Source organism: Pseudolabrys sp. (genome assembly GCF_035943735.1).
Taxonomy (GTDB): Bacteria; Pseudomonadota; Alphaproteobacteria; order Rhizobiales; family Xanthobacteraceae; genus Pseudolabrys.
Genome location: NZ_DASZBV010000005.1, coordinates 55489 through 109966 on the forward strand (window position 1 = coordinate 55489; position 54478 = coordinate 109966).

General features: G+C 66.5%; 56 protein-coding genes, 1 tRNA gene, 1 other RNA gene and 1 pseudogene (1 of these 59 cut by a window edge). 36 read left to right on the forward strand and 23 right to left on the reverse strand.

All coding sequences use genetic code 11. From position 1 onward, the window contains the following. The 3 genes from VGV41_RS02110 to VGV41_RS02120 all read left to right on the forward strand — a co-directional run. Nucleotides 1–829: the 3' portion of an MEDS domain-containing protein gene (locus VGV41_RS02110; RefSeq protein WP_326861994.1), read on the forward strand. It extends 32 nt beyond the left edge of the window; the window shows 829 of its 861 coding nt (coding positions 33–861); its start codon lies beyond the left edge, outside the window; its stop codon occupies nt 827–829. Between the two features lie 203 nt (nt 830–1032). Next, on the forward strand, nt 1033–1308 hold the full coding sequence (locus VGV41_RS02115) for a ribbon-helix-helix domain-containing protein (protein ID WP_326861995.1): 276 nt from the start codon (nt 1033–1035) through the stop codon (nt 1306–1308). 180 nt (nt 1309–1488) lie between these two features. Then, a complete protein-coding gene (locus VGV41_RS02120) occupies nt 1489–4524 on the forward strand; it encodes a bifunctional diguanylate cyclase/phosphodiesterase (RefSeq protein WP_326861996.1) in 3036 nt (1011 codons plus the stop codon). Nucleotides 4525–4816: 292 nt separating this feature from the next. Here the strand turns inward: VGV41_RS02120 and rnpB are convergent. Both rnpB and VGV41_RS02130 read right to left on the reverse strand, forming a co-directional pair. Further along, nucleotides 4817–5232, reverse strand: an RNA gene (rnpB, locus tag VGV41_RS02125) — RNase P RNA component class A. Between the two features lie 131 nt (nt 5233–5363). Beyond that, a complete protein-coding gene (locus VGV41_RS02130; RefSeq protein WP_326861997.1) occupies nt 5364–5543 on the reverse strand; it encodes an RSP_7527 family protein in 180 nt (59 codons plus the stop codon). Nucleotides 5544–5670: 127 nt separating this feature from the next. On the opposite strand from VGV41_RS02130, the gene VGV41_RS02135 reads away from it, so the two are divergent. After that, the gene (locus VGV41_RS02135) at nt 5671–6597 is read left to right on the forward strand and encodes a LysR family transcriptional regulator (protein WP_326861998.1); all 927 of its coding nucleotides are present in this window, start codon (nt 5671–5673) and stop codon (nt 6595–6597) included. Nucleotides 6598–6609: 12 nt separating this feature from the next. On the opposite strand, the gene VGV41_RS02140 is transcribed toward VGV41_RS02135, so the two are convergent. The 6 genes from VGV41_RS02140 to VGV41_RS02165 all read right to left on the reverse strand — a co-directional run bounded on the left by VGV41_RS02140 (nt 6610) and on the right by VGV41_RS02165 (nt 11361). Then, nucleotides 6610–7071, reverse strand: coding sequence for a hypothetical protein (locus tag VGV41_RS02140; RefSeq protein WP_326861999.1), 462 nt, complete (start codon nt 7069–7071; stop codon nt 6610–6612). Between the two features lie 16 nt (nt 7072–7087). Further along, entirely contained in the window at nt 7088–7417 is a 330-nt protein-coding gene (locus tag VGV41_RS02145) for a glycosyl hydrolase (protein ID WP_326862000.1), read from the reverse strand. A gap of 97 nt (nt 7418–7514) precedes the next feature. Then, nucleotides 7515–8075 (reverse strand): hypothetical protein, encoded by a 561-nt coding sequence (locus tag VGV41_RS02150; RefSeq protein WP_326862001.1) that lies wholly within the window; start codon nt 8073–8075, stop codon nt 7515–7517. A 411-nt stretch (nt 8076–8486) separates the two neighbouring features. Continuing rightward, nucleotides 8487–8762 carry a DUF1153 domain-containing protein gene (locus tag VGV41_RS02155; protein WP_056912129.1) on the reverse strand — a complete coding sequence of 92 codons (276 nt, stop codon included), beginning with the start codon at nt 8760–8762 and terminating at the stop codon, nt 8487–8489. Between the two features lie 281 nt (nt 8763–9043). After that, nucleotides 9044–9718 (reverse strand): flagellar hook assembly protein FlgD, encoded by a 675-nt coding sequence (locus VGV41_RS02160; RefSeq protein WP_326862002.1) that lies wholly within the window; start codon nt 9716–9718, stop codon nt 9044–9046. Nucleotides 9719–9747: 29 nt separating this feature from the next. Beyond that, nucleotides 9748–11361 carry a flagellar hook-length control protein FliK gene (locus tag VGV41_RS02165; protein WP_326862003.1) on the reverse strand — a complete coding sequence of 538 codons (1614 nt, stop codon included), beginning with the start codon at nt 11359–11361 and terminating at the stop codon, nt 9748–9750. 186 nt (nt 11362–11547) lie between these two features. Here VGV41_RS02165 and mnmA point away from each other — a divergent pair, with 186 nt between their 5' ends. The 11 genes from mnmA (at nt 11548) to VGV41_RS02220 (ending at nt 20060) form a co-directional block, all read left to right on the forward strand. Next, nucleotides 11548–12735, forward strand: a complete 1188-nt coding sequence (gene mnmA, locus VGV41_RS02170; protein WP_326862004.1) for a tRNA 2-thiouridine(34) synthase MnmA — start codon at nt 11548–11550, stop codon at nt 12733–12735. A 58-nt stretch (nt 12736–12793) separates the two neighbouring features. Continuing rightward, complete coding sequence (locus VGV41_RS02175) at nt 12794–13444, forward strand: class I SAM-dependent methyltransferase (protein ID WP_326862005.1); 651 nt, start codon at nt 12794–12796, stop codon at nt 13442–13444. Nucleotides 13445–13544: 100 nt separating this feature from the next. Then, nucleotides 13545–13859: a hypothetical protein gene (locus tag VGV41_RS02180; protein WP_326862006.1), complete on the forward strand. Its 315-nt coding sequence runs from the start codon at nt 13545–13547 to the stop codon at nt 13857–13859. Between the two features lie 86 nt (nt 13860–13945). Next, nucleotides 13946–14019: transfer RNA gene (locus VGV41_RS02185), tRNA-Met, on the forward strand. Nucleotides 14020–14290: 271 nt separating this feature from the next. Next, nucleotides 14291–14491 (forward strand): hypothetical protein, encoded by a 201-nt coding sequence (locus tag VGV41_RS02190; protein WP_326862007.1) that lies wholly within the window; start codon nt 14291–14293, stop codon nt 14489–14491. A 221-nt stretch (nt 14492–14712) separates the two neighbouring features. Beyond that, nucleotides 14713–14916, forward strand: a complete 204-nt coding sequence (locus tag VGV41_RS02195; protein ID WP_326862008.1) for a hypothetical protein — start codon at nt 14713–14715, stop codon at nt 14914–14916. A gap of 214 nt (nt 14917–15130) precedes the next feature. Beyond that, the gene (gene egtB, locus VGV41_RS02200; protein WP_326862009.1) at nt 15131–16369 is read left to right on the forward strand and encodes an ergothioneine biosynthesis protein EgtB; all 1239 of its coding nucleotides are present in this window, start codon (nt 15131–15133) and stop codon (nt 16367–16369) included. Between the two features lie 54 nt (nt 16370–16423). Beyond that, nucleotides 16424–17425, forward strand: a complete 1002-nt coding sequence (gene egtD, locus VGV41_RS02205; protein ID WP_326862010.1) for an L-histidine N(alpha)-methyltransferase — start codon at nt 16424–16426, stop codon at nt 17423–17425. Between the two features lie 81 nt (nt 17426–17506). Beyond that, nucleotides 17507–18385, forward strand: a complete 879-nt coding sequence (locus VGV41_RS02210; RefSeq protein ID WP_326862011.1) for a fumarylacetoacetate hydrolase family protein — start codon at nt 17507–17509, stop codon at nt 18383–18385. A gap of 97 nt (nt 18386–18482) precedes the next feature. Next, nucleotides 18483–19454, forward strand: a complete 972-nt coding sequence (locus VGV41_RS02215; protein ID WP_326862012.1) for a tripartite tricarboxylate transporter substrate binding protein — start codon at nt 18483–18485, stop codon at nt 19452–19454. Between the two features lie 42 nt (nt 19455–19496). Next, nucleotides 19497–20060 carry an NAD(P)H-dependent oxidoreductase gene (locus VGV41_RS02220; protein WP_326862013.1) on the forward strand — a complete coding sequence of 188 codons (564 nt, stop codon included), beginning with the start codon at nt 19497–19499 and terminating at the stop codon, nt 20058–20060. A gap of 171 nt (nt 20061–20231) precedes the next feature. Here the strand turns inward: VGV41_RS02220 and VGV41_RS02225 are convergent, their stop codons facing one another. The 3 genes from VGV41_RS02225 to VGV41_RS02235 all read right to left on the reverse strand — a co-directional run bounded on the left by VGV41_RS02225 (nt 20232) and on the right by VGV41_RS02235 (nt 22412). Beyond that, on the reverse strand, nt 20232–21341 hold the full coding sequence (locus tag VGV41_RS02225) for an NADH:flavin oxidoreductase/NADH oxidase (RefSeq protein WP_326862014.1): 1110 nt from the start codon (nt 21339–21341) through the stop codon (nt 20232–20234). Between the two features lie 36 nt (nt 21342–21377). After that, nucleotides 21378–21746 carry a DoxX family protein gene (locus VGV41_RS02230; RefSeq protein ID WP_326862015.1) on the reverse strand — a complete coding sequence of 123 codons (369 nt, stop codon included), beginning with the start codon at nt 21744–21746 and terminating at the stop codon, nt 21378–21380. A gap of 63 nt (nt 21747–21809) precedes the next feature. Further along, a complete protein-coding gene (locus VGV41_RS02235; RefSeq protein WP_326862016.1) occupies nt 21810–22412 on the reverse strand; it encodes a nuclear transport factor 2 family protein in 603 nt (200 codons plus the stop codon). A 105-nt stretch (nt 22413–22517) separates the two neighbouring features. On the opposite strand from VGV41_RS02235, the gene VGV41_RS02240 reads away from it, so the two are divergent. The 4 genes from VGV41_RS02240 to VGV41_RS02255 all read left to right on the forward strand — a co-directional run bounded on the left by VGV41_RS02240 (nt 22518) and on the right by VGV41_RS02255 (nt 27120). Continuing rightward, complete coding sequence (locus VGV41_RS02240; RefSeq protein ID WP_326862017.1) at nt 22518–23279, forward strand: glucose 1-dehydrogenase; 762 nt, start codon at nt 22518–22520, stop codon at nt 23277–23279. 22 nt (nt 23280–23301) lie between these two features. Next, the gene (locus VGV41_RS02245) at nt 23302–25035 is read left to right on the forward strand and encodes a CocE/NonD family hydrolase (protein WP_326862018.1); all 1734 of its coding nucleotides are present in this window, start codon (nt 23302–23304) and stop codon (nt 25033–25035) included. 92 nt (nt 25036–25127) lie between these two features. Further along, nucleotides 25128–26189 carry a gentisate 1,2-dioxygenase gene (gtdA, locus tag VGV41_RS02250; protein WP_326862019.1) on the forward strand — a complete coding sequence of 354 codons (1062 nt, stop codon included), beginning with the start codon at nt 25128–25130 and terminating at the stop codon, nt 26187–26189. A 142-nt stretch (nt 26190–26331) separates the two neighbouring features. Beyond that, nucleotides 26332–27120 (forward strand): alpha/beta fold hydrolase, encoded by a 789-nt coding sequence (locus VGV41_RS02255; RefSeq protein WP_326862020.1) that lies wholly within the window; start codon nt 26332–26334, stop codon nt 27118–27120. Nucleotides 27121–27181: 61 nt separating this feature from the next. Here the strand turns inward: VGV41_RS02255 and VGV41_RS02260 are convergent, their stop codons facing one another. Beyond that, entirely contained in the window at nt 27182–28267 is a 1086-nt protein-coding gene (locus VGV41_RS02260; RefSeq protein WP_326862021.1) for an isocitrate/isopropylmalate dehydrogenase family protein, read from the reverse strand. A 72-nt stretch (nt 28268–28339) separates the two neighbouring features. Between VGV41_RS02260 and VGV41_RS02265 the strand changes: the two genes are divergently transcribed. Together VGV41_RS02265 and VGV41_RS02270 are read left to right on the forward strand one after the other, a co-directional pair. Then, the gene (locus VGV41_RS02265) at nt 28340–29125 is read left to right on the forward strand and encodes a hydroxypyruvate isomerase family protein (RefSeq protein ID WP_326862022.1); all 786 of its coding nucleotides are present in this window, start codon (nt 28340–28342) and stop codon (nt 29123–29125) included. Nucleotides 29126–29196: 71 nt separating this feature from the next. Continuing rightward, entirely contained in the window at nt 29197–29763 is a 567-nt protein-coding gene (locus tag VGV41_RS02270; RefSeq protein ID WP_326862023.1) for a hypothetical protein, read from the forward strand. A 59-nt stretch (nt 29764–29822) separates the two neighbouring features. On the opposite strand, the gene VGV41_RS02275 is transcribed toward VGV41_RS02270, so the two are convergent. Further along, nucleotides 29823–30710, reverse strand: a complete 888-nt coding sequence (locus tag VGV41_RS02275) for a metallophosphoesterase (protein ID WP_326862024.1) — start codon at nt 30708–30710, stop codon at nt 29823–29825. 164 nt (nt 30711–30874) lie between these two features. Continuing rightward, nucleotides 30875–31834 carry an iron exporter MbfA gene (gene mbfA, locus VGV41_RS02280; RefSeq protein WP_326862025.1) on the reverse strand — a complete coding sequence of 320 codons (960 nt, stop codon included), beginning with the start codon at nt 31832–31834 and terminating at the stop codon, nt 30875–30877. A gap of 141 nt (nt 31835–31975) precedes the next feature. Here mbfA and VGV41_RS02285 point away from each other — a divergent pair, with 141 nt between their 5' ends. Continuing rightward, entirely contained in the window at nt 31976–32458 is a 483-nt protein-coding gene (locus tag VGV41_RS02285; protein ID WP_326862026.1) for an NUDIX domain-containing protein, read from the forward strand. A 1-nt stretch (nt 32459) separates the two neighbouring features. Here VGV41_RS02285 and VGV41_RS02290 read toward each other — a convergent pair whose 3' ends face one another. Continuing rightward, nucleotides 32460–33434, reverse strand: a complete 975-nt coding sequence (locus tag VGV41_RS02290) for a glutathione S-transferase family protein (protein ID WP_326862027.1) — start codon at nt 33432–33434, stop codon at nt 32460–32462. Nucleotides 33435–33531: 97 nt separating this feature from the next. Between VGV41_RS02290 and VGV41_RS02295 the strand changes: the two genes are divergently transcribed. After that, nucleotides 33532–34047, forward strand: coding sequence for an N-acetyltransferase (locus VGV41_RS02295; RefSeq protein ID WP_326862028.1), 516 nt, complete (start codon nt 33532–33534; stop codon nt 34045–34047). Nucleotides 34048–34126: 79 nt separating this feature from the next. Continuing rightward, nucleotides 34127–34453, forward strand: a complete 327-nt coding sequence (locus tag VGV41_RS02300) for an HdeA/HdeB family chaperone (RefSeq protein WP_326862029.1) — start codon at nt 34127–34129, stop codon at nt 34451–34453. On the opposite strand, the gene VGV41_RS02305 is transcribed toward VGV41_RS02300, so the two are convergent. Genes VGV41_RS02305 through VGV41_RS02320 form a run of 4 tightly spaced genes read right to left on the reverse strand, consistent with a single transcriptional unit; the run spans nt 34428 to nt 41303 of the window. Then, nucleotides 34428–36494 (reverse strand): hypothetical protein, encoded by a 2067-nt coding sequence (locus VGV41_RS02305; protein WP_326862030.1) that lies wholly within the window; start codon nt 36492–36494, stop codon nt 34428–34430. The genes VGV41_RS02300 and VGV41_RS02305 overlap by 26 nt on opposite strands. After that, on the reverse strand, nt 36495–39341 hold the full coding sequence (locus tag VGV41_RS02310; RefSeq protein ID WP_326862031.1) for a DUF4159 domain-containing protein: 2847 nt from the start codon (nt 39339–39341) through the stop codon (nt 36495–36497). Continuing rightward, nucleotides 39341–40288, reverse strand: a complete 948-nt coding sequence (locus tag VGV41_RS02315) for a DUF58 domain-containing protein (RefSeq protein ID WP_326862032.1) — start codon at nt 40286–40288, stop codon at nt 39341–39343. The genes VGV41_RS02310 and VGV41_RS02315 overlap by 1 nt, the downstream gene beginning before the upstream one ends. A 4-nt stretch (nt 40289–40292) precedes the next feature. Next, entirely contained in the window at nt 40293–41303 is a 1011-nt protein-coding gene (locus VGV41_RS02320) for a MoxR family ATPase (protein ID WP_326862033.1), read from the reverse strand. A 244-nt stretch (nt 41304–41547) separates the two neighbouring features. Between VGV41_RS02320 and VGV41_RS02325 the strand changes: the two genes are divergently transcribed. Genes VGV41_RS02325 through VGV41_RS02340 form a run of 4 tightly spaced genes read left to right on the forward strand, consistent with a single transcriptional unit; the run spans nt 41548 to nt 44330 of the window. Continuing rightward, on the forward strand, nt 41548–42132 hold the full coding sequence (locus tag VGV41_RS02325; protein WP_326862034.1) for a DUF1285 domain-containing protein: 585 nt from the start codon (nt 41548–41550) through the stop codon (nt 42130–42132). After that, nucleotides 42132–42800: a CoA pyrophosphatase gene (locus VGV41_RS02330; protein ID WP_326862035.1), complete on the forward strand. Its 669-nt coding sequence runs from the start codon at nt 42132–42134 to the stop codon at nt 42798–42800. Before VGV41_RS02325 ends, VGV41_RS02330 begins: the two co-directional genes overlap by 1 nt. A 7-nt stretch (nt 42801–42807) precedes the next feature. Then, nucleotides 42808–43071 (forward strand): DUF6111 family protein, encoded by a 264-nt coding sequence (locus tag VGV41_RS02335; RefSeq protein ID WP_326862036.1) that lies wholly within the window; start codon nt 42808–42810, stop codon nt 43069–43071. Next, complete coding sequence (locus VGV41_RS02340) at nt 43068–44330, forward strand: CCA tRNA nucleotidyltransferase (RefSeq protein WP_326862037.1); 1263 nt, start codon at nt 43068–43070, stop codon at nt 44328–44330. The genes VGV41_RS02335 and VGV41_RS02340 overlap by 4 nt, the downstream gene beginning before the upstream one ends. Before the next feature lie 20 nt (nt 44331–44350). Here the strand turns inward: VGV41_RS02340 and VGV41_RS02345 are convergent, their stop codons facing one another. Further along, complete coding sequence (locus VGV41_RS02345; RefSeq protein WP_326862038.1) at nt 44351–45064, reverse strand: outer membrane protein; 714 nt, start codon at nt 45062–45064, stop codon at nt 44351–44353. A gap of 382 nt (nt 45065–45446) precedes the next feature. On the opposite strand from VGV41_RS02345, the gene VGV41_RS02350 reads away from it, so the two are divergent. Next, a complete protein-coding gene (locus VGV41_RS02350) occupies nt 45447–45692 on the forward strand; it encodes a hypothetical protein (protein WP_414705045.1) in 246 nt (81 codons plus the stop codon). A gap of 96 nt (nt 45693–45788) precedes the next feature. After that, on the forward strand, nt 45789–46550 hold the full coding sequence (locus tag VGV41_RS02355) for a TSUP family transporter (RefSeq protein ID WP_326862039.1): 762 nt from the start codon (nt 45789–45791) through the stop codon (nt 46548–46550). Nucleotides 46551–46554: 4 nt separating this feature from the next. Here the strand turns inward: VGV41_RS02355 and hemF are convergent, their stop codons facing one another. Further along, on the reverse strand, nt 46555–47454 hold the full coding sequence (gene hemF, locus VGV41_RS02360; protein ID WP_326862040.1) for an oxygen-dependent coproporphyrinogen oxidase: 900 nt from the start codon (nt 47452–47454) through the stop codon (nt 46555–46557). Nucleotides 47455–47533: 79 nt separating this feature from the next. On the opposite strand from hemF, the gene VGV41_RS02365 reads away from it, so the two are divergent. Next, complete coding sequence (locus VGV41_RS02365; RefSeq protein WP_326862041.1) at nt 47534–48331, forward strand: PIG-L deacetylase family protein; 798 nt, start codon at nt 47534–47536, stop codon at nt 48329–48331. Here the strand turns inward: VGV41_RS02365 and VGV41_RS02370 are convergent. Beyond that, a complete protein-coding gene (locus VGV41_RS02370; protein WP_326862042.1) occupies nt 48328–48792 on the reverse strand; it encodes a tRNA (cytidine(34)-2'-O)-methyltransferase in 465 nt (154 codons plus the stop codon). The two genes, VGV41_RS02365 and VGV41_RS02370, sit on opposite strands and share 4 nt — an antisense overlap. 259 nt (nt 48793–49051) lie before the next feature. Between VGV41_RS02370 and petA the strand changes: the two genes are divergently transcribed. The 4 genes and pseudogenes from petA to VGV41_RS02390 all read left to right on the forward strand — a co-directional run bounded on the left by petA (nt 49052) and on the right by VGV41_RS02390 (nt 52940). Next, nucleotides 49052–49579 carry a ubiquinol-cytochrome c reductase iron-sulfur subunit gene (gene petA / locus VGV41_RS02375; RefSeq protein ID WP_326862043.1) on the forward strand — a complete coding sequence of 176 codons (528 nt, stop codon included), beginning with the start codon at nt 49052–49054 and terminating at the stop codon, nt 49577–49579. A gap of 30 nt (nt 49580–49609) precedes the next feature. Beyond that, nucleotides 49610–51729, forward strand: a pseudogene (locus VGV41_RS02380) (cytochrome c1). A gap of 53 nt (nt 51730–51782) precedes the next feature. After that, the gene (locus VGV41_RS02385) at nt 51783–52046 is read left to right on the forward strand and encodes a hypothetical protein (RefSeq protein WP_326862044.1); all 264 of its coding nucleotides are present in this window, start codon (nt 51783–51785) and stop codon (nt 52044–52046) included. A gap of 18 nt (nt 52047–52064) precedes the next feature. Continuing rightward, nucleotides 52065–52940 carry an S-methyl-5'-thioadenosine phosphorylase gene (locus VGV41_RS02390; RefSeq protein ID WP_326862045.1) on the forward strand — a complete coding sequence of 292 codons (876 nt, stop codon included), beginning with the start codon at nt 52065–52067 and terminating at the stop codon, nt 52938–52940. 3 nt (nt 52941–52943) lie between these two features. Here the strand turns inward: VGV41_RS02390 and VGV41_RS02395 are convergent, their stop codons facing one another. Further along, nucleotides 52944–53588, reverse strand: a complete 645-nt coding sequence (locus tag VGV41_RS02395; RefSeq protein WP_326862046.1) for a DUF5666 domain-containing protein — start codon at nt 53586–53588, stop codon at nt 52944–52946. Nucleotides 53589–53862: 274 nt separating this feature from the next. Between VGV41_RS02395 and VGV41_RS02400 the strand changes: the two genes are divergently transcribed. Continuing rightward, the gene (locus tag VGV41_RS02400) at nt 53863–54405 is read left to right on the forward strand and encodes an adenine phosphoribosyltransferase (RefSeq protein WP_326862047.1); all 543 of its coding nucleotides are present in this window, start codon (nt 53863–53865) and stop codon (nt 54403–54405) included. The last annotated feature ends 73 nt before the right edge of the window (nt 54406–54478 follow it).

The window sequence follows — 54478 nt, forward strand, 5'->3', positions numbered from 1 at the left end:
CTTCATCGACCAAGTGAGCTGGGGATCGCATCTGTGCGCGTTTTACGAAACACCGCACGATCTGCTCGAGACCGTCGCAGGCTATTTCGCGGCCGGCTTCGCCATGAACGAGATGTGCGTCTGGGCGATGCCGGATGAAGTGCACTCAGACCGCGCCGAAAGCCGGCTGCGCGACATGATCCCGCATTTCGACGAGCACGTCGGCCGCGGCCGTCTGCGCTTTGTCACCGCCGCCGATCGCTACATGGTCGAAGGCCGCTTCGACGCCGACGCCTTCGATGCCTTCTGGGTCGCGCTGCTCGATCAGGCGCTCGCGCGCGGTCACGACGGCATGCGCATCAGCGGCGAGGCGCTCTGGCTCGCCAAGCAGCCGCGCGCCGATGCGCCGACCAGCGAGCGCTGCGTCGAGCGTCTGCTTGCGGGCAGGCCGATGATCGTCCTCTCGACCTACCATCTCGCCGCGAGTCGGGCGGCCGATCTGCTCGACGCAGTGCGAGCACACCATCCCGTGGTCGCGCGCCGCGACGGCGATTGGCAGCCGGTAGATGCTTCGAACATGCCGCGCAATGGTCTTGCAGTCAGGGATCTCGGGGCCGCGATCACGCGGATGCAGTCGCAGATCCAGGGGTCCGATCAGTTGACGGACCGGGAGCGCAAGGTGTTCGCGCTGCTCATCAACGGCGCGTCGAGCAAGGAAGTCGCGCGCGATCTCGGCATCAGCCCGCGCACCGTCGATTTCCACCGCGGCAACATCATCGAGAAGCTCGGCGCCCGCAATACCGCCGATGCGATCCGCCGCGTGCTCAGCCGGCGGCGAGGTCTGCACTGAGCGCAGAGCCGGTATCCTCGTAATTTTACTAGTGTATTTCCCCCGCGGAGAGGGGTAGGTCAGTCTCGGGTCCGGTTTTCGCAGGCGCAAAAAAGGGTCTGGCGAGCAACCGGCTTTCTGAAGCAGTATCGGGCAGCGGATGACGTGGCGGCTGAGGCCGTCGCCGGCGGGGGCGCGCGCTGCCGGACAGTAGAAGGGTCATCATGAATTCTGCAATCGTGAAGCGTTCCGTCTCCCTCGGTGGTCACAAGACCAGCATCAGCCTCGAAGACGCCTTCTGGAACTACCTCAAGGAGGTCGCGGAAAGCCGCGGCGTCTCCGTTTCGATCATCGTCGCCGAGATTCAGGCGCAGGACAGGCGCACCAACCTGTCCTCCGCCATTCGTCTCTATGTGCTCGAGCACGCCTGTGAGCGCTGCGCCGTTGCCGAAGGGCGCGACATCCCGCATGTCCGCCCGGAAATCACGGCCAACGCCTGATTGTAACGACCGGCGGTTGTACGACTTCACCGGTCGCTAACCAGCAATTTCAACTCCCCGTCTACCTCTTCCCGCTAGGAAGAGGGGGCGGGGAGGAAAGTCATGGGGCCGGACGTGTTGGCCGCACGCCACAGGCGGCGGCCGGCGGATATCGCGGCATGCGGACGGGCGAGGTAGCTCATGCGGCGCCTCGGTGCTCTCCGCTATCTGTTGATCTGCGCTTCGCTCCTGCTCGGCTGCATCATCGTCTGCACCGGCTTCCTGGTGGCGAGCTTCCGCGAGCGGACGCTCGCTGATACCGAACGCGAGCTCCGCAACACCGCGCTCATCGTCGCCGAGCAACTCGACCGTTCCTTCCAGGCCATCGATCTCGTCCAGCGCAGCGTGCTCGAGGAAGTCGCCGCCGAGCGCATCCAGACCAGCGACGACCTCACGCGCCTCATGTCGGGCGGCGATATCCGCCAGATGCTCAAGGACAAGATCAGCGGTCTGGCGCAGGTCGACGCGCTCGTCATCGTCAATGCCGAGGGCCAGCCGGTCAATTCCTCGCGCGACCGTCCGCTGGTGACGGCCAATCTGCGCGAGCGCGACTATTTTCGCGCATTGCAGTCCGATCCCGGCTTGCACCACTTCGTTGGCGCGCCTGTGCGCAACAACGCGACCGGTGCCTGGACGTTCTTCCTCGCCGAGAAGATCACCAACAGGGAAGGCGACTTCATCGGCATGGCGATCGGCGTCATCAAGCTGTCCTATTTCGAGAAGCTGTTCGGCGCCATCTCGCTCGGCAGCGGCGGCACCGTGTCGCTCTACCGCGCCGACGGCACGCTGCTGGTCCGCTACCCGCATCCGCAAACTGCGCTCGGCGGCGTCTACACCGGCGCTTTGAACGCGCTCGCCGGCAAGAACGAAGCGACCGCGCGCTTCCACGGCAAGATCAATCCGCACGGGCTGATCGTCGCCGCGCACCGGTTCGACGAATTCCCGCTGTACGCCACCGCCGCGCGCGACGTCGACCTCGCGCTCGCCGCCTGGCGCGAGGAGACCAAGGTGCTGCTCGGCGCCGGCGCGCTGGTGGCGCTGACCGTCGGGCTCGTGATGCTGCTTGTCGCCCGCCAGATGCGCCGCGATCACGAATGGTCACGCCGCCGCCTGGCGCTGGAAAAACAGCGGCTCGACACTGCGCTCGACAGCATGCCGCATGGCATGTTCCTGCTCGATGCCGATCACCGGCTTCTGGTGGCCAACCGCAGCTATCATGAAATGTACGGGCTGCCGCCGGACGCGCTCAAAACCGGAATGAGCCTGCGCGAGATTCTGCGGGTGCGGCACCGCACCGGCACCTTCGGCGAGGACCCCGACGAATATTGCGATCGGCGTCTGCGCGAGATCGGCCGCCGCGTCCCTTTCGAGACGATCTATTCGATCCCCGACGGCCGCTCGATCAGGATTATGAATTATCCCGTCGCCGACGGCGGCTGCATCTCGCTGCACGAGGATATCACCGCTCGCCGCCGGCTCGAGCAGGAACGCGACCGCGACCGCGAATTCCTCAACTCCATCGTCGACAGCGTGCCGATGCCGATCGTGGTCAAGGACGTGCGCGACTGGAGCTACGTGCTCGCCAACAAGGCCTCGCTCGACTATGTGGGCGCGCCGCATGGGGACGCCATCGGCCGGACCTGTCACGAGCTCATGCCGCCCGAACAGGCGGAAGTGATTGCGGCGGGCGATCGGGCGGCCGTCGAGAGCGGCGGCTTTTTGTTCAGCGACGAATATGTGCTGGAAACGCCGAAGGGCCCGCGCACTCTTACCTCGAACCGCCTGCTGCTGCGCGGCCCGGAGGGTGAGCCGCGGCATCTGCTCACGGTCGTCCACGACATCACCGAGCACAAGCAGTCGGAGCGGCGCATCGCGCATCTGGCAAACCATGACGCACTCACCGGGCTGCCGAACCGCGCGCTCTTCCGCGAGCAGCTCGAGCAGTCGCTCAAGCGCGTGCGCGGCAACGGCGGGCGGCTGGCGTTACTCTATCTCGATCTCGACCGCTTCAAGGGCATCAACGACACGCTCGGCCATCCGGTCGGCGACGAGCTGTTGAAGGCGGTGGGGCAGCGGCTGCGCGAGGCCATCACGGACGCCGATTTCGTCGCGCGCCTCGGCGGCGACGAGTTCGCCATCATCCGCAACGATTTCACGCAGCCGGAAGACGTGACCTCGTTGGTGATGCGCATTCTGTCGACGATCAACCAGCCCTACGACATCGGCGGCCATCAGCTCGTCGCCGATGCCACCGTCGGCGTCGCGCTGGCGCCGGACGATGCTTGCGATCCGGACGAACTGCTCAAGAATGCCGACCTCGCGATGTACGGCGCCAAGGCCGACGGCCGCGGCACCTATCGCTTCTTCGAATCGTCGATGGATGCGCGCATGAAATCACGCCGCGCGCTCGAATTCGATCTGCGCGAAGCGATCATGTGCGGCGGCTTCGATCTGCATTACCAGCCGCTGGTTGCCTTTGCCGACGGACGCATCACCGGCTGCGAGGCGCTGCTGCGCTGGGAGCATCGCAGCCGCGGCCAGATCCCGCCGTCAGAATTCATCCCGATCGCCGAGGAGACCGGTCTCATCGCGCCGCTCGGCGAGTGGGTGCTGCGCACCGCCTGTGCGGCGGCGGTGGATTGGCCCGAGGACATCGGCGTCGCCGTCAACGTCTCGCCGGTGCAGTTCAACAGCGGCAACCTGGTGCAGACGGTGGTCAACGCGCTCGCCGGCTCCGGGCTGCCGGCGCACCGGCTCGAACTCGAGATCACCGAGGCGGTGCTGATCCGCGATGACGCAGCCGCGCTCGGGGTCCTGCATCAGTTGCGCTCGTTCGGCGTGCGCATCGCGCTCGACGACTTCGGCACCGGCTATTCGTCGCTGAGCTACCTGCAGCGCTTCCCGTTCGACAAGATCAAGATCGACCGCTCCTTCATCAGCGGGCTCGTCGACAGCGACTATTCGCGCAACATCGTGCAGGCGATCGTCGACATCGCCACCACGCGGCAGATCACCACCACGGCGGAAGGCGTCGAGACGCAGGCGCAGGCCGACGCGTTGCGCGCGCTCGGTTGCAGCGAGATGCAAGGATATCTATTCAGCCCGCCGGTGCCGGGGGTCAGGCTCGCGAAGCTGCTGGCGCGGCCGCGGCGGCGAAAGCTCGCGCGGGCGAGTTGAGCCGCCCGTCCTTCGGCGTTTCATCCGCATCGACATCCCGCGGCGTGGACGCACGCAAACTCGCCGCGACGTCGCGGATCCAGCCGCGCTGCTCGTCGCTGAGCGGCGAGCGCTGCGATGCTGGCTGGCGTGTCGGATCGTCCGGAGCGGGGCGTACGGTCATAACTGAATGGGACTCGGCTGCTGTTCGCATTTATCAAGCTGCGCACGAGGTCCGCTATCAACCATGCGTTGCGCCGGCTGCCGACAGTGGTGGGGCGCCCGGCAGGTTTTCCGCCGGACGCCCCGTTGCAGCATCAGCCGGCCTGTAAGCCGGGTTCTGTATGGCCCGCGGGCGAACCCGCGGACGTGACGGCCATTCCTCTGGTACGCCGGTTGCCCGGCGCATCAAGCAACCAACCCGAACGGCTGATCTGGACCGATCCGGCCCCGAAAGGCCGCGCCGTTCCTATTCGGTTTTGCTCCCGGTGGGGTTTGCCGTGCCGCTGCCGTCGCCGGCAGCGCGGTGCGCTCTTACCGCACCGTTTCACCCTTGCCCCGGCAGTTACGCAACGCGCCGTGGCGGTCTCTTCTCTGTGGCACTGTCCCTGGGGCCGGCCGAAACCGGCACCCGCCGGACGTTATCCGGCACCGTTGGTCCATGGAGCCCGGACTTTCCTCTCCGGCCGCCTTTCGGCATTGGCGCGGAGCGGCCGTCCGGCCGACTGACGGGACAAGGAATGGGGGCTGCGAGCGCGACCGTCAAGTCATTGAGCAGCTTGCAGTAAAAAAGAAGCCCGGACCTGCGGGAGGGAGAACAGGTCCGGGCACAGAGTGGGAGGTTGTCGGAAAAGGTCGGATCAGGCCCGCAGGGGCAGGCACCGCCTGGACAGGAAGTGCCGGAGGATCAGTCCGAGGCTCTCGGCGCCGGCCCGGATCGCTTCGGCGCGATCCTCGCGGGCACGTTCGATGGCCGCGTCGATGTCCTCGAGGGTGAAGGAGTCGGCCGCAGTGAAGGCGGTGGTTGGCTGCTGCATCATGGCTTTCGTCTCCTGGAGTACGGCGGCTCGCCGCCTTTGTCCCCATGCACGGAGCGCATAATATTCTATCTCTTACAGAATATAATATGCTATAATATACATGCATTGATGAATTTAAGGAACGAATATGGACGCCACATCCGACTTGCGGGTCTTCGTTCGCGTTCTCGACCGGGGGAGTTTTTCCAGCGCTGCCAAGGATTTAGGATTGACCCCCTCGGCCGTGTCGAAGCTGGTTTCGCGGCTGGAGGACCGCCTTGGCGCCCGGCTGCTGGAACGCAGCACGCGGCGCCTGGTGCTGACCCCGGAGGGCGAGGGCTTTCTTGCCCGCGCTCGCCGCATCGTCGCCGAAATCGAGGAGGCCGAAGCCGAGGTGATGCGCGTCCGCGGCGCCCCGCGCGGCACTCTGCATATCAACGCCGGCACCGCCTTCGGCCTGCACCAGCTTGCCCCGGCGCTCGCCGATTTCCTCGCGCGCTATCCGGAGATCGATCTCAACCTGTCGATTACCGACCGGCTGGTCGACCTGCTGGAAGAGCACGCCGACATCGCCGTGCGTTCGGGCCACATTCCTGAGGGCCCGTTCGTCCAGCGCAAGATCGCGGATCTGCAGCGGGTGATCTGCGCCGCGCCCGCCTATCTCGCGCAGCGCGGCACGCCGAAGATCGCCGCCGACCTGCGTCAGCACGACTGCATCGTGGTCGCGGGCCCCGGCCTCGATCGCTGGCCGTTCCAGACGCGCGCCGGCGTCGATGTCGTCGAGGTGCGTCCGCGCGTTACGACCGACGATGCCGAGGCGGCGCTGCGGCTCGCCATCGAAGGCGCCGGCATCGTGCGCATGTCGGAGGTGATCGTCGGCCGCGCGCTGCGTAACGGCGAGCTCGCGCCGCTTTTGACCGACGTGCACCACGTCGAGCCGTTTCCGCTCTCGGCGATCTATCCGGTCGGGCGCAACAGGCTGCCGCGCGTCGCGGTGTTTCTCGATTTCCTGATGGAGCGGTTCGCCGACGCGCCGTGGCGGCTGCGGGATATGCCCGCCGCCGCCACGCGCTGATTTTATCAATTGCTATTTGCCGGTGTTGATGCCGGTGGTCGATTTCACCGGCGGGCCGCCCGGTTCGTGCGCCATGGATTTGGTGCGGCTCGAGACCACGCCCTTGTGGATCTTGGTGTGCGTCTTGGAATCGCTCCAGGTCCCCTTGTCCTGCGCGCGCGCCTTCGACATGCCGTCCATGGTGTTGGCGTTGCCGTTGAGCTTGCTCGAGCTCGTATCGCGCGTACCGCCGGCTGCGGAGCCGCCGGTGCCGAGCGTCGACGAGGTGCCGTTCTGACCGGTCGAGGTGCCGCCGAGACCCAGGGTCGACGCCGACGTGCCGCCGGCGGCGGCGCTGCCGCCGGTGCCGCCGGTGGCGCTCGAGCTGGTCGGCGTGCTCGAGGCGCCGCCCGAGCCGATGGTGGATGCGCTCTGCGCCAAGGCCAACGAGCCGACGCCCAGTACGAGCGCGCCCGCCAGGAACATTGTTTTCATCGCCCTCATCGTGTCCTCACTTTTCCGGTTGCACATAGACGGTACAGTTGCCGTTCGCCGACGTGACAGTCGTCGTGCGGCCGTTGGCGGTCGTCGATGTGGCGACGCTGGTGCCGACTCCGCTGCCGCTCTGGACCGACACGCCATTGCCGGTCGTCGTCTGACCCGAAACGTGGCCGTTGCCGGCCGTGATCGACGTCGACATGCTGCCATTCGGCGGGCTTTCGCCTGGCTTGAGGTGCACGACCTTGCAATTGTCGGAGTTGGTGACGGTCGTGCTGGCGGCAAAAGCACCGCTCGCTGCGAACGCCGTGACCACAAGAACAGCCAACGCTGTGCGCCGCATGGCTTCGTCTCCTTGATCCCTGAACAGCCGCCGCGCGAGCCCGCTACGGGAGCAGGATCGCGCGGCGTTTCGGTCCGCTCAGCGGACCTGTTTTCGACTACTGACGATCACGGCTGCGCTGATGGCGCTCGGCATTCTCGATGCCTTTGCGGCCATGTTTGTTGGCGTGCTTCTCGCCGTTCTCCAGCCCCGCGGCCGAGCCGCTGGTGCCCATGCTCGAGCTCGCCGAGCCCTTGCCGGCAGTCGAGCCGCCCGCGCCCATCGTCGAGGCCGAGCCGGAGCCCGAGCCACTGCCCGCGGCGGAGCCGCCGGTGCCGAGCGACGTGCTGGACGAGCCCTTGCCGGCGGTCGCACCGCCGACGCCCATCGTCGAGGCCGAACCTGAGCCCGAGCCGCTGCCCGCGGCGGAGCCGCCAGTGCCGAGCGAGGTGCTGCTCGAGCCGTTGCCCGCCGTCGCGCCGCCGACGCCAAGCGTCGAAGCGGACCCCGAGCCAGAGCCGCTGCCGGCCGCCGAGCCGCCAGTGCCGAGGGTGGTGCTCGATGAACCGCTGCCTGCGGTCGAGCCGCCGGCGCCGATGGTCGAACTGGATTGCGCGTAGCCCATCGCAGCAGTGCCGAGGAGAATCGTACTGGCCAGAGCGATCGTGCGAAGTTTCATAAGCAAGCCTCCTTGTAGGCGCGGCGCATCGGCGCCGCGGCGTTTCTGTTGCCGCATCGAGTTTGCAAATTTTGCGCTGCCGGAACTCGTAGACGTTTCCTGTCGCGGCGCCGGGGTCAACGACACGCGGTTTTGTGCGTTCCCTTGCGCATCACCGGATTGATAAAAAAATTCGCAGTTCCGCGATCACTTTGGCTTTCGGTTCTCTATCGGCCGAACAAGATCAATCATCGCGCGCAACGGCGTGCATCGGCGCGCGATGGTTCGGCCGTGGGTTGAGTTTTGTGCTGCGTTGCGGAAGATGGCGATGCGGCGTTGGCGCGTAAGAACGCGCAGAAGACGTGGGACGCCGAAAGCACGACGCCGGCCGCGAGGGCCGGCGTCAGTGGAACGAATTGAAATGCGAAACGACTATTGGCGATATTGCTGAATGCGGGTGGTGCGCAGACCGGCCAGGCCGTGCTGGTCGATCGAATACTGCCAGGAGAGGAATTCCTCGACCGTCAGCGTGTAGCGCGCGCAGGCTTCTTCGAGCGACAGCAAGCCGCCGCGCACTGCCGCAACGACCTCCGCCTTGCGCCGGATGACCCAGCGCTTCGTGGTCGGCGGCGGCAGATCCGCGATGGTCAGCGGACTGCCATCTGGCCCGATGACATACTTGACCCTCGGGCGGTGGGGTTCGGTCATGGCTTACTCACACTCGACTGACTGGCTACTCGGCAAAAATCTACAGGTTGCGGCTTAAAATTTGGCTAAGCGCAACGTTTGCAATTCGTGAACATCGCCCCGGCCCCGGTAATCATTTGGTTACGGATGGCGTAAGGGTCGCGCGACCGAACGGGGCCGGGAAAGTGCCGTCAATGCTGCAATATAGGGTGCAAAATCGCGCTTTTTGAGGGCCGGCAGGTCATCCATCGCGACGACCGTTCTGCGATCCTGAAAGGGCGGCGGTCTTCGTCACCCAATTCTTAAAGAATTGCTTTGATCGTGTTGAGCGGATAGGGCTGACCGTTGATCTCCAGGGTCGGCGGCGACTGCGTAAGATCGACCGACGAGACGGTACCCTGCACCTCGGGGGAGACGGCGACGCTCTGATTGTTGGCGTCGACCGCGGCCGCGGTCAGTTTGTAGGTGCCATCCGGCCACTGCTTGCCATTCGTCCCCAGCCCGTTCCAGGTGAAGATCTGGCCGCCCGGCTGGACGGCGGACTTGCCGGTATAGACGGTCTGGCCGCTGGAGTCGGTGATGGTGATGGTCGCGGTCGCCGGCTTGCTGACGTTCAGACTCCATTTTGCCTGGCTGTTCGTCATCTGCGCCGAGGAGCCGTCCACGACGACCGTCGAGCCGACATAAGCGAGCGCCTGGCTGGCCTGCGCCGAGGTCTGCAGCGAGACGAGGCTTGTCAACTGGTCGTTCGATTTCATCTGCTGTTCGACCTGCGCGAACTCGACCAGCTGCTGCGTGAACTGGTTGGTGTCCATCGGGCTCAGCGGATCCTGGTTCTGCAACTGCGTCGTCAGGAGTTGCAGGAAGGTCGTGAAATTGCTGGCGATCATCGTGTTGTCGACGGCGCCGGTTGTGCCCGACGTGCCGGTCGTGCCTGTCGTCGAGGTCGCCGCCGGATTTGTCGAAGTGACGCTCATGATGATCGATCCTTCAGACCTGATGTTCGTCAGACGCGGATATCGAGTCCGCCGACACGGCTGCTGTAGGCCGTGTAGCCGCGCGGTGTATCCACCGTTACGCTGTCCTGCACGATGATCTGCGGTGCGCTCCGGCCGCTGGCCATGTTCTGCTGGCCGCTCGACGACTGATCGCGCAGCGAGAACTGCATGCCGTTGCCGCTCATCTTCAGCCCGGCGTCCTGCATCGAGCGCTCGAGGCCGGAGGCGTCGCGGCGCAGGAGGTCGAGCGTGTCGGAGCGGTCGGCGATCACATGCGAGGTGATCTGCCCCTGCCGGTCGACCGAGAGCTTCACCTCGATGCGGCCAAGCTCCGGCGGGTCGAGGCGGATCTCGAAGTGGTTTTTGTTGCTGAGCGCCTTGCCGGCGATCTCGACGCCGATGCCGGAGAGCGGCACCGCCACCGGCATCGGCGTGGCTGTCGCCGCCGGGGCGGCAGACGTGCCGGCCGCGGCGCCGGTGGATGTGGTGCCCGATGCGCTTGCGGCGGCGGAGGCGGATGCCTGCGAGGCCGTGGTCGGGTCGCCACCTGTCGCGCCGAACGCATTGGTGCCCGCAGTCACCGCGGACGTGGCGTCGATGTCGTGGCGCGGTGCTTGAGCGGGCTTGCCTGCGGCCGCCACGATCTTTTCGACGGCGGCGGTGGGAAGTGCGGCGGCGTTGGCGTTTGCCGGCGCGGAGGCCGGTGCATTCGGGTCGGGCTGCGCCGACATTTGCTGTGAGGGATCGGGTGTCACGACGGGCGCGCCGTCGCTGTTCGGCGTGTCCGCCTTGGTCGGCGTCGCCTGCGCCTTCGCCGCATCGGTAGCGGCAAGCGCGGGCTTGGCCGTATCCGCATCGGCAGTCGTCGCCGACTCGCTCTTGCCGGAATCCTTGCCAGCGCCGGACTTGGCCGACGCGGCTTTGGCAGTCCCGGAGCTGCCGGTGCCGCCCACGGTCTGCGGTAGCACGGCCGGCTGTCCGCCTTTGGCAACGGCGGCGACGGTCGCTGCTGGCGACGCCGCCGTTTGCTGCGCGGCCTGCACCGCGATCACGACCGGAGTTGGCGTCGCTGCCGCGGGCGGGGTGACGGCGGCTGGCGGCTGGCCGGCGGCAAGCGCCAGTGCGTTCGCAGCCGCATCGGGGCTCTGGGCATCTTTCTTGTCGGCCTTGTCCGGCGAACCGTCCGGCTTGGACGCGCTCGTCGCGCTGCCCGCCGCGGGGTCGGCGCCGGCCGTCACGGCCTTCGCGGCGGCGGCAACGATTGGGACGGCGGCGGTCTGCGCCGTCTCGGCGGCCCCGGGCGCCGGAGCCGCGTCATTGCCGTTGTCGTTCGCGGCATCGTCGGTCTTGCCGTCGGGCTTTGCCGATTGCGCCGCCGCCGGCTGGCCGGAGGCCTGCTGCGGCTGCGCCTGCTGGTCTTGCTGCGGCTGCGGAGCCGGCGCGGGCCCGTCGGTCCCGTCGAGGAGGCTGGCAAAAGGCGAGGAGGAAGCGGGCTCCGCCTGCTGCGCGGAGCGCCGGGCATGGGCCTGGGCGTGCGACGGCGCCTGGGCTTGAGGGGACGCAATTTGGGGCACAGACTTCCTCCGGGATATCCGGTTCCCGCGAAGCAATCGCCGCGCCATCTGGCGTAGCCACTGTTCCCTTGTATTTTCAATGGGTTGTACGTTCGTCGACGGACCGGAGGCGGGCCCCGGCCGGCAGCCGCTGCAGGGCGTCCGGCAGGTTTTGCCGGGCCAGTCCGGGACTGCCGGTTCACCGTGGCGCCCGCATTGCGCCGACCCCGTCGCTACCTATAGTAACGAAGCGCCATGCCAAACTCGCTCGACCTCGATCGCCGTCCGCAGGACACCCGTGTTGTCGTCGCCATGTCCGGCGGCGTCGACTCGTCGGTCACGGCCGCCTTGCTCAAGGCGGAGGGTTACGACGTCGTCGGCGTCACCCTGCAGCTTTACGACCACGGCGCTGCCACGCACCGCAAGGGCGCCTGCTGCGCCGGGCAGGACATCTACGACGCCCGCTCGGTCGCCGAGCGCATAGGCATCCCGCATTACGTTCTCGACTACGAGAGCCGGTTCAAGGAAGCGGTGATCGACCGCTTCGCGCAGAGCTACATCCACGGTGAGACGCCGGTGCCCTGCGTCGAGTGCAACATGTCGATCAAATTCCACGATTTGCTCAACACCGCGCGGGAGCTCGGCGCCGACGTTCTCGCCACCGGACACTACGTCGCCTCGCGGCCCTTGCCGGGCGGCGGGCGCGGTCTCTTCCGCGCGCGCGAAGAGGAGCGGGACCAGAGCTATTTCCTGTTCGGCACCACGCGTGAACAACTCGAGCTGTTGCGCTTTCCGCTGGGCGAGCGCGCCAAGGCGGAAACGCGCGAACTGGCGCGCCAGTTCGGCCTCGCGGTCGCCGATAAGCACGACAGCCAGGACATCTGCTTCGTGCCGACCGGGCATTACGCGGAGATCATCGAGCGGCTGAAGCCGGGCGCCGCCGAAGCGGGCGAGATCGTCGATCGCGACGGTCGGGTGCTGGGCAGCCACTCGGGCATCATTCATTACACCGTCGGGCAGCGGCGCGGGCTTGGCGTCGCCACCGGTTCGCCGCTCTATGTCGTGCGGCTCGACGCCGAGCGCCGGCAGGTTGTGGTCGGTCCGCGCGAGGCGCTGCGCATGAGCCGCATCAGCTTGCGCGACGTGAACTGGATCGGCGACGGCCGCATCGACGAGGTGCTCGCCGACGACCGCCGCGAGGTGTTCGTGAAGGTGCGCTCGACGCGCCCGCCGCAGGCGGCCTGGCTCACTGCGGCCAATGGCGGCTACGAGGTCGAACTGGTGGACGGCGAGCACGGCGTCTCGCCAGGTCAGGCCTGTGTCTTCTACGATGCGCCGGAGGGGCAGGCGCGGGTGCTCGGCGGCGGCTTTATCAAAAGCGCGCTGGCGGCAGCCGATGCGGCGCCGCAGCGCGACGAGGCTTTCGCGGCGATGCGGGGCTGACGGGCGTCCCGCGGGCGAGGGGAACGGGTTTCGGGCGGCTCGCGTATTAAAAGTCGACATGGGCGACATCAACAAGGAAAGCGTGGCGCGCGCTTACGCGCGTTGGGCTCCGGTCTACGACGCCGTCTTCGGCAAGGTGTTCGCGCCGGGCCGCGCGGCGGCGATCGAAGCCGCCGAGAAGCATTGCGGCGCACGCGGCGGACGCATCCTCGAGGTCGGCGTCGGCACCGGCATTTCACTGCCGGCCTATTCGGCCGCCAATCGCATCACCGGTATCGACATATCGAAACCCATGTTGCGGCAGGCGGCCGAGCGGGTCGTTGCGCACGGCTTGAAGAACGTCGAGGCCCTGTCGGTGATGGATGCGGCCAAGCTCGCGCTACCGGACGAGAGCTTCGATGTCGTGGTCGCCCAGTTCGTCATCACCGCTGTGCCGGATCCGGAAGGCACGCTCGACGAATTCGTGCGTGTCGTGAAGCGGGATGGCGAGATCATCCTGGTCAATCACCTCGGCGCCGAAAGTGGGCCGCGCTGGCTGTTCGAGCAATGCTTCGCCCCGATTGCGCGCCAGCTCGGTTGGCGTCCGGAATTCCCGTTCAAGCGCCTGAGCGATTGGGCGGCGCGGCACGGCGGCGTGCGGCTGATCGAGCGCCGACCGGTGCAGCCGCTCGGGCATTTCTCGCTGATCCGCTTCGCCCGCGCCGACTAGCGGCGGAACCGGCCGCTGCATCGCGCCGTTGTTCAAGGCGACAGCGGAGGCGAGCATGACCGTTCGGGCTTTTGGAATAATGCTGTTTTCGGCGGTCTTGATGCCGACAGTGGCACTGCCGCAGGCGCCGCCGGCGAGCAAACCGCCGTCCGCCGGGCCGGCCAGCGCTCAGCAGTCGCGCGATTGCGCCAATCCAACGCCGCCGGCGACCACCGGCCAGCGCGGCGACGCCGACGTGGCGAAGCCCGACGGCAGCAATCTGAGCCAGAAGCTGGCGCAATCGAACGGGGTGCTCTGTCCACCCAAGGAGGTCGACCCCGGGATGCGGGCGCCGACGCCGCCGGCCGGCCGCATGCCGGTCATCAAGCCGCCGGGCACCCCCGGCAGCCCCGACCAGTCGGTGCAGCCGAAATAGACGCGGGGGGAGGGCGCGGCGTTTGCTTGACAGGCTTCGCCGCGGCTCCCTATATCGCGCCAGTCTTTGCGTCCGCCACTCGGAATGGCGGGGTAGCTCAGCTGGTTAGAGCAGCGGAATCATAATCCGGAGGTCGGGGGTTCGAGTCCCTCCCCCGCTACCGAGTTGCAGGCCGTCGTGGGACGCGGTCGGCCGGACGTGACGACATCCCCAATAGAGTGTGGCGGTTCGGGCCTCGCGCGGGCGCTTCCTGTTGCGCCGCGGGTTCCACTCATGACCGCGTTTCCGTAACAATCCTAAGGGCTTGTCCTGACCCGCAGGCCCTTTCCGTCTTGCGCTGCATCAACCATCTCCGGCGTACCGCGCGTACATCGAAAACGGTGAGGGCAAAGGCCAGCAGCGTCATCGCTGCCGGCGGAGACGGACGCATCATGTGGCAGGCTGTTGGCGCCGCGCCGACCGATCGGGATCTGGAGGTCGCCGTCATCGATCGGGATGGCGAGCATTCGGTCGTATTTCCCTGCCGCCGTATCGCGGACGGCTGGATCGTTGCCGCGACGCGCCAGCGCCTCGATATTCGCCCGACGCACTGGCGACCATGGCGGGAGCACAAGCGCTCGTACGCCAGATAATTCCGGCATAGAATTCGTTCGCCGCGTCTCCGCCAGAATTGGCGGCGATCATCGCGGTTCGGCGGGTGCGTCGCCGTTATCCATCATTGTCAGCGACCGGAGAGAGTGCCGTGCCACGTTCCTCCGCGACCGTTACGCGTATCCCAGGACTCCGGGTCAGTCAGGCCAACGATAATACGTCCGCACCCCTGAACTGGCGGCGCGGTCTGTGGCGGCTATGGGTGCTGGCGTCGAGCGCCTGGCTCTTGGGCTGGGGCGTCTATCTTTCGATCTCGGCGCTCAGGAGCGGCTTCGAGACCGGCGATCTGCTCGCCCTTCCGGTGCTGCTGTTGGGGCCGCCGCTCGCGCTGCTCGTGTTCGGCCTCGCCACGTCATGGGCCTTCAAGGGCTTCCTGCCCGACAAGACCACGCCCGACGAACCCTGAAGCGTCGGTAGCGACGCACGTCCGTGCCGGCATGGCGCGGCCGCCGTGCGACATCGCCCGTCATCACACCACGGTCACATCTGCGTCGAAGGGGACGGGGCGTGGTTGCCCTCCCTCCCGGATGGAACAATGATGGCCCTGGTCCGTATATGGGGCTGGGGGTCTTGGCGGCGCTGCCGGCATGACGAACCCGTTGAAAACGAGCGGAGAACGCATGGCACGCAGCGCAACGTCGCCGGTTCAAACGACCGATGCCGCGCCATTTCAGGATAAGCGCGCCTACTGGCGAGCCGCCGTCCTGCGCGTGCGCGGCGAGACCGAGCGGCGCGCGGCGTATCTCTCGGCCGAAGACCAGATCGTGCAGTCCATGGCCGACGCTTCGCCGACCAAATGGCATCGCGCGCACGTCACCTGGTTTTTCGAGACCTTCCTGCTCAAGCCACATCTGCCCGGCTACGCTATCTTCGACGAGCGCTTTCCGTTCCTGTTCAACTCCTATTATGTCGCCGCCGGCCCGCGGCACGCGCGTCCGCAGCGCGGCCTGATCACGCGGCCGAATGGCGATGACGTGACGGCCTATCGTGCGCACGTTGACGAAGCAGTCCTGCGGCTGATCGACACGGTCGAGGACGACGAGACGTCGCGCGTTTTCGCAATTCTCGAGATCGGCCTCCATCACGAGCAGCAGCATCAGGAGCTTCTGCTCACCGACATTCTGCACGCTTTCGCGCAGAATCCGACCGGTCCCGCCTACGATCCGCAGTGGCAGCCGCCGAAGCCGGCGGCCGGCCCGCGCGGCTTCGTCGCGATCCCGAAAGGCATTCACGCCATCGGGCACGCGGACGACAGCTTCTGCTTCGACAACGAGTTGCCGTTCCACGACGAGCTCATCCCCGACATGCGCATCGCGCGCCACCTCGTGACGAATGGCGAATGGCTCGCCTTCATCGAGGCTGGCGGCTACGAGACGCCGTCGCTGTGGCTGTCCGACGGCTGGACCACGGTGCACAACGAAGGTTGGCAGGCGCCCGGTTATTGGCGCCAGAAGGACGCCGTCTGGCATGTGATGACGCTCGGCGGGTTGAAGCCGGTCGATCCGACGGCGCCGGTGCTGCACGTCAGCTATTACGAGGCCGAGGCCTTCGCGCGGTTTGCCGGCAAGCATCTGCCGAGCGAAGCGGAGTGGGAGACGGCGGCGCGCGCCGGCCTGCTCGCCGATGCCTTCGGCACCGCTTGGCAATGGACGCGCAGCGCCTATCTTCCCTATCCCGGCTATCGCGCGGCCGAGGGCGCGCTCGGCGAGTACAACGGCAAGTTCATGGTGAGCCAGATGGTACTGCGCGGCTCTTCGCTGGCGACGCCGGAGGGTCACGAGCGTGTGAGCTACCGCAACTTCTTCTATCCGCCGGCGCGTTGGCAGTTCAGCAGCGTGCGCCTGGCTGAATTTGTCTGACGCATTACATAACGCACCAGAACACCGACGAATTCCCGAACAGTAGAGGCATTCATGGTTGCGCTCGCCCGTTCCCGCCGTTCCTTGCCGAAGCGCGACGACCTGTCGCCATTTGCCGCCGACGTTCTGGAAGGTCTTGGCGAAACGCCGAAGCACATTCCGGCGAAGTATTTCTATGACGAGCGTGGCTCCGAACTGTTCGAACGGATCACCGAGCAGCCGGAGTATTATCCGACCCGTTGCGAAATGCAGGTCCTGCGCGACAAGGCCACCGACATCGCCGCGCTCATTCCGCAGGATGCCGCCGTGGTCGAATTCGGCAGCGGCTCGAACAAGAAGGCGCGCCTCCTGCTCGCCGCAGCGCCGCATCTTGCCGCTTACGTGCCGGTCGATATTTCGGGCGAGATGCTCGAGCGGGAAGCGGCCGAATTGCGCGCCGACTTCCCCAAGCTCGATGTGCTGCCGGTAGTGGCCGACTTCTGCTACCCGTTCGACCTGCCGCAGGCGGCGCGTGCGGCGCCGGTGCGTGTCGGCTTCTTTCCGGGCTCGACCATCGGCAATTTCGAGCCGCACGAGGCGGCGGCGTTCCTGCGCAACGCGGCGAAAATCCTCGGTGCGAACGGCAAGATCATCATCGGCGCCGATCTGGTGAAGCCGGTCGAGGTGCTCAACGCCGCCTATAACGACGCCGCCGGCGTCACCGCCGACTTCAACCTCAACCTGCTGGTGCGCATGAACCGCGAACTGGGTGGCAATTTCCGGCTCGACTGCTTCGAGCACCACGCCTTCTTCAACCGCGAGCGCAGCCGCATCGAGATGCACCTCGCCAGCTTGAAGCGGCAGAAAGTGAAGGTGGCCGGCGAGACCTTCGATTTCCGCGCCGGCGAGACGATCCATACCGAGAATAGTTACAAGTACAGCCTCGACTCGCTGCGCGCACTGGCGCGCGGCGTGGGCTGGCTGCCGGCCGGCGCCTGGACTGACGGGCAGGACTATTTCTCGATCCAGGCCTTCACCTACGTGGAAGAGCCCGGACGCCTGCGTCCGGCGGAGTGACCTTTCCCCGCCCGCCCGCCTGCGCTAAGCCATCGGCCGCCCGGCCGCTGGCGCCGGATGACAGAACAGGCGGGAAACGCAATGAAGATCGTCGGTATCGAGACTAGCAACGGCGCGCGCCTTGGCGTGGTCGATGGGGACAATGTTGTCGACCTGCAGGCGGTGGATGCCTCCATTCCCACCGATCTCGGGGAATGGCTGCGCTCGAGCAATGGCGATCTCAAGCCGCTGGCCGAGCTCGCGAAGAAGGCGCCGTCCTCCGCGCGCCGTCCGCTCGCCAGCATCAAGTTCGGCCTGCCGGTGGCGCGGCCGTCGAAGATCATCTGCCTCGGTCTCAACTATCTCGACCATGTGAAAGAGGGACCGCAGCGCGACAACATCCCGAAATTCCAGTCGATCTTCTTCCGCATGCGGTCCTCGCTGACGGGCCACCTGCAGCCGCTGCTGCGGCCGCAGAAGTCGATCCAGTTCGACTATGAAGGCGAGCTGGTCGTGATCATCGGCAAGCGCGCCAAGCATCTCACCCTGGCGAACGCGACCGACTGCATCGCCGGTTATGCCTGCGGCAACGAAGGCTCGATCCGCGAGTATCAGCGCCATACGACGCAATGGGGCATGGGCAAGAACTTCGACCAGACCGGCGCGATCGGTCCGTGGATGGTCTCGGCCGACGAACTGCCGAAGGGCGGCAAGGGCCTCAAGATCCAGACGCGGTTGAACGGCAACCCGATGCAGTCGTCGAACACCGACCTGTTCATGTTCCCGGTTGCGGAATCGCTCGTCTATCTTTCGGAAGGCATGACGCTGGAGCCGGGTGACATCCTGTTCACCGGCACGCCGTCGGGCGTCGGCCACGCGCGCAAGCCGGAGCCGGTATGGATGAAGGCCGGCGATGTCGCCGAGGTTGAGATCGAGGGCATCGGCACGCTGCGCAATCCGATCGAGGACGAGAAGCTTTGAAGCGCTGCATCCGCTCCGCTTGACAGGGTGGGGCGGGCGCGGTTCCCTGATACCGACCAACAAGCGCGGTCAGCGCGCGCGGCTCAGGGAGGATGCAATGAAGAAGCTCATCGTGACGGCGGCCGTGACGGCCGCCGTCGTCGTCTCGGCACTGGCGCCTGCGAAAGCCGAGTGGCCGAACGATCGGCCGATCCGCGTGCTGGTTGGCTTCGGCGCCGGCGGCGGCACCGATATCGTCTCTCGCATCATCGCGCAGCCGCTGTCGGAGTTGCTGCATCAGACGGTGGTCGTGGAGAACAAGGTCGGCGCCGGCGGCACGATCGCGGCCGAGCAGGTCGCGCGCGCCGACAAGGACGGCTACACGGCGCTGATGACCAGCCCCGCGCATACGGTGTCGGCGGCGATGCTGAAGTCCATCCGCTATGACGCGGTGAAAGACTTCGCGCCGGTGTCGTGGGTCGCCGATTCCTGCTTCGTCATCATCGCGCGCAAGAACTTGCCGGCAAACGACATCAAGGGCCTCGTCGCCCTCGCCAAGGCCTCTCCGGGCAAGCTCAATTACGGCGATGTCGGCGTTGGCTCGACGCAGAATTTCACCGCCGAATTGCTGCGGCAGCGCACGGCAATGGATACCAAGCACATCCCTTATCGCAGCACGGGCGCGGTGATCGCAGCGATGCTGTCGGGCGAGCTCGATTACGGCGTCGAGCTGGCGCATGCTGTGCAGGGCCAGATCAAAGCGGGCCAGGTGAAGGCGCTCGCGGTCGCGAGCCCGAAGCGGTGGCCGACGCTGCCCGACGTGCCGACGGTCGCGGAATCCGGCGTGCCGGGCTATGCCGTCGTCGGCTGGTACGGCTGGCTCTATCCGGCAGGCACGCCGAAGGCGATCGTCGACAAGATGAATGCCGCGCTGGCGCAGGTGCTAAACCGCCCAGAGGTGCGCGAGCAACTCGCCAAGGCGGGCGCGGTGGTGCATCTCTCGACCCCGGCCGAGTTCGCGACGCACATCGCCGCCGAAGTGGACACGTGGAAGAGCGTGCGCGAAAAAGCCGGGATCGAACAGCGCTGACCGGGCGTTTCCCCCGGCAGAAGCGGCAACAAGAGGTAAGGTATGGCGGATCAGGTGAAAATTCTCGTCATTTGCGGCTCGCTGCGTAAGGGGTCGTACAATGCCGCTTTGACGCGTGCGCTGCCGGAGCTCGCGCCTCCCGGGATGACGTTCACAATGGCGCCCGCTCACGACGTCATGCCGATGTACAACGCCGATATCCAGGAGGCATCCGGCTTCCCGCCGGCCGCCGAGGAACTGGCCGCCGCCATCCGCTCGGCCGATGGCGTCATCGTCGTCTCGCCGGAGTACAACTGGACCATCCCCGGCGCGTTGAAGAACGCCATCGACTGGGTCTCGCGCATGAAGGACCAGCCGTTCAAGGACAAGCCGGTGGCGCTCCAGTCCTGCTCGCAAGGCCCGCTCGGCGGCTCGCGCATGCAGTATCACATGCGCATGATGTTCACGTATCTCAACGCCTTCATCTTCGGCACGCCAGAGGTGATCGTGGCGTCGGCGCAGACCAAGTTCGACAAGGACATGAAGCTCGTCGACGAGACGACGCGCAATTTCGTCAAGCAGCAACTCGCCGGCTTTGCGAAGTTCATCGAGCGGGTGAAGGCGTAATTTTCCCTCTCCCCGTTTACGGGGAGAGAGTGGCGAGGGCCAAAGGCCCGAGCCGGGTGAGGGGGCGCATCAATCGCGCTCGGCTATGCGGATAGACCCCCTCACCCGACGCGCCTTCGCTCACGCTCCGGCGCGTCGACCTCTCCCCGCAAGCGGGGAGAGGTGAAGCACTCAGCCCTGCGCCCGCTTCGGAAACACCTGCGGCCGCATCTTGGGATGGCACGGCATGGTGCGCGGCGCGTAGGGCGCCTCGGCGCCGAGCTCTTCCGCCGCGTGCCACATCCAGCGCGGATCCCACATGGCGCCGCGACCGATGCAGATGAAGTCGGCCTTGCCGGAGGCGACGATGTCCTCGGCCTGCTGATAGCCGGTGATGAGGCCGACCGACATGGTCGGCAGCCCGGTCGCCTTGCGCACGGCTTCCGCGAAGGGGGCGTTGTAGGCGGGCGCGAACGGGATCTTCTGCCGCGCGTCGACCTGGCCGGACGAGACGTCCATGTAGTCGCAGCCGAGCGCCTTCAGTTCGTGCGCGAAGGCGATCGTGTCCTCGATGGTGGTGCCGCCATCGACCCAGTCGACCGCCGAGACGCGGATGCCGAGCGGCTTGTCGGACGGCCACGCCTTGCGCATCGCCTCGAACACTTCCAGCGGATAGCGCATGCGCTTCTTGACGCTGCCGCCGTATTCGTCGTCGCGCTGGTTGGCGAGCGGCGACAGGAACTGGTGGATGAGATAGCCGTGGCCGCCGTGCATCTCGATGACGTCGTAGCCGACGCGCTCGGCGCGCTGCACGGTCGCGACGTAATCCTTGGTCAGCTCCTTCATCTCGCCCTGCGTCAGCGCGTGCGGCACATGCCAGCCTTCGCCGAAGGGGATGGCCGACGGGGCGACGGTTTCCCAGGCGCCTTCCTCCTTGGTCAGCGGTTTGGCGCCGAGCGCCGGCGGCTGCGTCGAACCCTTGCGCCCGGCGTGGCCGACCTGCAGGCCCTGCTTGGCGAGGCCATATTGTTTGCAGAAGTCGATGACGCGCTTGAGCGCCTTCTCGTTGTCGTCGGAATAGAGCCCGGCGCATTTGTAGGTTATGCGGCCGACCGGATTGACGTTGGTCATCTCGGTCATCACCAGCGCCGCGGCGCCGAGCGAGAAATTGCCGAGATGCATCAGATGCCAGTCGTTGGCCGAGCCGTCGGTCGAATTGTACTGGCACATCGGCGAAACGACGACGCGATTGGGCAAGGTCATTCCCCGCATCGTGATGGGAGAGAACAGCGCACTAGCCATGATCAGCCTTTCTGGTCTTTTTTTACGGTGAGGAGGTCAGCCGTGGATCGCGAGCGCCAGGCAGCAGAGGGCCCAGAACAGGCAATATTCGATGCCGCCGATCACCCAGGTCCAGCAGCGGGTGAGCTTATATTGTGCCGCGGCGGCGACGGACAGATGAATGAAGGCGATGATCGCGGCATAGCGGGTATAGATGCCGAAGAACAAGGTCACCGTCAGGAAGGCCTCGACCACCGCGGAGAAATACATCCACGCCGCCGGCGGCTTGAAGCCGACATCGACGTAGAATTTCAGCGCCGCGGGAACGGTGAACTTGCCGACCAGATGCGGGACGAAGAAGACCGCGCAGACGATGCGCAGAACGTTGAAGCCGTCCAGTAAATTGAATTTGTCGGCCAGCGACATCCGGTCTCCCCGCTTTTTGCGGCGAAGGCTCGCATGCGGTCGCGTGAACCGCAAGGCGTGGGCTCAGGCGAGCGGCTCGCCCCGAAGCCAGGCCGCGGCCGCGGCATCGAGCGCGGCCAGCGCCGGTCCCTCGAGGCCGGGGAGATCGCCTTTGACCTGATAGCCAGCTTTCGCCTGGAGATAAGCAAGGTGGCGATAACCTTCGGGGAATTGCGCGAGCAGGGCGCCATCGAGCGCGGGCGTCGTGCCGGCCTCAAGCGGATCGAGGCGGTCCTTCTCATAGGTGTGCCGCCGCAGAACGATGCCCCAGCGGTTGTCCCGCTTCTCGAGGAAGTCGTAGATGCGGCCCCAGCAGGTCACGTCGCAGAGCACGCCTTCGACCATGCCGCGCTGCGCGATCTCCACTTTGGAACGGGCGATGGCGCGATCGCCGGAAAAGTCGATGGTCGTGCCGCCGAGCATGTGGTGGATCCGCGCACCACGATCGTAGCCCTGCTGGCTGACGGCGATGAACTCCTCGAACGTGCCCTGAAACCAGGTCGCCCACATCCGCCCATCGGCATGCCAGAGCGTGCGGAAGCGGTCCCATTGCCGCGCGTCACGCCACAGCACCCAGTTGTCGACGATGTCGCGGATGGCGAGGCGGTCGGCGATGTCGTTGGGCATGTCCACTCCGTCATGCCCGGCCTTGTGCCGGGCATCCACGTCTCTATGGTCTGCTGTAACAAGACGTGGATGCCCACGACAAGCGGGCATGACGGGAGGAAATGCATGAGCAGACTCCAAGGCAAGACCGCGATCGTCACCGGCGGCGCCAAGGGCATCGGCGCACACTATTCGCGCGCGCTCGCCGCCGCCGGCGCCCGTGTGATGATCGCCGATATCGAGGACGGCGCGGCGATCGCGGCGGAGATCAACGGCAAGCACAAGGACGCCGCGGTCTCGGAGCGTTTCGACGTCGCCGACGAGGCTTCGGTAAAGGCGCTTGTCGCCGCGACGATGCAGCGCTTCGGCCGCATCGACATCCTGGTCAACAACGCCGCGCTCTACGCCAAGCTCTCGCCGCGCAATTTCAACGAGTGGGACGCCGAGGTATGGGACCGCGTCATGGCGGTCAACGTGCGCGGGCCGTATTTCATGGTGCGCCACGTCTCGCCGCACATGATCGCGCAGAAGAGCGGCAAGATCATCAACATCGCCTCCGGCGCCGCCTACAAGGGCGTGCCGCGCATGCTGCCTTACGTCACGTCGAAAGGCGCGATGCTCGCCTTCACGCGCGCGCTGTCGCGCGAATTGGGCCCGCACGGAATCGCCGTCAATTCGCTGTCGCCCGGCTACATCCTCAGCGACACCGGGCTGGAGAACGCCACCCACGTCGAGGAGGAGCGCATGCCGGTGCGCAACAGCCGCGCCTTCAAGCGCGACGGCTACCCGGAGGACCTGGTCGGCGCGCTGGTCTTCCTGGCCTCGTCGGACAGCGATTTCGTCACCGGCCAGTCGCTGGTGGTGGACGGCGGCTCGGTCAATAACTAGCGACTACAGCGCGGGGCGGTAGATGCACGGGGCGAGCGACGGCGTTACGGTCATCGAGGACGGCGACATCCTTATCGAAAAGGATGTGCCAATCCCGCTTGCCGACGGCCACGTCGTCTATTGCAACGTGTTCCGGCCCAACCGCGACGGCCGCGTGCCGCCGATCGTCGTGTTCACGCCTTACGGTAAGGACTCCGACGTCGCGGTCGATTTCAAGCGCTATTGGGACGTCGTGCTGCGCGACCATCCCGAGGTGGTGCGTGACGGCTCCAGCGGCAAATATCTGACGTGGGAGGTGCCGGACCCCGAACGCTGGGTGCCAGCCGGCTATGCGGTCGTTGTGGTCGACGCGCGCGGCACCGGCAAGTCGCCCGGATTCTACGAGATGATGGCGCCGCTGCAGACGCGCGAATACTACGACGGCATCGAATGGGCCGGCACACAACCGTGGTCGAACGGCAAGGTCGGCCTGCTCGGCGTCTCCTATCTCGCGATCAAGCAGTGGCAGGCGGCCGCGTTGCAGCCGCCGCATCTCGCCGCCATGATCCCGTGGGAGGGCATGTTCGATCACTACCGCGACTTCTATCGTCACGGCGGCATCTACTCGTCATTTTTCCTCAAGCTGCTCTGGGACACGCAGATCGCAACCAACCAGAACGGCAACGCGGCGACGCCGTACCGGGACCGTTTCACCGGCGCGGTGTCGACCGGCGCCGCGATCAATCCGGACATGCTGCCCGGCAATCTGGCCAACGTCTATGAGGCGGGCCTGCACCATCCCTTTGACGACGCTTATTTCAAGGGGCGCACACCCGTTGCAGAGCGAATCACCGTGCCTTTCCTTTCGGCCGGGAATTGGGGCGGGCTCGGCCTGCACCTGCGCGGCAATGTCGAAGCGTTCGAGCGCGCGGCGTCGCGGCAGAAATGGCTCGAGATGCATACCGACACGCATTTCGCGTCGATGTACCTGCCGGACGCTGTGGTGCTGCAACGCAGGTTCTTCGATCATTTCCTCAAAGGCGAAGACAATGGCTGGGACCGGCAGCCGCCGCTAATCCTCACCGTGCGTGATCCGCGTGGCATCTCCCGCCGCAACGAAAATGAATGGCCGCTCGCGCGCACGCAATGGACCCGTTACTATCTCGATGCCGGCGCGGTTACGCTGTCCACGGACAAGCCGGCTTCGGCCGGCAAGGCCGAATACGAAGCGTTCGGCTCGGGCGTGACGCTGCGGAGTGCGCCGTTCGCCGCCGATACGGAATTCACCGGCCCGGTCGCGGCCAAGCTGTTCGTGTCGAGCAGCACAGCAGACATGGACCTGTTCCTCACCTTGCGCGTTTTCGATCCGCACGGCGGCGAGGTCACCTTCGTCGGTGCCAACGATCCGAAGGCGCCGGTGTCGCAGGGCTGGCTGCGCGTGTCGCAGCGCAAGATCGATCCGGCGCGCTCACGGCCGGATAAACCGTATCACCCGCATGACGAACGTCTTCCGGTGGTGCCGGGCGAGACCTACGAGGTCGACGTTGAGATATGGCCGACATCGATCGTTGTGCCGGTCGGCTATACCCTGGCTTTGACCATCGCCGGCAAGGATTTCGAGCGACCGGAGACGCAAGGGCTCATGAAGGGGTCGGGCATCTTCCTGCACGACGATCCGGCCGACCGCCCGGGCGCGCTGTTTGGCGGAAGCTGCGCCATCCATACGGGCGACGACCGCGCGAGCTACCTCCTGATGCCGCTCGTTCCCGCCCGCTGATCGCATCGGCCCGGTCGAATGGGCCCTTCCGCCCGGCCGCCGATCCGCTATACTGGTTACAAATCGAACTATCGGCCAACGGAGGAAATCCCATGGCGACGGCCACGGCCCACGCTGATCCCAAGCACAACATCCAGAACGCCCGGCAGGCCTATTACGACAAGATCTCGGAGTTCCATCTCGCGCCGCTCTGGGAGGTCCTCAAGGGCCTCGTCACGCCCGAGCCGAAGACGCAGATGGTGCCGGCGCTGTGGAAATTCCCGCAGGTCGAGAAACTGATGCTCGAGGCCGGCGAGGTCATCACCGCCGAGGAGGCCGAGCGCCGCGTGCTGGTGCTCGAGAACCCCGGCGATCCCGGCAAATCGCGCATCACCAACTCGCTGTTCGCCGGCATCCAGCTCATCATGCCCGGCGAAATCGCCGACGCGCACCAGCACGTCGCCTCCGCCATCCGCTTCGTGCTCAAGGGCAAGGGCGCCTACACGGCGGTGGAAGGCGAGAAGTCGATGATGGAGCACGGCGACTTCATCATCACCGCCAACTGGGCGCCGCACGACCACGGCAATCCCGGCAAGGAGCCGGTGATGTGGCTCGACGTGCTCGACATGCCGACGGTCAATCACTTCCAGGCGTCGTTCGCGCATCACTTCGACGACAAGATGCAGAACGTCAATCACGAGGACGGTGACTCGTTCGAGCGCTACGCCATGGGCGTGTTGCCGGATGGCGCGCCCGCGTCGTCGATGCGTACGCCGGTGATCAACTACCCGTATTCCAAGATGAAGCCGATCCTCGAACGCCTGAAGAAGACCGGTGACGTCGACAAGCGTCATGGCGCGCGCGTGCGCTACGCCAACCCGATCAACGGCGGCCCGGTGATCCCGACGATGGGCGCGAACCTGTCGCTGCTGCCGAAGGGCTTCAAGGGCGAACCCTACCGCTCGACCGACGGCACCGTTTTCTGCGTCGCCGAGGGCACCGGCACCACCATTATCGACGACAAGCCGTTCGAATGGGGCGTCAACGACGTGTTCGTGGTGCCGCCATGGAAGCGCTATCAGCACAACGTCACCGGCAACGCCGATGCGGTGCTGTTCTCGATCTCCGACCGGCCGGCGCAGGAAGCGCTCGGCATCTGGCGCGAGGGCGCGTAAGGCCGCCCGCCCGCCTCGGATCGCATTCGAAAAGCCGCGCCTTCGGGCGCGGCTTTTTTCATGCCGGCGACTCGTCGATTTCGTGCCCTTGCGCGTTATCTCGGCCGTTGCGACATTGCCCGCGGGGCATGGAGGGCTTGAGATGCAGTTGGAAGAACTCAGCGCCGGACGCGGCGCGCTGAAGGCCGTGCGCACGGGCGAGGGCCCCGACATAGTCGTGCTGCATTCGCTACTTGCCGACCGCCATGCCTTCGATCCGGTGTTGCCGAAGCTGGCCGAAACGCACCGCGTCACTTTGTTCAATCTGCCAGGCTTCCACGGCTCGCAGCCCCCGGTGCTGGCGCTGATGGACGCGTATGTCGCCTGCATCGAGGACGGCTTCGAGGAGTTCAAGATTTCGAGCGATGCCGTGCTGATCGGCAACGGCTTCGGCGGCACGGTGGCGCTGGCCTTCGCCATCGCGCATCCGGAGCGCATCTCTCGCCTCGTGGTCAGCGACGCGGCGGCGGGCTTCCCGCCGGAAGGCCGCCAGCAATTCGCGGTGATGGCGCAGAAGGTGGCCGAGGCCGGGCTCGGCGCGGTCGCCGAGATCGCGGCGAAGCGCGTCTATTCGCCCACTTATCTCGCCGCACATCCGGAGAAGATCGAGGAGCGCAAGCAGGTGCTGCTCGGCATCGAGCCGAAGGCCTTCCAGGCCGCCTGCAAGATTCTGCAGGAGACCGATCTGGTGCCGCTGTTGAGCCACGTGCGCGTGCCGACTTTAGTCGTTTGCGGCGAGCTGGACCAGGCGACGCCGCCGGCGCTCAACAAGGAGATCGCCGAGAAGGTCGCCGGCGCGAAGTACATCGAACTGCCCGGCTGCGGCCATTGCCCGCCGCTGGAGCAGCCGGAGGCTTTTCTGAAAGCGATCGGGGCGTTCGTGGGGCTGTGAGCTTGTGTCCCGGGCGCGGCGCAACATGCAATGTTGCGACGCAGACCCGGGACACGAATGCTTATCCCAAGGCCTGCATCACCGCCTTCGCAATCGCCGCCGTGCCGTCGCCGCCGCCATATTCCATCGGCTTGAGCCCGCCCGCGTAAGCCGTGTCGACTGCACGTTCGATGCGCTGCGCGGCGTCCGCCGCGGCCGGCTGATCGTGCTTGTCCGCCAGCCAATCGAGCATCATCGCCGCCGACAGGATCATCGCCGTCGGGTTGGCCTTGCCCTGGCCCATGATGTCCGGCGCGGTGCCGTGACATGGCTGGAAGACCGCGTGCGTGTCGCCGATGTCGGCCGACGGCGCGATGCCGAGGCCGCCAATGAGGCCGGCGGCGAGATCCGACAGGATGTCGCCAAACATGTTCTCCATCACCATGACGTCGAAGCGCCAGGGCCGCAGCACCATCATCGCGGCGCAGGCGTCGACATAGAGCATCTCGGTCTCGACGCCGGCAAATTTCGCCTTGCGTTCGTTGAAGATGTCGCGCTGCCAGTTGAACGCCTTGAACACGTTCGCCTTGTCGACCAGCGACAGTCTGCCGGGTTTGCCGCGCTTCTTGCGCCGCTCCGCAAGACGCAGCGAGAAATCGAACAGCCGCTCGGTCTTGCTGCGCGTCACCACCAGGGTCTCGCGCGCGTCGTCGTACGTCGTGACGCCCTTGCCCATGGAAGCGAACAGGCCTTCCGTCGACTCGCGGATGAGCACGAAGTCGATGCCGTGCTCGTGCGCGCCGACGATCGGCGAGGGCACGCCGGGGATCAGACGGGCCGGCCGCACGCCGGCATAAAGGTCGAAGATGAAACGCAGTTCGACCTGCGGCATGATCTCCGTGTTGTCGGGGTAGCGCACGCTCGGCAGGCCGCAGGCGCCAAGCAGGATGGCGTCTGCGGTCTCGCACTGCTTGATGGTCTTGTCCGACATCGACCTGCCGGTGGCGCGATATTCGTCGGCGCCGGCGGGCGCTTCCTCGAAGCGGAACGAGAGGCCCGGCGTCGTCGCCTCGACGCGGCGCAGCACCTCGAGTGCCGGCACCATGACTTCGTGACCGATGCCGTCGCCTGGCAGCACGGCGATGTGGAAGGCGGAATTGGCGGACATGACCCGAATTGTGTTTGCGAGCGGGACCTGCACTAAATAGCGGTCACGTCAGTCGTGCAAGGGTTGCAAGCCATGCCTCGTTTCTCTGCCCATCTCGGCTACCTGTTCACGGAGCGCCCGCTGCTGCAGCGCATCGAGGCCGCGGCGGCAGCCGGCTTCAAGGCGATCGAGGGCCGCTTTCCCGACGGCATCGCCGTCGAGGACTTCCGTCGCGCGGTCGAGCGCAGCGGCGTGCAGGTGCTCGGCATCAACACGCCACAGGGGAACGAGAACGAGTTCGGCCTCGGCGCGCTGGCGGGGCGGGAAGAGGAATGGCGGGCGTCTTTCGCGCGCGCGATCGAATTCGTCGGCGGCGTCGGCGGGCTCGCCATCCATTGCCTCGCCGGCATGGTCGCGCCCGCGGCGCGGCGCGAGGCCGAGCGGGTGTTCGTCGAAAACCTCAAGCGCGCCGCCGACGAGGCCGCAGCGAAGAAGATCAAGCTCTACCTCGAGCCGATCAATCTGCGCGACGTGCCGAATTATTTTCTCAACAGCGTCGAGCAGGCGGCCGACATCATCGGCCAGGTCGGCAGCGACAACGTCTTCATCCAGTACGATTTCTATCACGTGCAGATCGTCGGCGGCGATCTCATCGAGCGGTTCAAGAAGTATCAGCCGCTGATCGCGCACGTGCAGTGCTCGCAGGTGCCGGTGCGGCACGAGCCCAACGCGGACGGCGAGATCAACTACCCCTTCGTCTTCGCCGAGCTCGACCGCCTCGGCTATCCGCATTGGGTCGGCGCCGAATACCGCCCCCTCACCAGCACTGAGGCGGGGCTCGGCTGGGGCGTCCGCTACGGCCTGAAAGCGTCCGGTTAAGGAGCAAAGCTATTGAAAACGTGGGCTATCCCGCTTTGCGGCGGCCGATTCGACCTGCTAGATTAACCATTATGTTCGGACGCCGGACCAAGGCCGAGGCGGAACAGCCCGCCAGCACGGACCTCAAGGACGCGGTACGCGAGGCGCGCATCGAGGCGGCCGAGCGGTCGGCCGTCGTCGTCGACCTGCGCGACGCCGAGCTCGCCCGGCTCGAGCTGCTCAACGAGGCGCTCGACCCGGTGTTCAAGGACATTCCCGACGAGGTCGAGCTGTTCGATCGCGGTATCTCCCGCGGCGACGTGCCGCGGCTGTGGGTCGACGTCATCGCCCATGTCGAGATGGGGCGCGACAAGCGGCAGTATCGCTTCGTGCAGGACACCCGCTACGGCCGCGCCGTGCTGGCCGAGAGCTATGAGGTGCCGGACATCAGGCAGGCGGTGACGCGTTATGTCGCCGGCCGGCTGGTCGAGCGCGAGCGGGCGCTCGCCGACGATGCGGGGCGGCCGGTGGCGCAGACCGTGCTGCGCGTCGAGCGCCGCCGCCGGCGCTGGCACGCGGTGCGCGTGTTCCTGCTCGGCCTGATCGTCGGCGTGATAGGCCTTGTCGCGGCGGTGCTGATCACGGCCCCGCCGCAGTAGGCGCGCACTCTCGATTTGGCTGTGTTCTTCCGATCGTCGCCGCGAAAGCGGGGCGCCTTTCAGGACGACGCCGAGAGGCTCACCGGCGTGCTCTCGACGATCCTCCCGCCGTCAGCGAATCCGCGCGACACCATCTCGCAGCGCCACGCGCCCGGCGCGCCGTCGACGCGGTAGAGATTGTAGGCCGCCGCGTCGTGCGACAGGCCTGGCGCCGCCGAAGCCGATGGTACGCCGACCGCCGGCACGCGCGTGCCGGCAGGTCCCTTGAGCCAGTTGAGCATGTGCAGGTGATCGTGGCCGTGCAGCAACAGCTCGGCGCCATGCGCCGCGATCGTCTCGACAAGCGCCCAGGCATCGAGGAGCCGCTTGTGCTCCGCGGCTTTGGTGACCGGCGGATGATGGATGAGGATGACGCGGAACAGGCCTTCGGTCTTGAGTTTGTCGAGCAGCGGCCCCAGCGCCTTGATCTGGGCCTCGCCGAGCCGGCCGGTGGCCATGAACGGCGGCGTCGCTATGGCGGTGGACAGGCCGATCAGCGCGATCGGTCCGCGCCGGCGCACGTAAGGAAAGCCGACGAGGCCATCATCGCCGGTCATCCAGGGCGCCCACTGCGGCGCATAGCGCACAGCGTGCCGCACATAGGCGTCGTGATTGCCGGGCACGAAGCTTACGGATTTGAACGAGTCCAAGTGCTGCAGCCAGTTGCGGCCGCGCACGAACTCCTCCTCAAGCGCGATGTTGGCGATGTCGCCGGTGATGGCGATGTGGTCGGGCGCCTGATCCTTCAGATCTTCGATGAGCGTTTCGAGCACCGCGCGGTCGTGCAGGAACCGCCGCTTGCGCAGCCAGTTGATGTAACCGGTGATGCGCTTGTTCATGAGCTCGCTGAGGCGCGGCCTCGGCAGCGGCGACAGATGCAGGTCGGAGAGATGGGCGAGGGTGAACACTTATTGGTCATGGCCGGGCTTGTCCCGGCCATCCACGTCTTGGGGGGGACATATCATCGAAGACGTGGCCGCCCGGCACAAGCCTGCGACCGGGCCGGCCTTCGGCCGGACCCGGTTGGCCGGGCATGATGCCCGTGGCTGCGCCTGCCTTATCCGCGTTCTCCTCACGAACTTCCGATCAGAATACCGGTCAGAAACACCAGCACGCCGCCGACCACGACCTGGAACGCCGCCTGCAGGAACGGTGTATCCATGAACTTTGTGCGGATCCACGAGATCGCCCACAATTCGCAGATCACGACGATCACCGACACCGCGGTCGCGTAGAAGAAATCGGGGATGAGATAGGGCAGGGTATGGCCGAGGCCGCCGACGGTGGTCATCAGGCCGCACACGGCGCCGCGCAGCCATGGCGTGCCGCGGCCGGTGAGCGAGCCGTCGTCGGACAGCGCCTCGGCGAAGCCCATCGAGATGCCGGCACCGACCGAGGCGGCCAAGCCGACGAGGAAGGTCTCCCAGGTCTGGTGCGTGGCGAAGGCGGCGGCGAACAGCGGCGCCAATGTCGACACCGATCCGTCCATCAGTCCGGCGAGGCCCGGCTGCACGTATTGCAGCATGAACATGCGCTTGGCCGTCGCGTCTTCCTTCTCGCGCGCGCCGGCCGTGAGGATGCTTTCCGAGAGCTTGTGGGCGAGCGACTCGTGCCCGGCTTCCGCCTCGGCGAGGTCGACCAGCAACTGCCGAACCGAGGCGTCGCGCGCGTTCTCGGCGGCGCGGCGGTAGAAGCGCTCCGCCTGGAATTCCATGTCCTCTGCGAACTTGCGCACGTCCTCGAGCCCGAGCGGCCGCATCAGCCACAAGGTCGACTTGGGCGTGATGAAGCCCTTCACGTCCTGGCGGCGGATGAGCGGCAGGTATTCACCGAACTTCTGCCGGTAGAGGTCGAACAGGCGGGTGCGGTGCGTGACCTCCTCGTCAGCCATCTCGTCGAAGACCTTGGCGGAGGATGGGAACTGGTCGCGCAGGCCCTCGGCGAAGCCGCGGTAGATGCGGCTGTCCTCCTCCTCGTTGGTGATGGCCAGCGCCAGCACCTCCTGCTCGGTCAGGTCGGAAAAATTCTTCACAAGGATGCCCCTTCGCACTCGATGGCTTGAACGGCCTTAGACGTATATTAGAACCATTCCAAACCGCAACGGGTCCGCTTGCCCCAGCCCAGCCCCGTCCGGTAACGCCTCGTTGATGGGGCAGGTGCGAGAAGACCCGTCATGACCTTGCAGCGTCTCCGCCGCCGGCTGGAGCCGGTGATCCGGCCGATGATGCATTTCTACTGGCGCTTCGCCCGCGGCGCGACTCTGGGCGCCCGCGGCATGATCATCGACGGCCACGGCCGTATTTTCCTGGTCAGGCACTCCTATGTCGACGGCTGGCACATGCCGGGAGGCGGCGTGGAGACGGGCGAGACCATGCTCACCGCGCTGGCGCGCGAACTCGGTGAGGAAGGCAACATCCAGCTCAAGGGCCAGCCGCAGCTCTTCGCCATCTATTTCAACGGACGCATCTCGCGGCGCGACCACGTCGCGCTGTTCATCGTGCGCGACTTCCTGCAGGACAGCCCGCCGCGGCCGAACCGCGAGATCGTCGAGCACGGCTTCTTCGCCATCGATGCTTTGCCGGAGGAGACCAGCCGCGCCACGCGCGCGCGCATCGACGAGGTGTTCCGCGGCGTTACCGTCAGCGAATTGTGGTGAGCTAACCGAATCGCGCGCGGTCGTGCGGCGCGGCGAAATCGAGCTGCGGCCCGACCGGCACGATGCCGGTCGGATTGACCTGCTTCTGACTCCAGTAATAGTGCCGCTTGATCTGCTCGAGGCTCACGGTCTCGGCGACACCGGGCACCTGGTAGAGATCGCGCACGTAGTTCGACAGGTTCGGGTATTCGGTGATGTGCCGCCAGTTGCACTTGAAGTGCGAGTAATAGACGGCGTCGAAGCGGATCAGCGTGCAGAAGAAGCGCCAGTCGGCCTCGGTGATCTCGCCGCCGGCGAGATAGCGCTGCCGCGACAGGATCTGTTCCATCTCGTCGAGCGTGTCGAACAAATTGCGGAACGCATCTTCGTAGGCGGCCTGCGAAGTGGCGAAGCCGGCGCGATAGACGCCGTTGTTGACGTTCAGATAGATGAGATCGTTGAGGCGGTCGATCTCGGCCCGCAGCGATCTCGGATAGTAGTCGGTGTGCACGTTGGTGAAGGCGTCGAACGCCGAATTCAACATACGGATGATTTCGGGCGACTCGTTGTTGACGATCGTCTTGCGTTGCTTGTCCCACAGCACCGGCACGCTGACGCGGCCAGTGTAGCGCGGCTCGGCAAGCACGTAGATTTCCGAGAGCTTGGCCTTGCCGTTGAGCGCGTCGCCGGTCGAGCCGCTCGCCGTGTCGAAGGTCCAGCCGTCGCGGCCCATGTCGGGCGATACGACTGACATGGAGATCACGCTCTCCAGCGCCTTGAGCTTGCGGAAGATGACGGTGCGGTGCGCCCAGGGGCAGGCCAGCGACACGTAAAGATGATAGCGGCCAGGCTCCGCCGCAAAACCGCCGTCGCCGGTCGGGCCGGGGCTGCCGTCCGGGGTCACCCAGTTGCGGAATTTCGACGCCGGCCGGACGAAGTGCCCGTCCTTGGTGCGCGAAACGTCGTCCTGCCACACGCCGTCGACCAGAAGTCCCATGGGTCTACCTCGCCTTTTCGCCCCTCATTTAGGATGCCGCCGTGGAGAAGGCCACGGGCGAATAGACCTGCACAAGGGCAGGTGCTAATCGGCTCGCATGAGCGAACTGGCGCTGACCATACGGGCGGAGACCCCGGACGACGATGCGGCCATCGAGCGGCTGCACGAGCGCACCTTCGGGCCGGGCCGCTATGCCCGCACCGCCTTCCGCATCCGCGAGGGGCGGGGGCACCTGCTGCCGCTGTCCTTCACCGCCAGCATCGGCACCCTGCTGGTCGGCTCGGTGCGGCTGACGCCGGTGCGGATCGGGGCGGCGCCGGCACTGCTGCTCGGGCCGCTGACGGTCGAGCCGCCCTTCCGCTCGCACGGCATCGGCCGCTCTTTGATGGAGCGCGCGCTCAAGGACGCAAGGGCGCAGAGGCACAAGCTTGTCTTCCTGGTCGGCGACGAACCCTATTACGGCCGCGTCGGCTTCAAGCGAGTGCCGAAGGGGCAGGTTAAGATGCCCGGCCCGGTCGATCCGGCCCGTTTGCTGGTGAATGAGCTTGTCGCCGGCGCCTTCGCGGGAATAACTGGTACGATATTGCCAGACTGGGACGTTACGCCCGCATAAATTCCAAATCGGGATTCTACGGAATTGCCGCCGGCCCGACGCGCGCCGAAGCTGCGCCGACCAAACCCGGAGGCGATCCATGACACGTTTCTCAATTCTCCTTGTTCCGGCGTTGCTGGCGCTCGCCGGCCCCGTCCGCGCGCAGCAGCCGGCGCAGCAGCTCGATCTCGCGACCGTGACCTGCAAGGAATTCACCACCACCGACAAGGAAACCGTCGGGCTGGTCCTGATGTGGCTGCAGGCCTATTACACCGAACAGGACGCCAAGCCGGTCGTCGACTTCGCCAAGATGAAGAGCGACGGCGAGAAGATCGGCGCGTACTGCGACAAGAACCCCGGCCACAGCATCATCACCGCCGCCGACGAAGTGATGGATACCCCTACCGCCCCTCCCGCGCCCAAGTGAGCGCGAGCGAGCCGATCAGCAGCAACAGGCCGATCAGCCCAGCGAACACCGGCAGCACGCCGATGCCGCGCACGACCGACACGTCGCGCATGCGCAGGCCCATCCAGTCCTCGCCCTTGAACACCGATGAGGTGCGCACCGGCAGGATGCGCGGCACCTCGAGCCCGTGACCGTCATCGAGGCGGCGTACGCCGCCGCCGGTGGCGTCGGCGATCGGCTGCATCACGTCGGCGGTCGAGGTGACCTCCTGAAATTCGCGCGGATTGGCCGGCCCGACATTGGTGAGTGCGGTGAGCTTGCCGTCGGTCGCCCGCCACAGGCCCAACTCGTTGGCGGCCACCGTGGTTTCCCACAGGCCCGGCTCGTGCGGCTGCAGATGCAGCGTGCGCGTCGCGCCGGTCGGCGAGGTGAGGGTCACGTCGCCGACGGTGTCAGCCATGGTCTGCCGCTCGATCGTGATGTTGCGGCCGCTGACGTTGAGCCGCAGCGCCTCCTCCTCGAGGTCCGGCTGCTTCATCAGCCAGTGCGACAGACGGCGCAGCAGGTCGATCTGGGGACCGCCGCCTTCGTAGCCGCGCGCCCACAGCCAGATGTGGTCAGACAGCAGCAAGGCGACACGGCCCTTGCCCTCGCGGCCGAGCACGAGCAGCGGCTTGCCGTCGGGCCCCTGCATCACCGACGTGCCGCTCGGACGCTTGACGTCGACGAGGCGGAACCAGCGGCTCCAGTGCGGCGGATTGCTATCGGCGCCCTCCAGTCCGCGCGTCACCGGATGCCGTTGGCCGGCCTTGGTGAGGCTGGCGAAGAAGGGCGTTTCGGTCACGCCGCCGGTCGGCTCCGCCGGCAGGATTTCGTCGAGCGGCGTGCGCCACAGGCTGGTCTGGCTGGCGTAGTCCGGACCCGCCGCGATCAGCACGGCGCCGCCGTCGCGCACGTACTTGGCGATGTTGTCGAAATAGATCATCGGCAGCACGCCCTGGCGGGCGTAGCGGTCGAAGATGATGAGCTGGAATTCCGAGATCTTCTGCTGGAACAATTCGCGCGTCGGGAAGGCGATCAGCGACAATTCGTTGATCGGCGTGCCGTCTTGCTTTTCCGGCGGACGCAGGATCGTGAAGTGCACGAGGTCGACCGAAGCGTCGGACTTCAACAAATTGCGCCAGGTGCGCTCGCCTGCATGTGGCTCGCCGGAGACGAGGAGCACGCGCAATTTGTCGCGCACGCCGTCGATCGAGATGACGGCGCGGTTGTTCACGTGCGTCAGCTCGTTCGGCACCGGCGCCGCCTCGACCTCGACGATGTTCTGTCCCGCATGCGGGATAGGCACGTCGACCTTTTCCTCGCGGCCGACCGGAACGTTGCGCTGCTCGATCACCTCGCCGTCGCGGCGCACCGTGACCTGCGCGGTGCCGACATTGATGTTGTGATCCTCGACGCGGAAGCCGATCGTCTGCTTCTGGTTGACGATGCCGAAGCGCGGGGTTTGCGTGAGGACGACGCGGCGGTCGATCTCGGCCTTGTGCCCGGTGATGAGCGCGTGCACCGGCGCCTGGAAGCCGAGCGCCGAGGCTTCCGCCGGCACGTCGTGCACGCGTCCGTCGGTGATCATGAAGGCGCCGGCGATCCGGTCGGGCGGCACGTCCGCCAGTGTGGAATTAAGCGCCGAGAACAGGCGCGTGCCGTCGTTCTCGCCGTCGGCCTGGCCGGCTTCGGCGACGCGCACTTCGAGGCCGGGAATGTGGTTGAGGCGGTCGACCAGGATCCTGCGCGCCTCTTCGGTCTGCTTGTTGCGATCGCCGAAGTCCTGGCTCGGGCTCTTGTCGATAATCACCGCGGCGACGGAGGGGATCGGGTCGCGATCCTCGCGGGTGAAGGACGGGTTCGCCAGCGCCAGCACCATCAGGCCAAGCGCGATGGCGCGCAGCACCGCACCGCGGCTGCGCGCAAGAAGCAGAAGCGCCGAGATCACGACCGACGCGCCGAAGGCCGCCCACACCACGTAGTCGGGCACCAGCGGAGCGAATGAGACGCCGAGGTTCATTTACTGCCCCAGCCGTTCCAGCAGCGCCGGGACGTGCACCTGGTCGGCCTTGTAGTTGCCGGTGAGCGTGTACATCACGATGTTGACGCCGGCGCGGAAGGCGAATTCGCGCTGGCGCGGCTCGCCAGGCACCAGCGGCAGCATGGCTTGGCCGTCCTGCCGCATTGCCCAGGCGCCGGCCATGTCGTTCGAGGTGATGAGGATCGAGGAGACGCCGTCGCCGGCGCGCGCCGGGCGATCGGCCGCGTCGCCGTTCTCCGGCGGCAGCGCTTCCACCCACAGCTTGCCGTCGGTGAAGCGGCCGGGGAAGCTGCGCAGCAGATAGAACGTCTTCGTCAGCACGTGATCGGGCGGCACCGGCTCGAGCTCTGGAACGTCGAGCGACGACAGGATCGCGCGCAGCGCCACCATGCCCGGCGTCTGCATCGCGCCGTCCGCGCCGGGCGGCGCATCGATGGCGTCGCGCGTGTCGAACAGCACCGTGCCGCCGCGCTTCATGTAGGTGTCGATCTTCTCCAGCGCCGCCTGCGACGGCTTCGGCGCCTTCGGCGATACCGGCCAGTAGATCAGCGGAAAGAAGGCGAGCTCGTCCTTGGCGGGATCGAGGCCGACCGGATCGCCGGGCTCGAGCGCGGTGCGCTGCGCGAGGAAGAGCGTCAGGCCTTCGAGACCCGCTTTGCTCACGGCATCGAAATCGGGGTCGCCGGTGACGATGTAGGCGAGATGCGTCTGGTGCGTCGCCTGTAGCGCGAAGTCTTTCTGCTGTTGGGACAGCGGCGGCGGCCAGTTCGGCGCGGTCGGCGTCTGCGCACGCGCCGCGTCTTGCCACGCGCCGCCGACGAGCATGCCGATGAGCAACAGCGCGGCGGTGACCTGGCGGCGATGGCGCATGGCGGCGATGCCGCCGGACAGGAGGATGACCACCAGCGCATCAAGCAGCAGCAGGCCGAGCGCGGCGAGGAAGACCGGGCCGCGCAGGTCGAGCGGCTCGCCCTGCCGGTACACATCGATGCGGGCATTGAGGGAGCTGACGTCGAGCGGCGCCGGGCGGTCACTGGGCGCGAGCGTGTTCACGGCGATCAACCCTTCCGGCGGCCCGTAGAAGCCGGGCGGGTGCTCGGCCGTGGCGCGGCCCGTGTAATTGCCCGGGATTGGCTTGGCGGTCGGCGGCGGCGTGGTGAACGCGCCGAAGCCGTCGAGCACGCGCGTCGGTGCTACGGCGGCGACGCGGTTTGCGCCGGCGCTGTCCTTCTCAGCCGTGTTGGCGGGTGTCGCGCCGGCGAGCGAGACGATGTGGCGCAGCATGTCGACGAAGGCGCCGGACAGCGGCAGGTTCGACCAGCGCGGATCGGCCGTCACATGGAACAGCACGATCAGTCCCTTGCCGCGGCGCTCGGCGGTGACCAGCGGCGTGCCGTCGCCGAGCGTCGCCCAGGTGCGGCTCGGCAGTTGCGCGTCGGGCTCGGCCAGCACCTGCCGCGTCACGGTGACGTCGTTCGGCACGGTCAGGCCGGCGAACGGGCTTTCGCGCGAATAGGCGGCGAGCGGCTGCGGCTTGTCCCAACTCAATGTGCCGCCGAGGATGCGCCCGCCACGGCGCAGCTTCACCGGCACCAGATTGTCGTCGCTGGCGGCGAGATGCGGTCCGGCGAAGCGCACCAGCACGCCGCCGTCCTCCACCCATTTGCTCAGCGGCTGCGTTTCCTCGGCGACGTTGCCAACATCGGCAAGGATCAGCATCGGCAGATGCTGGCCGAGGAAGCGCTTCACCGCCTCGGCGGGCGCGACGCCTTCGGCGAGGCGCACGTCGGCGAAGGGATTGAGCGCGCGCTGCAAATAGTAACTGGCGCCGAGCAGCGGCTGGTCGCGATCGGCGTCTGAGCCGGACACGATGCCGACCGTGCGCCGGCGCCAGCGCTTGTCGAGCAGTTGCACGGCGCCGGCGGAGCGCTCGCCGACGATCTCGAGGCGTGCGACGTCGTTGCGGATCTCGACCGGCAATTTGATTGCCGCTTCGGTCTCCGTCTCGCCGGGCTTGAACGCGAACGGCGCATCGCCGAGCGGCAGCCCCTTCAGATCGATGGCGTTGACGACGCCGTTTTCGGCCGTGCCGGTCTGCGCGCGCAGCACCTTTACGGTAAGCGCGCCGGCGGCGTTGTCGGCGGCTGCGAGCGCATGCGCCGGCGGCAGCCCGCCCGTGACGATGGTCAAGGGATGATCGCCGATGACGCGCTTGAGGCCCTGCACGAAGGCGGCGCCATTACCGGCATCGACGCCGTCGCTCAGCCAGATGACCTCGACCTTGGGCGCCTTTTGCAGGAACCGTTCGATCACCGACAGTGCGGCGGCGCGGTCGACCGATTGCGGCTGCGGCTTGACTTGCTTCAGGGCCACGCGCGCGGCGCCGGCGATCTGCAGCGACACGCCGCGCGTGGTCTCCGACAATGGCAGCAGCGCCACGCCGCGGTCGTCGGCCTCGGCGCGCGCGATCGTCTCGTCGGCGGCGCGCATGCGCGCGTCCCAGGTACCGGCGGCGGACCAGCCGTCGTCGATCAGCATCAAGAGCGGTGCCGAACGGTCGGTGGCGGCGAGCGGCGGATTCCACAACGGGCCGGCGGCGGCGATGACGACGAGCGCGGCGAGCAGCAGGCGCAGGAGGATGAGCCACCACGGCGTGCGCGACGGCGTCTCTTCCTTCGGTGCGATCTCGAACAGCAGCCGGGTCGGCGGGAAATCGACGCGGCGCGGCCGCGGCGGCACCAGCCGCAGCAGCCACCACAGTGCCGGTAAGGCGAGCAGGCCGAGCAGCACCAGCGGCTGGGCGAAGGCGAGGGGCAAGGAGCCCATTATGCTGCGCTCCCCGCCTGCACCGTGTTCGCACGCGCGCTGCCAGCCGCGGCATGGGCGCCCATGCGCGCATAGAGCGCCAGCAGCAATTCGGTCGCCGGCCGGTCGGTGCGGTGAATGGCGAAGGTCCAGCCGCGCTGGTCGGTTTCGGCGCGGATGGCGTCGCGGTGACGGGCGATCAGGCCCTGGTAGTCGCTGCGCCAGGTTTCCGCGCGGCCGGCGGTGACGCTGCCGGCGCCTTCCGGTTCGACGAATTCGACGCGCCCGGAATAGGGGAAACTCTCTTCTGCCGGATCGACGATCTGCACCACGTGCCCATGCGCGCCGGTGGCGGAGAGCTGGGCGATCGTCGCCCGCACCTCGGCGATCGGGCTCCACAGGTCGGAGAGCATGACGATCTCGGCGAGCGGCGAGGGGGCGAAGGACGCCGGCAGGCTCGGTCGCTCGCCGGTGTCGTGCAGCATTGCTTCCGCCATCTTTTCGATGACGTTGCGGCTGGCGGTCGGCCGCATCAGGCCGGGAATGCCGACGCGCTCGCCGCCCTGCACCAGCACTTCCGCCAGCGCGAAGGCCACGACCAGCCCGCGCGCGAGCTTGCTGTCTTTGGCCAAATGCGAGGTGAACGTCATCGACGGCGAGCGGTCGGGCCAGAGCCAGATCGTGTGCGAGGCTTCCCATTCGCGCTCACGCACGTAGAGATGATCGTCGCGTGCCGAGCGGCGCCAGTCGACGTTCTGTGCCGGTTCGCCGGAGACGAAGCGCCGGTACTGCCAGAAGTTCTCGCCCGAGCCGGCGCGGCGGCGTCCGTGCAGGCCGTGGATCACGGTCGCGGCGACGCGGCGCGCTTCGAGCACCAGGCGCGGCATGGCATCGGCCAGCGCGTGCGCACCGGCGCTCGCCTGGCGGACGGCGCCAGTCTCGATGTCACTGGGCCCGGGCTCGGCCATTCGCTTATCCGAAACGCGCCGTCAGGCGCCGGATCACGCCGACGATGGTCTCGCCTTCGGCGCGGGCGGCGAAGGTCAGGGCCATGCGGTGCTTGAGGATCGGCTCGGCGAGTTCGAGCACGTCGTCGACCGACGGGGCGAAGCGCCCGTCGAGCAACGCACGGGCGCGCACCGCCAGCATCAGTGCCTGGCTGGCGCGCGGCCCGGGACCCCAGGCGATCAGCTTGCCGATGTCGCCGGCGTCAGGGCCGGGACGCGCCGAGCGCACCAGTTTGAGGATGGCCTCGACCACGGATTCGCCGACCGGCAGCCGGCGCACCAGGCGCTGCGCCGACAGCAGATCCTCGGCGGTCATCGACACCTTGGCATGGCTGTCTTCCGCACCGGTCGTGTCGAACAGGATGCGCCGTTCTGCTTCGAGATCGGGATAGTCGACGTCGATCTGCATCAGGAAGCGGTCGAGCTGCGCCTCGGGCAGGGGATAGGTGCCTTCCTGCTCCAGCGGGTTCTGCGTCGCAAGGACGTGGAATGGCTTCGGCAGGTCGTGGCGAACGCCGGCCACCGTGACGTGCTGCTCCTGCATCGCCTGCAGCAGCGCCGATTGCGTGCGCGGCGAGGCGCGGTTGATCTCGTCCGCCATCAGCAACTGCGCGAACACTGGTCCCTGGATGAAGCGGAACGAGCGCCGGCCGCCCTGGCCCTCATCCAGCACTTCGGTGCCGAGGATGTCGGACGGCATCAGGTCGGGCGTGAACTGCACGCGCCGGGCGTCGAGCCCGAGCGCAATGCCCATCGTCTCGACCAGCTTGGTCTTGGCGAGGCCGGGGACCCCGACCAGAAGCCCATGTCCGCCTGACAACACAGTGATAAGCGCGCGCTCGACCACCACGTCCTGGCCGAAGATCACGGCGCCGATCGCCTCTTTCGCCGCACGCACATTGGCGGCCGTCGTCTCCGCCGTGCGCACGATCATGTCTTCCAGCTTTTCGATGCTTTCGCCGCCTGCCACTGCCATGGAATCCGTATCCTTGTCCGGGCATGACGGGCCGTTGGCGGTCCACCGTCCTGAAGCCCATGCGAGGAGCGCCCTTTATCTAAGTGCCAATGCAACAAACACGCCGGGGACGTTTTCGATGCGCTCCGAGGGATCGAATCCGCCTCATTCTCTTCGCCCAAGTGTACGCTATCTTCCGGCTTCCAGACGTTGAATCACGAAAACGCGAACAGCCGCGGCGACCGCATTAAACGTAAGGCAAACAATGGCGAAGGCAGGGCAGGGCGGGTTGGAGGCGATCGCGGCGGCGCTGCCCCGCGACAAGGGCTTGCCGCCGGTCGAGCGGTGGAATCCGCCGTTTTGCGGCGATATCGACATGCGCATCGCCGCGGATGGCGTCTGGTTCTATCAGAAAACGCCCATCGGCCGCCCGGCGCTGGTGAAGCTGTTCGCCTCGGTGCTGAAGAAGGAGGGGGACAAGTATTTTCTCGTCACCCCGGTCGAGAAGGTCGGGTTAAAGGTCGACGACGTACCTTTCCTCGCCGTCGAGATGTCCGCCGGCGGGGACGACCAGGGCCGCCAGATGCTCACTTTCCGTACCAATGTCGACGATTCCGTCACGGCCGGGCCCGGCCACGCTTTGCGCTTCGAACCGGAGGTAACCGGGGGCCTGCGGCCCTATCTGCATGTGCGCCGCGACCTGTGGGCAAAGGTGACGCGGGCCGTATTCTACGACCTCGTGGCGCTGGGCGAGGAGCGCGTCGCCGACGGCCGGCGGATGTTCGGCATCGCCTCGGCCGGCGCGTTCTTCCCGATGGTCGAGGCCGACGCCCTGCGGGAGTTCGCCTGATGCAGAAGCCGGTCATGAAAGCGGCGCCGGCGCTGTCGGCCGCGGACTTCTTCGCCCGCGTGCGCGAGCGGCTGACGCTCGAGACGCCGACCGGGCTCAACGATCCCAACATCGTGCCGAAGCGCGGCGATCACGACGTCGATCCGATCATGGAAAAGATCGCGCTGGTGCGGCCGATCCGCCCGGCGGCAGTGCTCATTCCGGTGGTCGAGCACGCCGAGCCGACCGTGCTGCTGACGCAGCGCGCGCAGCATCTGCCCGATCATCCGGGGCAAGTCTCCTTCCCCGGCGGGAAAATTGACAAGAGCGACAAGGACCCGATGCATTCGGCGTTGCGCGAGGCGGAAGAAGAGATCGGCCTTGATCGTGCTCACATCGAGCCGCTCGGCTATCTCGACGTTTATATGACCACGCTTGGCTATCGCATCGTGCCGGTGATCGCGCGCGTGAAGCCCGGCTTCGAGCTGACCCTGAACACCGGCGAGGTCGACAACGTCTTCGAGGTGCCGCTCACTTACGTGATGGACATGGCCAACATGCAGCGGCATGCGCGCGAATGGCAGGGCATGACACGACACTATTATGCGATCACCTTCGGCGAGCGTTACATCTGGGGCGTGACCGCCGGCATCCTGCGCAATCTCTACGACCGCGTCTATCGCGAGTGAGCCGGACATGATCCGCACCGGCCTCACCGAACTGCTGCTGTTCCTGACGCCGTTCGCGCTCTATGCGGCCTTCCTGTTTGCGACCCGCGCAGGCGTGCTCGATCCGAAATCGTGGCCGCCGCGCCATGTGCTTCTCCTGGTGATCGCCGCGCTGCTGCTGGTGATCGGCAGCTTCCTCTATCTCGCGCAATTCTCCGGTGCGCCGGTCGGGACGAGCTATGCCCCGGCGCATCTGGAGAACGGCCGGCTCGTGCCGGGGGCCTACAAATGAACGGCGGCCGCACCGATCGCAAGCTCGACGCCGCGTGGCTTCGCGAGGGGCCGCTGCCGCGGCTGCTCGCCGTGCTGGACCGCGACGGCGAGGAGGCGCGCGTCATCGGCGGCGCCGTGCGCAATGCCCTGCTCGGCGAGCCGGTGCACGAATACGACGTCGCCACCACGGCCGTGCCAGAGGAGGTGGTGCGCCGCGTCACGGCCGCCGGCTTCAAGGCGGTGCCGACCGGCATCGCGCACGGCACTGTCACCGTCGTCATCGACCGGCATCCGTTTGAGGTGACGACGCTGCGGCTCGATGTCGAGACCTATGGCCGCTACGCCAAGGTCGAGTTCGGCCGCGACTGGGCCGGCGACGCGCACCGGCGCGATTTCACCATTAACGCGCTGTCGGTGACCGCCGACGGCAGCATCCACGACTACACGAACGGTCTCGCCGATCTCGCGGCGCGGCGCGTGCGCTTCATCGGCGAGGCGAAGACGCGCATCGCCGAAGACTATCTGCGCATCCTGCGCTTTTTCCGCTTTCACGCCGCCTACGGGCTTGGCGATCCCGACCGCGATGGCCTTTCCGCCTGCGTCGAAGGCCGTGCCGGGCTCGACCAATTGTCGCGTGAACGCGTGCGCATGGAGATGATGAAACTCCTGCTCGCGGCGCGGGCGACGCCGACGCTCGCGGTGATGGGCGAAGTCGGTCTCCTGCTGCGCGTGCTCGGCGGCGTGCCTTATCTCGCGACCTTTGAGATGATGAGCAAGGTGGAAGCCGCCGCAGGTATCGCGCCGGACGCGGCGCGGCGGCTCGGCGCGCTCGGTGCGGCCACGCCGGAGGACGCCGAGCGGCTGTGGCAGCGGCTGCGGCTCACCAATGCCGAGCATGCGCGGCTTGCGGCCATGGGCGCGCATTGGCGGAACTTATCGCCGGTGCAGGGAGAGCAGGCGGCGCGCGCGGCGTTGTATCGCCTGAAACCCGAGCACTATGTCGATTGCGCGCTGCTCGCCTGGGCGCGCGCGCAGGCATCGGCGCATGACGAAGCCTGGCGCGCACTGGTGACGCTGCCGCAACGCTGGACCGCGCCGGTGTTTCCGCTCAAGGCGGCAGACTTCATGGCGCGCGGCATCGAGAAAGGTCCGGCGCTCGGCGCCGCGATGCGTGCGGCAGAGGAAGTCTGGATCGAGCGCGGATTTTCCAGCGACCAAAGCGCGCTCCGCGCCATTGCCGACGCAGCATTGCGCTCAGCCGGAGGCCGCTCCGCTTAAGTATGGCGCTTCACTTCCGGTTAGTGCCCGGACCAGAATTGGTAGTTGAGGCCTACGCGGAAAATGTCGTCACTGAGGTGGCGCGTTTCTGGGGTGATGCCGGTTATACCGTTCAGGAAATCGTTATTCGCGAGCCAGACATGAAGGTACTCGGCTTTGACCGACCATTGCGGTGCAAACATCCATTCGACGCCACCGCCGACCGTGCCGCCGGACATCGTATGTGCGTCGGAGCCGACCAACGTGCCGGCGCCGTTGAATTCGTCAACATTGACTCGCGCCCAGGCAACGCCACCGGTCGCATACAACAACCAGTTATTATAGAGCGCGTACCCGACGCGCCCCCGCAGCGTGCTTATCCAGCTTTCCTTGATCGTTTCGCTGAATGCCGTGTTGAAGGCGGGTGCTGCCAGGTTCGAGGACCCTTTCTTGTTCGTCCATGAAAAATCGCCCTCGACGCCAAAGACCCAACTGTCCATTTGGTAATTACAGCCGATCGTGCCGCCGGCCAATCCGCCCGAAAGGTTGTGACTGGCGACTTTGGTTCCAAGCGCGCTGTCGGCGCTGGATGATCCCCAGTTTCCGCCTCCTTCAGCACCGACATAGCAGCCGGTCCAGTTGTAGGGTGCCGCAATCGGCGTCCGGTAGGCTGGCGCCTTGACCGGCATGTCCGCGGCAAAGGCTGAAACGCTCAACGCGCTTGTCGCCAATAGCGCAACAACGAAACGACGCATATTGTCCTCCTCGACCGACCGCGCACGACCAACGCGCTCATGTTTCCCTGACGGAGAGTGTGATTCGCCCCAGCTGTCGTCTTGCTGATGCCAGGGATTAGAAGAGGATGCGGCGTCCCACTCAATCCGTGAATCTCCGTAGCGAACGAATTTATATATGCAATTCGCGATGTCGTTGCGGCTCGGCAACGAATCGCGTGACGATTATCAATGTTATATTTCGCCGTTATTCTCGCCGATGGCGCGTCGAGTACCCCGGCCGGCTGTTGCGTATTTAAGTGGTATGGATATGTTTCTCCGTCGTCGGCGGGCTCGGGCGCGGGCTTGAAAAATGACGGCGAAAATCCGATCTTACAATTGACGTTCATCAAGCAGGCTCGCCATGTCGCGCCGTGACACACCGCAGGACCTCGCCCGCCGGATGGCCGACGCCGGCGCGCGGCGGAAAGCGTCGGACGGGTTCCGCCGCGAGACCTTCGCGCTGCCGCGCGAGGAGGCGCGAGCCAAGGCGCGCGCGTTCTTCGCCCGCTATCCCAAGGCAGCCTACATGACCGAGATCGAGAGCTGGCGCGAACTGCCCGACGACGGAATCGAGTTCACCATGCGGCGGCTCCCCACCGCGGATTGACGTTGATAAACGCAAATCCCTCCCTTGTGCCGGATGGCCGGCCGCGCTGAGAGTGCGCCGGCAGCCGGGTTCGTCCGGCCGTTGGGCAGTAGTGCGGTGGACATTCTCTCCGGCTTTCACGACATCTCGCTGGCGCAGCTTCTGCTCGTCGCTGCGGTCGCGTTCGTGGCCTCGCTGCTCGGCGGCGTGACCGGCTACGGCACCGGTGCGCTGATGCCGCTGGTCCTGGTGCCATTGGTCGGCGCCGCGCCGATCGTGCCGATCATCGCCATCTCGTCATTGCTCAGCAATACGAGCCGCATGTCGGCCTTCCTGCGTTACGTCGACTGGCGGCGCAGCTTCATCGTCATTGTCTGCGCGGCGCCAACCTGCGTGCTCGGCGCCTGGGGTTATGCGCATCTCTCCGGCGCGGGCGCGGCGCTCGTCATAGGCAGCATGCTGATCGCCAGCGTGCCGCTGCGGCGGCTGCTGAAGCACCGCGGCGTGACGTTCGGCGACGGCGGCCTCGCGCTCGGCGCGGCCGGTTACGGCGTCATCGTCGGCGGCACCACCGGATCCGGCGTGCTCCTGTTGTCGCTGCTGCTCGCGGCCGGGGTCGGCAGCGTCGGCGTGATCGCCACGGATTCCGCGATCTCCATCGTCATTGGCCTGGTGAAGGTGGCGGTGTTCGGCGTCGCCGGCGTCATCGACGCGCGGGTCATCGCCTTCGCGCTGCTCATCGGTATCGTCGCCTTGCCCGGCGCATTTCTCGCCAAAGCCTTCGTCGAGCGCATGCCGCTGCATGTGCACACGGCGCTGCTCGACGCCGTGGTGCTGGTCGGCGGCTGCTTCCTGATCTATCGCGCCTTCAGCGGCTGAGCGATTATGGCCACTTCACCACCGGCGGCATCGACGACAGGATCGAATCGACATTACCCCCGGTCTTGAGGCCGAAGATCGTGCCGCGATCGTAGAGCAGGTTGAACTCGACATAACGGCCGCGCCGGACGAGTTGCTCCTCGCGCTCGGCCTCGCTCCACCGCGTTGCGAAATTGCGGCGCACCAGTTCCGGATAGATCGACAGGAAAGCGCGGCCGACGTCCTGCGTGAAGGCGAAGGCGGCGTCCCAGTCGTCCTCGAGATAATCGTAGAAGATCCCGCCGATGCCGCGCATTTCATTGCGGTGCTTGAGAAAGAAGTATTCGTCGCACCACGTTTTGTATTTCTCGTAAGGCGCGACCGCCGCATGTGCGTCGCAGGCGCGCTGCATCGCCGCGTGGAAGGAGAGGGTGTCGGGATCGGTCTGTGTGCGCCGCGCATCGAGGACCGGGGTGAGATCGGCACCGCCGCCGAACCAGGCCTTCGAGGTGACGACGAAGCGCGTGTTCATGTGCACGGCCGGCACGTGCGGGTTCTGCGGATGCGCGATCAGCGAGATGCCGGACGCCCAGAAGCGCGGGTCATCGCTCGCGCCCGGGATCTGGTTGCGGAATTCCGGTGCGAATTCGCCGAACACGGTCGAGCAGTGCACGCCGACCTTCTCGAAGAGGCGGCCGCGCATCATGTTCATGACGCCGCCGCCGCCGCCGGCGCCGGTATGGTCGGTGCGCTGCCACGGCGTACGCACGAAGCGCCCGGGCGTGCGGTCGCCGAGGGGCGCGGAGGCGGGCAGGGCATCCTCCAGGGCCTCGAAAGCGAGGCAGATGTCGTCGCGCAGCGCTTCGAACCAGGTGCGGGCGCGCGTCTGGCGCTCTTCCAGCAGGTTCTTATCGGGCAGCGTCATGGGCTTCTGGCTCCGCGCGGGTGCTGCTCTTTTACGGGTTCCGCAGGGCACAAACATCGGCTTCCGCGGTTGAGTCAACGTGTCGAGGAAAATCAACGTCGCGCGGAATGACGGCCTGCTCGCCCAGTTGATGGCGCCGGAGCGGCCGCTCTTGCCGTTCAAGACGGTGGTCATCGTGGCGCATCCCGGCGACGAAACGCTGGCCTGCGGCGCCCTGCTGCCCCGCTTTCCGGACATCTGCATCGTGCACGTCACCGACGGCGCCCCGCATACGGTAACGGCGGCGCGCGAGCATGGCTTTCATCACTGGGCGGACTATGCGCTGGTGCGGCGCAAGGAACTCGAGCGCGCGGCCGCCGTCGGCGGCCTTCGTGCGCCGGTCTTGAAGACGCTCGGGCTCCCCGAGCGCAGCGCCGCCCTGCGCCTCGCCATCCTGACCCGGGCGCTGCTCGGCTTCATCGCCGGAGCGGAGCTCGTCCTCACCCACGCCTTCGAAGGCGCGGATCCGGACCACGATGCCATCGCCTTCGCGGTCGCCGCGGCGCGCAGCCGCATGCGCGGGCGCGCGCCGGTGGTCGTCGACATGCCGCTTTACCGCCGCCAGGATACCGGAGACGGCGCCGTCCGCCTGCGGCTCACCCACGACGAGCGCGTGCGCAAGGCGCGCATGCTCGCCGAATTCGCCTCCCAGCAGGAAATGCTGATGGCCTTTGGCGTGCGCGACGAGTGCTATCGGATCGCCCCCGAGCAGGATTTCACCCATCCGCCGGACGAGGTGCGCTACGACAGCGTCGAGCGCGGCATCACCGGGGGCCAGTTCGCCCAGTTGGCGCGAGCGGCGCGCGGCGAGCTGGGGCTCGACTCGGTGCCCGCCTAAAGGCCGGCAGGGCCAGGGCCCGTCTGCCGCAACACTTCTCCCGCCACCATGGCCGCCGCCATCGCCACGTTGAGCGAGCGCAGGCCCTCGCGAATCGGTATGCGCAGGCGTTCGTCGGCGGCGGTATGCACCGCCTCCGGCACACCCGCGCTCTCGCGGCCGAGGAGAAGGATGTCGCTCGCGCGGTAGCTGTAGTCGAGGTAGGAGCGCTCGGCGCGCGTGGTGAGCAGCAGCAGGCGCGCACCTTCGCCCCGCCGCCACGCCTCGAGGGCGGCGAAGGAGACGTGCCGCACGATTTTCACCCGGTCGAGGTAGTCCATTCCTGCACGCCGGAAGGCGCGGTCCGTCACCGGAAAACCGGCCGGCTCGACGATATGCGCCTCGCAGCCGACGCAGGCGCAGAGCCGGAGGATTGTTCCGGTATTCTGCGGGATGTCAGGCTCGTAGAGGGCGATCCGCATCGGTCTTTCGAGAGGGTGCGACGGACCGGCGCAGGGCCGCGAAGGGCATGTCCGCCAATGACTTGTGCAACTCGGTGCCGCCGCCGCGATAGCGGGCTTGCGCTAGGTCCGCAAGGGTGCCAATAGAACCGCACCGAAGCGCCGTCCCTTTCGTTCGAGAGGGCTGCGGCACGCGGTCCGATCCGCCGCCGAGGGATGCGTCCCGAGGTTTCACGCAGCGGGCGGATGATTTTAGCCAGCCGGGGGAGAGGATTAAGACGTGACGACCGTGTCTTCGGCGGAGCACACGCGCCGCGACTTCCTGTACATCGCGACCGGTGCTGTCGCGACCGTCGGCGCCGCTGCGGTTCTGGTGCCGCTCATCAACCAGATGAATCCCGACGCTTCCACGATTGCCGCCGGCGCGCCGGTCGAGATCGACCTGGGCCCGATTGCCGCGGGGCAAATCGTCAAGGTCTTTTGGCGTTCCAAGCCGATCTTTATCTTCCACCGCACGCCGAACGACATCGAGCTCGCCAAGAAGGTCGACGTCGCCTCGTTGCGCGATCCGGAGCCCGATTCGGAGCGCGTGAAGGCCGGCCACGAGCAGTGGCTGGTCGTCATCGGCATCTGCACGCATCTCGGCTGCATCCCGCTCCCGCACGAGGGCAATTACGACGGATGGTTCTGCCCGTGCCACGGCTCGCAGTACGACAGCGCCGGCCGCATCCGCCAAGGACCCGCGCCGAAGAACCTGTACCTGCCGCCGTACAAATTCGTTTCCAACACCAAGATCCGGATCGGCTGATCCGCGGGATTGTTCAATAAAGGTTCGATCATGAGCGGACACTCGACCTATCAGCCGCAGAACGGGTTCATGAAGTGGCTCGAAATGCGGCTGCCGATCGGCGGCCTCATCCACTCCTCGTTCGTCGCCTACCCGACGCCGCGCAACCTGAACTACTGGTGGACGTTCGGCGGCATCCTGTCGTTCATGCTGGGCGTGCAGATCATCACCGGCGTCGTGCTGGCGATGCACTACACGCCCAACGTCGACCTGGCGTTCAAGTCGGTCGAGATGATCATGCGCGACGTCAACTACGGCTGGCTGCTGCGGTACACGCACGCCACCGGCGCATCGATGTTCTTCCTCGCCGTGTACATCCATATGTTCCGTGGCATCTATTACGGGTCATATAAGGCGCCGCGCGAGGTGCTCTGGATCCTCGGCGTCATCATCTACCTGCTGATGATGGCCACCGGCTTCATGGGCTACGTGCTGGTCTGGGGCCAGATGAGCTTCTGGGCCGCCACTGTCATCACCAACCTGTTCTCGGCGCTGCCCGGCGTCGGCGAGACGATCGTCACCTGGCTGTGGGGCGGCTACGCCGTCGGCAATCCGACGCTCAACCGTTTCTTCTCGCTGCATTACCTCTTGCCGTTCGTGATCGCCGGCGTGGTCGTGCTGCACGTCTGGGCGCTACACGTCGCCGGCCAGAACAACCCGACCGGCATCGAGCCGAAGTCGGACAAGGACACGGTGCCGTTCACGCCCTACGCGACGGTGAAGGACGGCTTCGCTATCGCCGTGTTCTGCATCCTGTTCGCCTGGTTCGTCTTCTATCTCCCGAACTATCTGATCCATCCGGACAACTACATCCCGGCCAACCCGGCCGTGACTCCGTCCGAGATCGTGCCGGAATGGTATTATCTGCCGTTCTACGCGATCCTGCGCTCGATCCCGGACAAGCTGGCCGGCGTCGTCGCGCTGTTCTCGTCGATCCTGATCCTGGCCTTCCTGCCGTGGCTCGACACGTCGCGGGTGCGCTCGGGGCGCTACCGGCCGCTGTTCAAGCAGTTCTTCTGGCTGTGGATCATCGCCTGCATCGGGCTGGGCTGGCTCGGCTCGAAACCGCCGGAAGGCGTCTACGTGGTGCTCTCGCGCCTGTTCACCGCGTACTACTTCGGCTTCTTCATCATCATCCTGCCGCTGCTCGGTATCTTCGAGAAAACCAAGCCACTGCCGAATTCGATCTCGGATTCGGTGCTGAAGGCGAAAGCGTGAGCGGGGCAACGGCCATGACCATGACTCGGAACCTCATCGCCCTCTCGCTTGCCGCCGGCGTCGCCATCGCGGCGCTGCCGGCCGCTGCTCAGGAGGCCGCACCTCCGTCGCCGCCGCGGCTGACCTGGTCGTTCTCCGGCCCGTTCGGCATGTACGATCAGGCGCAACTGCAGCGCGGCTTCAAGATCTACCGCGAGGTCTGTTCGAACTGCCACTCGATGAACTTCGTTGCCTTCCGCAACCTCGCCGAGGCCGGCGGCCCGGGCTTCTCCGAGGCGCAGGCGGCAGCAGTGGCGGCCGAGTACAAGATCAAGGACATCGACGACAAGGGCCAGCCGATCGAGCGCGCCGGCCGTCCGGCCGACTATTTCCCGTCGCCGTTCCCGAACGCCGAGGCGGCTGCCGCCACCTACGGCGTGGCGCCGCCGGACATGTCGACGCTCGCCAAGGCGCGCGGCTACACCCGCGGCTTCCCCTGGTTCATCTTCGACATGTTCAGCCAGTACCAGGAGCTGGGACCGGACTACATCCACGCCATTCTAACCGGCTACGAAGACGCGCCGAAGGGCTTCAAGCTGCCGGATGGTGGCCACTACAACAAGTATTTCCCGGGCCACAACATCGCCATGCCGCCGCCGCTGCAGGACGGCCAGGTGAAGTATGACGACGGCACGCCCGAGACCGTCGACCAGTATGCCAAGGACGCGGCTGCTTTCCTGATGTGGGCGGCCGAGCCGAAGCTCGACCAGCGTCACCGCACTGGCTTCCAGGTGCTGATCTTCCTGATCGTGCTCTCCGGCCTCATGTACTTCACCAAGAAGAAGGTGTGGCACGAGGCCGAGGCGCCGCGTGAAGCCGCGCACGGCCAGGATCCGGCCAAGACGACGCTCTGAGCCGCAGCCGGCAAGTCGAGATGCAAAGGGCCCCGCGAGGGGCCCTTTTTCTTATGGGCCCCTTCGCCCAGTCTTTCATCACCACCTCTGCCACGGTCCTCGCTTCCATTGCTGCCTCGCAGGGCTTCGCCCGCAAATGGCAGGCCAACCGCATGAGCCGCAGCCGGATCGACCAGTTGCGCGTCGAGATGGGCAATCCGGAGGTCGATCTCGCCCGCGTCCGCGGCCTTCTGCTCGAGATCATCCGCCGGCACGACGACGGAGTGCTCGCGACGGAACATGTCGACGTGGTAGCCTTGGCGCCCAAGAAGAAATAGTTCGGCGCTCACGTCCTCATGACCAGCTCCATTCTCGGCATCATCGGCGGCTCCGGCATCTACGACCTGCCGGGGCTTCAGAACGTGCGCGAGGAGCGCATCAAGAGCCCGTGGGGCGAGCCGTCCGCGGCTCTGCGCATCGGCGAGATCGGCGGCCTGCCGGTCGTCTTCCTGTCGCGCCACGACAAGGGCCACCGCCTGTCGCCCTCCGACATCAACTACCGCGCCAATATCGACGTGCTGAAGCGCGCCGGCGTCACCGACCTCATCTCGCTGTCGGCCTGCGGCTCGTTCAGGGAGGACATGCCGCCCGGGACCTTCGTCATGGTCGACCAGTTCGTCGACCGCACGCATCTGCGGCAGACCTCGTTCTTCGGCAAAGGCTGCGTCGCGCATGTGTCGATGGCGCATCCGGTGGCGCCGCGGCTGCATATCCGCCTTGCCGAAGCGGCGCGCGAGGAGGGCATCGCCTTCGCCCGCGCCGGTACTTACGTCTGCATCGAAGGGCCGCAGTTCTCCACTTACGCGGAGAGCATGACCTACAAGACGCTCGGCTATTCGGTCATCGGCATGACCAACCTGCCGGAGGCCAAGCTCGCCCGCGAGGCGGAGATTTGTTACGCCACGGTGGCGATGGTCACCGACTTCGATTGCTGGCATCCCGAGCACGACGCGGTCACCGTGCAGGACATCGTCAAAGTGCTGGTCGATAACGCCGAGCGCGCCAAGGCTCTTGTGACGCGGTTTGCGCGCGACTTCCCGCGCGAGCACGAGGCGTGCCCGATCGGGTCGGATCGCGCGCTCGACACGGCGCTGATCACCGCACCCGAGGCGCGCGATCCGGAACTGCTGAAGAAGCTCGACGCGGTCGCTGGCCGCGTGCTCGGCCTCTGATCCTCACATCGGCGGCGGCAGATCTTTCGTGCCGACAGTGATGCGATGCGCTTCCAGCGAACCGTCGCCATTTTTGGTCGCGCCGACGACAAATATCCGCGCGTCCGGCTTGAGCTCGGCGCGGTTGCCGGGCTCCAGCGAAACGACCTTGGTGCTGGGCGTGATCTCGACAACCTTCGCGCCGCCTTTGTAGTCGACGGTGATGGTATTGCCTTCGACCTTGTTGACCTTGTTGTCGGTGACACGGCCGGGGCGTCGGCCCACCGTTCCGTTGGTCATGCTGCTTTTCGGTTTGAGATCCCAGGCGCGCGTGCCTTCGCCGGCGCCACGCATCGATTTCGGAAAGATGTGAACCTCGATCGCCTGCAACGTGCCGTCGGTCCGCGGCGTCGCCGCAGTGCCGATGTAGCTTCCCGGCTTGATGTCGGAAAGGCTCGCTTTGGCGACCGAGACGATGGCCGCATCGTCGGCCAGGCGGACGGCGGCCGTGCTGCCATCGGTCTCTTTGATGTCGATGGTATTGCCGCTAATGCTGGTGATCGTGCCCCGCAGGTTGATTGGCGTGGCAGCTAAAGCGGGCAAAGGGCTGAGCGCGAACAGTGTGGCGATCGCGGCCAGGAGTCTGGTTCGGTTTCTGTGTTGGGTCATTCAATCACTCGGCTGTCTTGAGCGCCCCCAGTCCATCGCCCGGTCATCTGGGTGCCAGACTGTGGCTTTCCTTCCGCGCCGCTCATCACAGTCGCGTGGGCGCGCGAGACGGCAGCCAGGTGCCAAGGCGTACCTGACCGAAAATGCCTGCGTTTTCCGGTATGCGCAGGCTTGTCCCGGCCAGCCATGTCTTTTACCACTGGCGGCGCCCGAACGCCGGCCGTCCGGTGTCGGTGCGGGCCCCCCGTGCCGAGCAATCAAGCAAGCGTGATCCATGGATAGTCCGACCCTCGACCTGCGCGACGCGATCCGCTCGATCCCCGACTATCCGAAAAAGGGGATCGTATTTCGCGACATCACCACGCTGCTCGGCAATGCGCGCGCCTTCCGTCGCGCGGTCGACGAACTGGTGCAGCCCTGGGCCGGCTCCAAGATCGACAAGGTCGCCGGCATCGAGGCGCGCGGCTTCATCCTCGGCGGCGCGGTGGCGCATCAGGTATCGGCCGGCTTCGTGCCGATCCGCAAGAAGGGCAAGCTGCCCCATAAAAGGGTGAGCATGACTTACGCGCTCGAATACGGCGAGGATGTCATCGAGATGCACGCCGATGCGCTGGTCTCGGGCGAGCGCGTTGTGCTGGTCGACGATCTGATCGCCACCGGCGGCACGGCCGAGGCGGCGGTGAAGCTGCTGCGTCAACTCGGGGCTGAAGTGCTGGCCGCCTGCTTCGTCATCGACCTGCCAGAGCTCGGCGGCGCCGCGAAGCTGCGCGGCCTCGGCGTGCCGGTGCGGACGCTGATCTCGTTCGAGGGGCATTGATGGCGTGTCGTCGCCGGGTCTGTCCCGGCGACCTCGCTTAAGAGCGCAGTGTGCCCGCCTCATCGCGATGGCC

Excerpts from the sequence above, each read along its gene's own strand:
- VGV41_RS02320 (WP_326862033.1), bottom strand. The coding sequence starts at position 41,303 with ATGGCAGTGGCAGGCGGCGAAAGCATCGAAAAGCTGGAAGACATGATC.
- VGV41_RS02315 (WP_326862032.1), bottom strand. The coding sequence starts at position 40,288 with ATGGCCGAGCCCGGGCCCAGTGACATCGAGACTGGCGCCGTCCGCCAG.
- VGV41_RS02295 (WP_326862028.1), top strand. The coding sequence starts at position 33,532 with ATGAGCGAACTGGCGCTGACCATACGGGCGGAGACCCCGGACGACGAT.
- VGV41_RS02345 (WP_326862038.1), bottom strand. The coding sequence starts at position 45,064 with ATGCGTCGTTTCGTTGTTGCGCTATTGGCGACAAGCGCGTTGAGCGTT.
- gtdA (WP_326862019.1), top strand. The coding sequence starts at position 25,128 with ATGGCGACGGCCACGGCCCACGCTGATCCCAAGCACAACATCCAGAAC.
- VGV41_RS02225 (WP_326862014.1), bottom strand. The coding sequence starts at position 21,341 with ATGGCTAGTGCGCTGTTCTCTCCCATCACGATGCGGGGAATGACCTTG.
- egtD (WP_326862010.1), top strand. The coding sequence starts at position 16,424 with ATGGTTGCGCTCGCCCGTTCCCGCCGTTCCTTGCCGAAGCGCGACGAC.
- VGV41_RS02245 (WP_326862018.1), top strand. The coding sequence starts at position 23,302 with ATGCACGGGGCGAGCGACGGCGTTACGGTCATCGAGGACGGCGACATC.
- VGV41_RS02290 (WP_326862027.1), bottom strand. The coding sequence starts at position 33,434 with ATGGGACTTCTGGTCGACGGCGTGTGGCAGGACGACGTTTCGCGCACC.
- VGV41_RS02215 (WP_326862012.1), top strand. The coding sequence starts at position 18,483 with ATGAAGAAGCTCATCGTGACGGCGGCCGTGACGGCCGCCGTCGTCGTC.
- VGV41_RS02190 (WP_326862007.1), top strand. The coding sequence starts at position 14,291 with ATGTGGCAGGCTGTTGGCGCCGCGCCGACCGATCGGGATCTGGAGGTC.
- VGV41_RS02400 (WP_326862047.1), top strand. The coding sequence starts at position 53,863 with ATGGATAGTCCGACCCTCGACCTGCGCGACGCGATCCGCTCGATCCCC.
- VGV41_RS02310 (WP_326862031.1), bottom strand. The coding sequence starts at position 39,341 with ATGGGCTCCTTGCCCCTCGCCTTCGCCCAGCCGCTGGTGCTGCTCGGC.
- VGV41_RS02115 (WP_326861995.1), top strand. The coding sequence starts at position 1,033 with ATGAATTCTGCAATCGTGAAGCGTTCCGTCTCCCTCGGTGGTCACAAG.
- VGV41_RS02165 (WP_326862003.1), bottom strand. The coding sequence starts at position 11,361 with ATGGCGCGGCGATTGCTTCGCGGGAACCGGATATCCCGGAGGAAGTCT.
- VGV41_RS02135 (WP_326861998.1), top strand. The coding sequence starts at position 5,671 with ATGGACGCCACATCCGACTTGCGGGTCTTCGTTCGCGTTCTCGACCGG.
- VGV41_RS02130 (WP_326861997.1), bottom strand. The coding sequence starts at position 5,543 with ATGATGCAGCAGCCAACCACCGCCTTCACTGCGGCCGACTCCTTCACC.
- VGV41_RS02350 (WP_414705045.1), top strand. The coding sequence starts at position 45,447 with ATGTCGCGCCGTGACACACCGCAGGACCTCGCCCGCCGGATGGCCGAC.
- VGV41_RS02370 (WP_326862042.1), bottom strand. The coding sequence starts at position 48,792 with ATGCGGATCGCCCTCTACGAGCCTGACATCCCGCAGAATACCGGAACA.
- VGV41_RS02150 (WP_326862001.1), bottom strand. The coding sequence starts at position 8,075 with ATGAAACTTCGCACGATCGCTCTGGCCAGTACGATTCTCCTCGGCACT.
- hemF (WP_326862040.1), bottom strand. The coding sequence starts at position 47,454 with ATGACGCTGCCCGATAAGAACCTGCTGGAAGAGCGCCAGACGCGCGCC.
- VGV41_RS02210 (WP_326862011.1), top strand. The coding sequence starts at position 17,507 with ATGAAGATCGTCGGTATCGAGACTAGCAACGGCGCGCGCCTTGGCGTG.
- VGV41_RS02140 (WP_326861999.1), bottom strand. The coding sequence starts at position 7,071 with ATGAAAACAATGTTCCTGGCGGGCGCGCTCGTACTGGGCGTCGGCTCG.
- VGV41_RS02240 (WP_326862017.1), top strand. The coding sequence starts at position 22,518 with ATGAGCAGACTCCAAGGCAAGACCGCGATCGTCACCGGCGGCGCCAAG.
- VGV41_RS02340 (WP_326862037.1), top strand. The coding sequence starts at position 43,068 with ATGAACGGCGGCCGCACCGATCGCAAGCTCGACGCCGCGTGGCTTCGC.
- VGV41_RS02255 (WP_326862020.1), top strand. The coding sequence starts at position 26,332 with ATGCAGTTGGAAGAACTCAGCGCCGGACGCGGCGCGCTGAAGGCCGTG.
- VGV41_RS02385 (WP_326862044.1), top strand. The coding sequence starts at position 51,783 with ATGGGCCCCTTCGCCCAGTCTTTCATCACCACCTCTGCCACGGTCCTC.
- mnmA (WP_326862004.1), top strand. The coding sequence starts at position 11,548 with ATGCCAAACTCGCTCGACCTCGATCGCCGTCCGCAGGACACCCGTGTT.
- VGV41_RS02180 (WP_326862006.1), top strand. The coding sequence starts at position 13,545 with ATGCCGACAGTGGCACTGCCGCAGGCGCCGCCGGCGAGCAAACCGCCG.
- VGV41_RS02120 (WP_326861996.1), top strand. The coding sequence starts at position 1,489 with ATGCGGCGCCTCGGTGCTCTCCGCTATCTGTTGATCTGCGCTTCGCTC.
- VGV41_RS02265 (WP_326862022.1), top strand. The coding sequence starts at position 28,340 with ATGCCTCGTTTCTCTGCCCATCTCGGCTACCTGTTCACGGAGCGCCCG.
- VGV41_RS02175 (WP_326862005.1), top strand. The coding sequence starts at position 12,794 with ATGGGCGACATCAACAAGGAAAGCGTGGCGCGCGCTTACGCGCGTTGG.
- egtB (WP_326862009.1), top strand. The coding sequence starts at position 15,131 with ATGGCACGCAGCGCAACGTCGCCGGTTCAAACGACCGATGCCGCGCCA.
- VGV41_RS02220 (WP_326862013.1), top strand. The coding sequence starts at position 19,497 with ATGGCGGATCAGGTGAAAATTCTCGTCATTTGCGGCTCGCTGCGTAAG.
- VGV41_RS02395 (WP_326862046.1), bottom strand. The coding sequence starts at position 53,588 with ATGACCCAACACAGAAACCGAACCAGACTCCTGGCCGCGATCGCCACA.
- VGV41_RS02330 (WP_326862035.1), top strand. The coding sequence starts at position 42,132 with ATGCAGAAGCCGGTCATGAAAGCGGCGCCGGCGCTGTCGGCCGCGGAC.
- VGV41_RS02230 (WP_326862015.1), bottom strand. The coding sequence starts at position 21,746 with ATGTCGCTGGCCGACAAATTCAATTTACTGGACGGCTTCAACGTTCTG.
- VGV41_RS02300 (WP_326862029.1), top strand. The coding sequence starts at position 34,127 with ATGACACGTTTCTCAATTCTCCTTGTTCCGGCGTTGCTGGCGCTCGCC.
- VGV41_RS02160 (WP_326862002.1), bottom strand. The coding sequence starts at position 9,718 with ATGAGCGTCACTTCGACAAATCCGGCGGCGACCTCGACGACAGGCACG.
- VGV41_RS02285 (WP_326862026.1), top strand. The coding sequence starts at position 31,976 with ATGACCTTGCAGCGTCTCCGCCGCCGGCTGGAGCCGGTGATCCGGCCG.
- VGV41_RS02155 (WP_056912129.1), bottom strand. The coding sequence starts at position 8,762 with ATGACCGAACCCCACCGCCCGAGGGTCAAGTATGTCATCGGGCCAGAT.
- VGV41_RS02305 (WP_326862030.1), bottom strand. The coding sequence starts at position 36,494 with ATGAACCTCGGCGTCTCATTCGCTCCGCTGGTGCCCGACTACGTGGTG.
- VGV41_RS02235 (WP_326862016.1), bottom strand. The coding sequence starts at position 22,412 with ATGCCCAACGACATCGCCGACCGCCTCGCCATCCGCGACATCGTCGAC.
- VGV41_RS02145 (WP_326862000.1), bottom strand. The coding sequence starts at position 7,417 with ATGCGGCGCACAGCGTTGGCTGTTCTTGTGGTCACGGCGTTCGCAGCG.
- VGV41_RS02335 (WP_326862036.1), top strand. The coding sequence starts at position 42,808 with ATGATCCGCACCGGCCTCACCGAACTGCTGCTGTTCCTGACGCCGTTC.
- VGV41_RS02325 (WP_326862034.1), top strand. The coding sequence starts at position 41,548 with ATGGCGAAGGCAGGGCAGGGCGGGTTGGAGGCGATCGCGGCGGCGCTG.
- VGV41_RS02270 (WP_326862023.1), top strand. The coding sequence starts at position 29,197 with ATGTTCGGACGCCGGACCAAGGCCGAGGCGGAACAGCCCGCCAGCACG.
- VGV41_RS02260 (WP_326862021.1), bottom strand. The coding sequence starts at position 28,267 with ATGTCCGCCAATTCCGCCTTCCACATCGCCGTGCTGCCAGGCGACGGC.
- VGV41_RS02390 (WP_326862045.1), top strand. The coding sequence starts at position 52,065 with ATGACCAGCTCCATTCTCGGCATCATCGGCGGCTCCGGCATCTACGAC.